General features: G+C 66.3%; 50 protein-coding genes and 2 tRNA genes (1 of these 52 cut by a window edge). 19 read left to right on the top strand and 33 right to left on the bottom strand.

The genetic code is table 11. The features are described 5' to 3' along the window. From AC06E7_RS14440 to uvrB, 3 genes are all read right to left on the bottom strand, one after another. On the bottom strand, nt 1-1,510 hold the 5' portion of the coding sequence (locus tag AC06E7_RS14440) for a DNA internalization-related competence protein ComEC/Rec2 (protein ID WP_478065143.1). Its footprint begins 908 nt before the window's first position; 1,510 of the gene's 2,418 nt are visible here — the first part of the coding sequence; it begins with the start codon at nt 1,508-1,510; its stop codon lies beyond the left edge, outside the window. Nucleotides 1,511-1,682: 172 nt separating this feature from the next. Beyond that, a tRNA-Val gene (locus tag AC06E7_RS14435) sits at nt 1,683-1,757 on the bottom strand. 106 nt (nt 1,758-1,863) lie between these two features. Further along, nucleotides 1,864-3,888, bottom strand: a complete 2,025-nt coding sequence (uvrB, locus tag AC06E7_RS14430; protein WP_068854624.1) for an excinuclease ABC subunit UvrB — start codon at nt 3,886-3,888, stop codon at nt 1,864-1,866. 92 nt (nt 3,889-3,980) lie between these two features. On the opposite strand from uvrB, the gene AC06E7_RS14425 reads away from it, so the two are divergent. Continuing rightward, nucleotides 3,981-4,577, top strand: coding sequence for a GspH/FimT family pseudopilin (locus tag AC06E7_RS14425; RefSeq protein ID WP_478065142.1), 597 nt, complete (start codon nt 3,981-3,983; stop codon nt 4,575-4,577). A gap of 72 nt (nt 4,578-4,649) precedes the next feature. On the opposite strand, the gene AC06E7_RS14420 is transcribed toward AC06E7_RS14425, so the two are convergent. The 11 genes from AC06E7_RS14420 to grxD all read right to left on the bottom strand — a co-directional run bounded on the left by AC06E7_RS14420 (nt 4,650) and on the right by grxD (nt 18,025). Continuing rightward, nucleotides 4,650-4,726, bottom strand: a tRNA-Asn gene (locus AC06E7_RS14420). 53 nt (nt 4,727-4,779) lie between these two features. After that, the gene (locus AC06E7_RS14415) at nt 4,780-5,205 is read right to left on the bottom strand and encodes a type IV pilin protein (RefSeq protein WP_068850731.1); all 426 of its coding nucleotides are present in this window, start codon (nt 5,203-5,205) and stop codon (nt 4,780-4,782) included. A gap of 14 nt (nt 5,206-5,219) precedes the next feature. Beyond that, complete coding sequence (locus AC06E7_RS14410) at nt 5,220-8,939, bottom strand: pilus assembly protein (RefSeq protein ID WP_478065141.1); 3,720 nt, start codon at nt 8,937-8,939, stop codon at nt 5,220-5,222. Between the two features lie 10 nt (nt 8,940-8,949). Then, entirely contained in the window at nt 8,950-9,465 is a 516-nt protein-coding gene (locus AC06E7_RS14405) for a pilus assembly PilX family protein (RefSeq protein ID WP_068850725.1), read from the bottom strand. A 2-nt stretch (nt 9,466-9,467) separates the two neighbouring features. Further along, on the bottom strand, nt 9,468-10,613 hold the full coding sequence (locus AC06E7_RS14400; protein WP_095364020.1) for a PilW family protein: 1,146 nt from the start codon (nt 10,611-10,613) through the stop codon (nt 9,468-9,470). Nucleotides 10,614-10,624: 11 nt separating this feature from the next. Next, complete coding sequence (pilV, locus tag AC06E7_RS14395; RefSeq protein WP_068850719.1) at nt 10,625-11,107, bottom strand: type IV pilus modification protein PilV; 483 nt, start codon at nt 11,105-11,107, stop codon at nt 10,625-10,627. Continuing rightward, nucleotides 11,098-11,610, bottom strand: a complete 513-nt coding sequence (locus AC06E7_RS14390; RefSeq protein WP_478065140.1) for a GspH/FimT family pseudopilin — start codon at nt 11,608-11,610, stop codon at nt 11,098-11,100. Before AC06E7_RS14390 ends, pilV begins: the two co-directional genes overlap by 10 nt. Nucleotides 11,611-11,773: 163 nt before the next feature. Next, a complete protein-coding gene (gene ppnN / locus AC06E7_RS14385; protein ID WP_095364063.1) occupies nt 11,774-13,162 on the bottom strand; it encodes a nucleotide 5'-monophosphate nucleosidase PpnN in 1,389 nt (462 codons plus the stop codon). Nucleotides 13,163-13,427: 265 nt separating this feature from the next. Further along, nucleotides 13,428-16,616 carry a TonB-dependent receptor gene (locus AC06E7_RS14380; RefSeq protein ID WP_478065139.1) on the bottom strand — a complete coding sequence of 1,063 codons (3,189 nt, stop codon included), beginning with the start codon at nt 16,614-16,616 and terminating at the stop codon, nt 13,428-13,430. 348 nt (nt 16,617-16,964) lie between these two features. After that, a complete protein-coding gene (locus AC06E7_RS14375; protein WP_478065138.1) occupies nt 16,965-17,708 on the bottom strand; it encodes an SDR family NAD(P)-dependent oxidoreductase in 744 nt (247 codons plus the stop codon). Next, nucleotides 17,705-18,025, bottom strand: a complete 321-nt coding sequence (grxD, locus tag AC06E7_RS14370) for a Grx4 family monothiol glutaredoxin (RefSeq protein WP_068854623.1) — start codon at nt 18,023-18,025, stop codon at nt 17,705-17,707. Before grxD ends, AC06E7_RS14375 begins: the two co-directional genes overlap by 4 nt. A 118-nt stretch (nt 18,026-18,143) precedes the next feature. On the opposite strand from grxD, the gene AC06E7_RS14365 reads away from it, so the two are divergent. Beyond that, on the top strand, nt 18,144-18,725 hold the full coding sequence (locus AC06E7_RS14365; protein WP_068850703.1) for a superoxide dismutase: 582 nt from the start codon (nt 18,144-18,146) through the stop codon (nt 18,723-18,725). A 116-nt stretch (nt 18,726-18,841) separates the two neighbouring features. Here AC06E7_RS14365 and AC06E7_RS14360 read toward each other — a convergent pair whose 3' ends face one another. Together AC06E7_RS14360 and purE are read right to left on the bottom strand one after the other, a co-directional pair. After that, on the bottom strand, nt 18,842-19,990 hold the full coding sequence (locus AC06E7_RS14360; protein WP_478065137.1) for a 5-(carboxyamino)imidazole ribonucleotide synthase: 1,149 nt from the start codon (nt 19,988-19,990) through the stop codon (nt 18,842-18,844). Then, nucleotides 19,987-20,490 (bottom strand): 5-(carboxyamino)imidazole ribonucleotide mutase, encoded by a 504-nt coding sequence (gene purE / locus AC06E7_RS14355; RefSeq protein WP_068850697.1) that lies wholly within the window; start codon nt 20,488-20,490, stop codon nt 19,987-19,989. The genes AC06E7_RS14360 and purE overlap by 4 nt, the downstream gene beginning before the upstream one ends. Nucleotides 20,491-20,549: 59 nt before the next feature. Here purE and AC06E7_RS14350 point away from each other — a divergent pair, with 59 nt between their 5' ends. The 4 genes from AC06E7_RS14350 to AC06E7_RS14335 all read left to right on the top strand — a co-directional run bounded on the left by AC06E7_RS14350 (nt 20,550) and on the right by AC06E7_RS14335 (nt 23,337). Continuing rightward, on the top strand, nt 20,550-20,816 hold the full coding sequence (locus AC06E7_RS14350) for a Trm112 family protein (protein ID WP_426805515.1): 267 nt from the start codon (nt 20,550-20,552) through the stop codon (nt 20,814-20,816). After that, on the top strand, nt 20,816-21,670 hold the full coding sequence (nadC, locus tag AC06E7_RS14345) for a carboxylating nicotinate-nucleotide diphosphorylase (protein WP_478065136.1): 855 nt from the start codon (nt 20,816-20,818) through the stop codon (nt 21,668-21,670). Before AC06E7_RS14350 ends, nadC begins: the two co-directional genes overlap by 1 nt. A 151-nt stretch (nt 21,671-21,821) precedes the next feature. Further along, nucleotides 21,822-22,919, top strand: a complete 1,098-nt coding sequence (locus AC06E7_RS14340) for a DUF2272 domain-containing protein (protein WP_095364014.1) — start codon at nt 21,822-21,824, stop codon at nt 22,917-22,919. 61 nt (nt 22,920-22,980) lie between these two features. After that, complete coding sequence (locus AC06E7_RS14335; RefSeq protein ID WP_068850685.1) at nt 22,981-23,337, top strand: DUF3301 domain-containing protein; 357 nt, start codon at nt 22,981-22,983, stop codon at nt 23,335-23,337. Between the two features lie 32 nt (nt 23,338-23,369). Here AC06E7_RS14335 and AC06E7_RS14330 read toward each other — a convergent pair whose 3' ends face one another. From AC06E7_RS14330 to AC06E7_RS14305, 6 genes are all read right to left on the bottom strand, one after another. Beyond that, on the bottom strand, nt 23,370-23,810 hold the full coding sequence (locus AC06E7_RS14330; protein WP_093534021.1) for a ClpXP protease specificity-enhancing factor: 441 nt from the start codon (nt 23,808-23,810) through the stop codon (nt 23,370-23,372). Nucleotides 23,811-23,910: 100 nt separating this feature from the next. Continuing rightward, a complete protein-coding gene (locus AC06E7_RS14325; RefSeq protein ID WP_145478065.1) occupies nt 23,911-24,546 on the bottom strand; it encodes a glutathione S-transferase N-terminal domain-containing protein in 636 nt (211 codons plus the stop codon). 134 nt (nt 24,547-24,680) lie between these two features. Continuing rightward, entirely contained in the window at nt 24,681-25,427 is a 747-nt protein-coding gene (locus AC06E7_RS14320) for a cytochrome c1 (RefSeq protein WP_478065135.1), read from the bottom strand. After that, nucleotides 25,420-26,679 carry a cytochrome b gene (locus AC06E7_RS14315; RefSeq protein WP_068850673.1) on the bottom strand — a complete coding sequence of 420 codons (1,260 nt, stop codon included), beginning with the start codon at nt 26,677-26,679 and terminating at the stop codon, nt 25,420-25,422. Before AC06E7_RS14315 ends, AC06E7_RS14320 begins: the two co-directional genes overlap by 8 nt. Before the next feature lie 2 nt (nt 26,680-26,681). Then, on the bottom strand, nt 26,682-27,302 hold the full coding sequence (gene petA, locus AC06E7_RS14310; protein ID WP_068850670.1) for a ubiquinol-cytochrome c reductase iron-sulfur subunit: 621 nt from the start codon (nt 27,300-27,302) through the stop codon (nt 26,682-26,684). Between the two features lie 221 nt (nt 27,303-27,523). Next, on the bottom strand, nt 27,524-28,471 hold the full coding sequence (locus AC06E7_RS14305) for a lytic transglycosylase domain-containing protein (protein WP_478065134.1): 948 nt from the start codon (nt 28,469-28,471) through the stop codon (nt 27,524-27,526). Nucleotides 28,472-28,707: 236 nt separating this feature from the next. Here AC06E7_RS14305 and miaB point away from each other — a divergent pair, with 236 nt between their 5' ends. Beyond that, on the top strand, nt 28,708-30,156 hold the full coding sequence (miaB, locus tag AC06E7_RS14300) for a tRNA (N6-isopentenyl adenosine(37)-C2)-methylthiotransferase MiaB (RefSeq protein ID WP_336443702.1): 1,449 nt from the start codon (nt 28,708-28,710) through the stop codon (nt 30,154-30,156). A 64-nt stretch (nt 30,157-30,220) separates the two neighbouring features. Here the strand turns inward: miaB and AC06E7_RS14295 are convergent, their stop codons facing one another. The 3 genes from AC06E7_RS14295 to AC06E7_RS14285 are packed head-to-tail and all read right to left on the bottom strand — an operon-like array spanning nt 30,221 to nt 33,260. Next, a complete protein-coding gene (locus AC06E7_RS14295) occupies nt 30,221-31,336 on the bottom strand; it encodes an ABC transporter permease (protein ID WP_249834031.1) in 1,116 nt (371 codons plus the stop codon). Beyond that, a complete protein-coding gene (locus AC06E7_RS14290) occupies nt 31,333-32,268 on the bottom strand; it encodes an ABC transporter ATP-binding protein (protein WP_320459207.1) in 936 nt (311 codons plus the stop codon). Before AC06E7_RS14290 ends, AC06E7_RS14295 begins: the two co-directional genes overlap by 4 nt. Nucleotides 32,269-32,285: 17 nt before the next feature. Then, complete coding sequence (locus AC06E7_RS14285) at nt 32,286-33,260, bottom strand: HlyD family secretion protein (RefSeq protein WP_478065133.1); 975 nt, start codon at nt 33,258-33,260, stop codon at nt 32,286-32,288. Nucleotides 33,261-33,666: 406 nt separating this feature from the next. On the opposite strand from AC06E7_RS14285, the gene AC06E7_RS14280 reads away from it, so the two are divergent. From AC06E7_RS14280 to AC06E7_RS14255, 6 genes are all read left to right on the top strand, one after another. After that, complete coding sequence (locus tag AC06E7_RS14280) at nt 33,667-34,650, top strand: PhoH family protein (RefSeq protein WP_068850654.1); 984 nt, start codon at nt 33,667-33,669, stop codon at nt 34,648-34,650. 75 nt (nt 34,651-34,725) lie between these two features. Beyond that, complete coding sequence (gene ybeY, locus AC06E7_RS14275; protein WP_478065132.1) at nt 34,726-35,211, top strand: rRNA maturation RNase YbeY; 486 nt, start codon at nt 34,726-34,728, stop codon at nt 35,209-35,211. Nucleotides 35,212-35,296: 85 nt separating this feature from the next. Continuing rightward, on the top strand, nt 35,297-35,875 hold the full coding sequence (locus tag AC06E7_RS14270) for a hypothetical protein (protein ID WP_478065285.1): 579 nt from the start codon (nt 35,297-35,299) through the stop codon (nt 35,873-35,875). A gap of 64 nt (nt 35,876-35,939) precedes the next feature. Further along, nucleotides 35,940-36,821: an HlyC/CorC family transporter gene (locus tag AC06E7_RS14265; protein ID WP_093533867.1), complete on the top strand. Its 882-nt coding sequence runs from the start codon at nt 35,940-35,942 to the stop codon at nt 36,819-36,821. A gap of 8 nt (nt 36,822-36,829) precedes the next feature. Further along, nucleotides 36,830-38,095, top strand: a complete 1,266-nt coding sequence (locus AC06E7_RS14260) for a lipoprotein N-acyltransferase Lnb domain-containing protein (RefSeq protein ID WP_478065131.1) — start codon at nt 36,830-36,832, stop codon at nt 38,093-38,095. 15 nt (nt 38,096-38,110) lie between these two features. After that, entirely contained in the window at nt 38,111-39,106 is a 996-nt protein-coding gene (locus AC06E7_RS14255; protein WP_068850648.1) for a magnesium and cobalt transport protein CorA, read from the top strand. Between the two features lie 69 nt (nt 39,107-39,175). Here AC06E7_RS14255 and AC06E7_RS14250 read toward each other — a convergent pair whose 3' ends face one another. Genes AC06E7_RS14250 through AC06E7_RS14235 form a run of 4 tightly spaced genes read right to left on the bottom strand, consistent with a single transcriptional unit; the run spans nt 39,176 to nt 43,484 of the window. Then, nucleotides 39,176-40,540, bottom strand: coding sequence for an NAD-dependent succinate-semialdehyde dehydrogenase (locus tag AC06E7_RS14250; RefSeq protein WP_320459170.1), 1,365 nt, complete (start codon nt 40,538-40,540; stop codon nt 39,176-39,178). A 60-nt stretch (nt 40,541-40,600) separates the two neighbouring features. Further along, entirely contained in the window at nt 40,601-41,446 is an 846-nt protein-coding gene (locus tag AC06E7_RS14245) for an ABC transporter permease subunit (protein WP_478065130.1), read from the bottom strand. Next, on the bottom strand, nt 41,443-42,354 hold the full coding sequence (locus tag AC06E7_RS14240; RefSeq protein ID WP_068850639.1) for an ABC transporter permease subunit: 912 nt from the start codon (nt 42,352-42,354) through the stop codon (nt 41,443-41,445). Before AC06E7_RS14240 ends, AC06E7_RS14245 begins: the two co-directional genes overlap by 4 nt. Next, nucleotides 42,351-43,484, bottom strand: a complete 1,134-nt coding sequence (locus tag AC06E7_RS14235) for an ABC transporter ATP-binding protein (RefSeq protein ID WP_093533947.1) — start codon at nt 43,482-43,484, stop codon at nt 42,351-42,353. The genes AC06E7_RS14240 and AC06E7_RS14235 overlap by 4 nt, the downstream gene beginning before the upstream one ends. 445 nt (nt 43,485-43,929) lie before the next feature. Here AC06E7_RS14235 and AC06E7_RS14230 point away from each other — a divergent pair, with 445 nt between their 5' ends. Next, entirely contained in the window at nt 43,930-45,255 is a 1,326-nt protein-coding gene (locus AC06E7_RS14230; protein WP_478065129.1) for a flavin-containing monooxygenase, read from the top strand. A gap of 57 nt (nt 45,256-45,312) precedes the next feature. Here AC06E7_RS14230 and AC06E7_RS14225 read toward each other — a convergent pair whose 3' ends face one another. Both AC06E7_RS14225 and AC06E7_RS14220 read right to left on the bottom strand, forming a co-directional pair. Further along, the gene (locus AC06E7_RS14225; RefSeq protein WP_095364005.1) at nt 45,313-46,416 is read right to left on the bottom strand and encodes a polyamine ABC transporter substrate-binding protein; all 1,104 of its coding nucleotides are present in this window, start codon (nt 46,414-46,416) and stop codon (nt 45,313-45,315) included. 133 nt (nt 46,417-46,549) lie between these two features. After that, nucleotides 46,550-48,001 (bottom strand): glutamine synthetase family protein, encoded by a 1,452-nt coding sequence (locus AC06E7_RS14220; protein ID WP_478065128.1) that lies wholly within the window; start codon nt 47,999-48,001, stop codon nt 46,550-46,552. A 145-nt stretch (nt 48,002-48,146) separates the two neighbouring features. On the opposite strand from AC06E7_RS14220, the gene AC06E7_RS14215 reads away from it, so the two are divergent. Then, entirely contained in the window at nt 48,147-49,448 is a 1,302-nt protein-coding gene (locus AC06E7_RS14215) for an NAD(P)/FAD-dependent oxidoreductase (protein WP_478065127.1), read from the top strand. A 150-nt stretch (nt 49,449-49,598) separates the two neighbouring features. Here the strand turns inward: AC06E7_RS14215 and AC06E7_RS14210 are convergent, their stop codons facing one another. Next, nucleotides 49,599-50,216, bottom strand: a complete 618-nt coding sequence (locus AC06E7_RS14210; RefSeq protein ID WP_478065126.1) for a DUF6338 family protein — start codon at nt 50,214-50,216, stop codon at nt 49,599-49,601. A 292-nt stretch (nt 50,217-50,508) separates the two neighbouring features. Here AC06E7_RS14210 and AC06E7_RS14205 point away from each other — a divergent pair, with 292 nt between their 5' ends. Together AC06E7_RS14205 and AC06E7_RS14200 are read left to right on the top strand one after the other, a co-directional pair. Continuing rightward, the gene (locus tag AC06E7_RS14205) at nt 50,509-51,849 is read left to right on the top strand and encodes a diguanylate cyclase (RefSeq protein WP_093533883.1); all 1,341 of its coding nucleotides are present in this window, start codon (nt 50,509-50,511) and stop codon (nt 51,847-51,849) included. 69 nt (nt 51,850-51,918) lie between these two features. Continuing rightward, nucleotides 51,919-52,380: a bacteriohemerythrin gene (locus AC06E7_RS14200; RefSeq protein ID WP_068850625.1), complete on the top strand. Its 462-nt coding sequence runs from the start codon at nt 51,919-51,921 to the stop codon at nt 52,378-52,380. Here the strand turns inward: AC06E7_RS14200 and AC06E7_RS14195 are convergent. Next, a complete protein-coding gene (locus tag AC06E7_RS14195) occupies nt 52,361-53,656 on the bottom strand; it encodes an MFS transporter (protein WP_478065125.1) in 1,296 nt (431 codons plus the stop codon). The genes AC06E7_RS14200 and AC06E7_RS14195 overlap by 20 nt on opposite strands. A 233-nt stretch (nt 53,657-53,889) precedes the next feature. Here AC06E7_RS14195 and aptA point away from each other — a divergent pair, with 233 nt between their 5' ends. Together aptA and AC06E7_RS14185 are read left to right on the top strand one after the other, a co-directional pair. After that, nucleotides 53,890-55,242 carry an omega-aminotransferase AptA gene (gene aptA / locus AC06E7_RS14190; protein WP_478065124.1) on the top strand — a complete coding sequence of 451 codons (1,353 nt, stop codon included), beginning with the start codon at nt 53,890-53,892 and terminating at the stop codon, nt 55,240-55,242. 52 nt (nt 55,243-55,294) lie between these two features. Continuing rightward, nucleotides 55,295-56,173: a plasmid replication/partition related protein gene (locus AC06E7_RS14185; protein ID WP_478065123.1), complete on the top strand. Its 879-nt coding sequence runs from the start codon at nt 55,295-55,297 to the stop codon at nt 56,171-56,173. The last annotated feature ends 12 nt before the right edge of the window (nt 56,174-56,185 follow it).

Raw genomic sequence — 56,185 nt, 5'->3', positions numbered from 1 at the left:
GCAACAGCCAGAACACCCCGAGAACGGCGACCGGAACCGCCGCGACGCCCGCCTGCGGCGCCCACCACAACGCCCACGGCTGGCGCGCAAGCGCCCCGAACAGCCACCAGCTCGCGTCGAAGCAGGCGGCCGCCCAGGGCCACGGCCAGCGCCCCGCCCCGTCGATCAGGGCTTCAAGCCCGGTGCCAAGCAACGCCAACGGCACCACCACCAGGCTCCACCAGGGAATGGCCAGCAAGTTGACCAACGGCCCCGCCCGCGAGGCCTGCCCGAACAGCGCCACGGTGAACGGCAACAGCGCCAGGGTGGCCACGCCCTGTGCGGCCAGGAAGGTGCGCAGCCAGTGCACCCCGTGCCCCGGCAGGCACCAGACCAGCCACAGCACCCCGGCGAAGCTGAGCCAGAAGCCCGGCGCCAGCACCGACAATGGATCCACCAGCAGCACCGCCAGCGCCGCCAGCGCCAACGCCTGGCCAACGGTGGCCGGTCGCCGCACGCAGCGGGCGGCGGCGACCACCGCGATCATCAGCACCGTACGCACCGTGGGCAGCGCGAAGCCGGCCACGGCCGCATACAGCGCGGCACCGGTGACGGCCGCCAGCGCGGCCGCCAATGGCCTTGGCCAATAGCGTCCCAGCGCGGCAACCGCTCGCCAGGCCAGCCCCGCCAGCCACGCCGCGAACCCGGCCACCAGCCCGACGTGAAACCCGGAAATGGCGACCAGGTGGGTCAGGCCGAGCGCGCGCAGATCATTCCAGTCGCCCTGCCCCAACCCGCGGGTATCGCCCAGCGCCAGCGCCTGGATGAAACGGGCGCCAGCGCCCGGCACGTGTCCGGCGATGGCATTGGCCATGCGCTCGCGCCACGCCGGCAATCCGGTCGGGTCGCCCAGGGCCATCGCCGGCGCGCGCACGTGCCCGGTACCGCTCAGCCGCTGCAGCAGCGCATGCCGCTCGGCGTCGAAGCCACCCGGGTTGCGCAATCCACGCGGTGGGCGCAGCCGCGCGTGGAGCTGCCAGCGCGCGCCGGCGCGAAGCGAGCAGCGCAGCGCCGGTTCGGCTGCAGGCGCGCGCGCATTCGCTTTTGCCGCGGTGACGTCGTACCAGGCCAGCGCAAGCTCGCGGCCGCGCAGGTGCGCGGGCATCGTCGCATCGTCATCCACGCGGAACCGGAAGCGGGTGCTGCGTGATCCATGTTGCGGCAGCTCCACCACCCGGCCGCGCAACACGTGGTCCGCAGCCGCGGGCAACTGCAGGGCCAGGCCGGCATGGGCGTGCAGGGTGACCCAGCCGATCCCGGCCAGCACTGCGCCGCACCACCGTGCACGCGGCACCGCACACCAGATCCCCGCACCGCACAGCAGCGCGCACCACGCAGGCATCCGGGGCAACAGCACCGGCGCGAACACGACACCGCACACACCGGCCAGCAGTGCGACCGCACATGCCTTGCCGAACAGGGGCGAAGGCGCTGGAAACGAACGGGAGAAGACGTCCGACAGGAACGACATGCAGGCCACCACGCGCTGGAGCCTGCATCCTTGGCCCGCAGCAACCAGGTCGCCATCAGGTGGGTGCGGAACGCGGTGTGGGAAAGCGCCGCTGTCACGGAACCCACAACGCAAAAAAGCCGACCTGATGGCCGGCTTTTCTGTTGTTCCACCGCAGTCACTGGGACTGGAGTGGTGGGCGGTACAGGGTTCGAACCTGTGACCCCTACCATGTCAAGGTAGTGCTCTACCGCTGAGCTAACCGCCCGTTTGTCTCGCTGCGCCGCTGCAATTGCGTCGGTGCAGGCCGCGTATATTACGGACGTCGGGTGTGAAGAGCAACACTTTTGTGAAGGTATTTCACAACGCGTTGTTCAGCCCAGGCTGGCCTCCTTCAGCTGGCGGATCTGGTCGCGCACGCGCGCCGCATCTTCGAACTCCAGGTCGCGGGCGTGCTGGTACATCTGCTGCTCCAGCGCCTGCAGTCGCTTGGCGATCTGGGCCGGTTCCAGGGTGCGGTAATCCACCGCCTCCTCGGCCACCCGGCCACCGCGCCCCTTGCCTTTGCCCCGCGCTTCTTTTTCGGCCGCTTCGGAGCGCGCACCTTCCAGCACATCCACGATCGGGCGCAGCACCGACTTGGGCACGATGCCGTGCGCTTCGTTGTACTCCACCTGCTTGGCACGGCGGCGGTCGGTTTCGTCGATCGCCGCCTGCATCGAACGGGTGATCTTGTCCGCGTACAGGATCGCCTTGCCGCGCAGGTTGCGTGCGGCACGGCCGATGGTCTGGATCAGCGAACCGGTCGAGCGCAGGAAGCCCTCCTTGTCCGCGTCGAGGATCGCCACCAGCGATACCTCCGGCATGTCCAGGCCTTCGCGCAGCAGGTTGATGCCGACCAGCACGTCGAACTTGCCAAGGCGCAGGTCGCGGATGATCTCCACGCGTTCCACCGTATCGATGTCCGAATGCAGGTAGCGCACCCGGATGCCGTGTTCGGTGAGGTACTCGGTGAGGTTCTCGGCCATGCGCTTGGTCAGCGTGGTGACCAGCACGCGGTCGCCGAGCTTGATGCGCTCGTTGACCTCGCTCATCAGGTCGTCAACCTGGGTGCCCACCGGGCGGATCTCCACCACCGGGTCGATCAGGCCGGTCGGGCGCACCACCAGTTCGGTGATTTCATCGGCGGCTTCGCGCAGCTCGTACGGGCCCGGCGTAGCGGATACGTAGATGCTGCGCGGGCAGCGCGCTTCCCACTCTTCGAAGCGCAGCGGGCGGTTGTCCAGCGCCGAGGGCAGCCGGAAGCCGAATTCGACCAGGGTTTCCTTGCGCGAGCGGTCGCCCTTGTACATCGCGCCGATCTGCGGAATGGTCACGTGCGATTCGTCGATGACCAGCAGCGCATCGGGCGGCAGGTAGTCGAACAGGGTCGGCGGCGGCTCGCCGGCGGCCTTGCCGGTGAGGTGCCGCGAATAGTTTTCGATGCCGTTGCAGAAGCCGACCTCGGCCATCATTTCCAGGTCGAACTGGGTGCGCTGCGCCAGCCGCTGCGCTTCCACCAGCTTGTTCTGTTCGTACAGCTGTTCCAGCCGCACCTTGAGCTCGGCCTTGATCGTATCCACCGCCGACAGCACCCGCTCGCGCGTGGTGGCGTAATGGGTCTTGGGGTATACGGTGTAGCGCTGCAGGCGGCGCAGGCTTTCACCGGTGAGCGGATCGAACATGCTGATCTGTTCGACTTCGCCATCGAACAGTTCGATGCGCACCGCTTCGCTGTCCGATTCCGCGGGGAATATGTCGATGACCTCGCCGCGCACGCGGAACGTGCCGCGGTGCAGCTCGTACTCGTTGCGGGTGTACTGCAGCTGGGTGAGATGGTTGATCAGGTCGCGCTGGTCGATGCGTTCGCCGGTGGACAGGATCAGGCGCAGCGACAGGTAGTCCTCGGGCGCACCCAGGCCGTAGATTGCCGACACGGTGGCCACCACGATCGCATCCGGGCGCGACAGCAGGGTCTTGGTCGCCGCCAGCCGCATCTGCTCGATGTGCTCGTTGATCGAACTGTCCTTCTCGATGAAGGTGTCCGATGACGGCACGTAGGCTTCGGGCTGGTAGTAGTCGTAGTAGCTGACGAAGTACTCCACCGCGTTGTGCGGGAAGAACGCCTTGAACTCGCCGTACAGCTGCGCGGCCAGGGTCTTGTTCGGCGCCATCACCAGGGTGGGCTTCTGCACCTGCTGGATGACGTTGGCAATGGTGTAGGTCTTGCCCGAGCCGGTCACGCCCAGCAGGGTCTGCTTGGCGATGCCGGCTTCGAAATTGGCCGTCAGCTTCTCGATCGCGGCCGGCTGGTCGCCCGCCGGGGAGTACGGAGATACAAGTTCGAAGCGATCGCTCATGGTGCCGCCATAGACCGGGCCTTACATTATAGCGGGGGGTTGGGTGACGGCCGGCTGAGGGGGCAGCCTACCGTGAAGCTTGCCTTTGACCGATGGTCGGCCTGCTCCGGACAGGGCACGGTGATGCCTTGTCTCCGGTATCCCCCATGCACCGCCCTCGCCCCTTCCCCCGGCCCCGGGGGTTCACCCTGCTGGAACTGACGGTGACCCTGCTCATCCTGGCGGTGCTCTGCGCGCTGGCCCTGCCCTCGCTGAGCGCCAGCGTCAGCCGGATGCGCGCCGACATGCTGCGCATGCAGCTCGTCTCGGTGTTCAACAGCGCGCGCAGCATGGCGATCACCCGCGCCGCGCCGGTGGCCGTCTGCCCTAGCGAGGACGGCATGCAATGCGGGAACGACTGGAGCCGGGGATGGCTGATCCACCTGGACCGTGGATCGGTATCGGGGACGGCCCCGCCCTCGCCGACGGATGTCCTGCAGTACCGCCCCGGGTACCGGGATGGCTCGGTGGTGGCGCGGTCCAGCCAGAATCGCCCGCGCCTGCGCCTCCAGCCCGACGGGCGCAGTGGCGGCAGCCCGCTCACGGTGGCCATCTGTGCCGGAGGGCAGCTGCACGGCGAGGTGGTCGTGAACAACGTGGGCCGCACCCGTGCCGCACGCAGGCCGGGCACCGTGGACTGCCCGCACTGAGCGGCCGGGTCTACCTCTACACCAGCCACCGAAACGACAAAAGCCGCGATTGCTCGCGGCTTCTGCAGAAACTGGCGCCCGAAGTTGGACTCGAACCAACGACCCCCTGATTAACAGTCAAGTGCTCTAACCGGCTGAGCTATTCGGGCGGGGACGCGAATTCTAGACGTTCACTCGTGGCGTTGCAACCGCCGGCGGCCATTTACCAGCAATCCAGCGCACTGGTGTTGGCCGGGGTCTTCACCCCCGCCTGGTTCACCGAGATGGTGCCGCACGGGTCTTTTGCCTGGTCACCCTGCGGAACTGCCGTAATCGTAAACGCGTTGGCATTGGCCGACGCAAAGGTCACCTGGTACATCGGCTTGCTGCCATCGCGTGGCGAGGCGATGGTAGTGCCGCTGTTCTCCACGAACTTGAAGTTCGTATAGCTGTTGTTGAGCGTGTGCTGGCGCTCGGCGCGCTGTGCGTACTCCACCAGCTCCGCCTTGGCCGCGGCGCGCTTGGACTTGCGCACCTGGGCCGTGTAGGAGGGATAGGCGATGGAGGCGAGCACGGCGATCACCGCGACGACGATCATCAGCTCGATGAGGGTGAAGCCCATCACCTCGCGTGGCCCACGCCCGTTCATGGAAGAAAGCTTGCTCACTTGATCTGTCTCCACGATTGACGACCACACGGATAAGGAATGTACAGCGTGTCGGTTCCGAACTGGATACCGCCCATACAGACGCTGGACGGAACGTTCGGCGGCGGGATTGCGCCTCCGCCTCCCCCAAGTGCAGGCGGCGACTGGCGCGGCAATGCAAACGCATTTGCGTTGGTGATGGGCGACCCAGTCTTGGACGTGCTCTTGAAGCCCGCGGTTCCAACGGCGAAGGCGGTGCCGGTCGGCGAACCCAAGGTCGCGCGGCCCAGCGCCCCTGCACCGGTCAGCGGCTGCAGCCCGAACAGCCAGTTCTCGCCGGGAACCGCGCAGCTGGTGCTGGCGTTGGTCGGGTCACGCGGAACGTACGTTGGCATGTAGACAATACCGTTGGACAGCGACGGATTGGCTACGAAGCGCTCGCGGTATGCCAGATCGATGAACCAGCCGCGCGAGCCGGTCGGCGGCGTGCCTGCGGTCAGCGTTCGTTGCGAGCCCGAGAAGTTGGCTGTGTAGCCAGACAGGTTTGCTCGGGAAAATCCGGTCCCGATCGGACCATTGACCGTATCGTTCACGGCATACAGCGTCTGCAGCGAGCTGTCCCTCGGATCGTCCTCGAACGAGAAGCTCCCCGTCCCGAAATACAGCATGACACCGCCGCTGTTACCGGCGCCGGCAGTAATTCCGCCGGTGATCGGCTGGCGTATCCGCACCCCGGATTCCGTGGAAGGCAGCGTGGTGAACAACGGCACGCTCAGATTGCCGGTGCTGCGCAGATCAAATTTCCACACGGCACCCTTCTGGTCCGTACCATACACCGTATCCGAGTAGCCGTCCCGGGTGCGCTTCTGCTGGTTGGTGTCGCCCCAGCGGTCAACCACCACGATACTGGCCAGCCCGTTGCTGCCAGAGGGCACGCCCGTCCCAGCTTCCACCGCCTCGATCATCCGCGCCTTGCCGTCCTCGATATTGACGACGAAGAGCACGGCCTTTCCGCTGGCACTGTTGAACCCGTTGCCGAAAATCGCCTTCCAGGTGGCCTGTCCACCCTCCAACACCGGAACGATCACCGGCTTGCCCAGCACGAACCCGATATTGTCGCGGACGTCCTTGGGCAGCGTTGTATCCAGGTCGCTGATTTCCCAGCGCTTGCTGTTGGCATCGAACGCAGTACCGTGGGTGACATCGAGACCGAACACGCTGCGCCCGCCTGCGCCCGACGCCCCCACCAGCGTGGTATGCCAAGCGGAGTTGTAATACGTATCTCCCACGGCGATTTGACCGTCAACATAGTACTTGTGCTTGAACTTCTGCCCCACCTTCGAGGTGGCATCGTAGGGCACGAGCAGGTTGGCCATATGCCCGAGCGAAGTGCTCGGAATATAGGCAAACGCTTCGGTTCCGCCTCCGGCGACGACGCTGCCGTCCCCCTTCATGCCACCATTGAAAGCGTGCAGCATGCCGTCATTGGCACCTGCGTACACCATGTACTGGGCCTTCGCGCTCTTGTCGTCCAGGAAGTTCTGGTACGAGGTTTCGAGGGTGCCGCCGAAGCGGCGATAACCAAAGTCGTCGATGGGCGAGGTAATCACGGGGGTGGAGTTGATGATGTCGCCAAGCCGCGTCGTACGGTCGCGCAGGCGACCCCCATTGCGCTTTTCGCCTGAGGTATCGCCGCGCAGGTAGGCCACCGCGCCGGCGTCGGTTACGCTGGTGCGGGCCACGACGTCGTCGCAGACCAACATACCGGGATTCTGGGCGGTCTTGCTGCACAGATCCGCGAGCGTGACGGTTGCGGTAGAGAAATCATGCGTCTGGCCGCTGCGCGTAAAGAAGATCCGCCGCGACGCAGCCGACGGCAGCCTTGCGCTTGCCTCCCAGAAATCGGACTGCACCAACGCACGCGTGGTGGGGTCGACCGACAGCCGCACGGCGGTCAGCGTGCTGGACCAGTCCGTCCCTTCATTCTTGATGTCATAAGACGATCCGGCAGTAATCGAGCCAACCCCGATGCGCGCACCGCTCGCACCCGTGCCGCTGGCCGGCGCGCCGCCGGAACCCACTGCCTGCAGCACGCGGGCCATGGCCGCGGTGATGTCCACCGGGGTGCGGGCGTTGATGTACTCGCCACGGGTATTCACGGCAGCGTGCCAGATATCGTCAACCGTGCTGCGCTCGTCGTCCTCGCGAGGCGGCCAGTTACCGTAGATCGATGCGTCCTTGTAAGGATCCTGCTTGAGGTTGGAATTGAACAGATTACCGCGCGCGCCCAGCGTCACACCATAGAAATTCAGGTGAAGATTGGTCTGGCAATCCAGGCTCTTGTCACCATTTCCGCACGCCTCTGGTACCGGCACCATCCCGGACGGCAGGTCCGGCCGCAATGGCGGCTGGGCGCCATTGTTGTTGTAGAAGCGGGTCACGATGTCCGCCATGGTGTTGGAGTACGAGTCACTGAACGGCGTGCCCATGTTCTGGTCGTTGTTGCCAACGGTGGGACCACCGCCGTTGCTGAAACCGTCGGTGAACAGCATCACCGCGTTCTTCTGGCAGGAGTTGGTGATGGGTGCGCCGTCGTCGGTGCGGGTAAACTGCAGGGCCGCCGCGTTTACCGCCTGGCGATTCGGCGTGCCACCGCTTGCCGTCAGCGAGAGCATGTCCGCGTACAGGGCCGCCTTCTCGTCAGCGTTTCCCATGGAACGCATGGCCAAGCGCTTGTTGGTGGCGGTTCCACTGTCGTAACTGCCGTTCTGGTTGATGCGGAAATAGCCCACCTTCAGCTCTTCCACGCCTTTCATCGAGCGTGTCATGCCCGCGATCATCGCGCGGTTGCGGTTGCCGTAGTAGGTAAACCAGTTCGCGAAATTCCGCGACGCCGCAGTATCGCCGGCCAGCGTGTATTTCCACATCGTGCAATTGGTGCCGCAAGCATTGAATACCTTTTCGCGGGTGGCCCCTGCGTACGCATCAACGACGCCGGGCAGCTGCGGGCGGGGCTCGCCATCTGCCGTAAAGGGTACGAAGAACGTGGCGGGCACGTACTCGATGGCGATATTCGCCTCACCCCTGTTCGATGGCCAGGTGTAATCCGTGTTGTACTGGTAATTGGTGTTGTTGTATCGGAACCGCGTGTTTGCAGGAATCACCATGCCCGTCTGCATGCGGAAACTGTCGTTGGCGGCCGTGCTGTAATAGTTGGCAACCAGATTCACGGTAGCGGTGCCGCCATTGGGCTGGGGATTGATTAGCGCCGCCGTGGGGGAACTCGGGAGGTAGTCCTCCAGGCCCGACTTCGCCCAGGGCTCGTACGTTACCGTCGGGTCGTAGTAGCTGGGGTTATAGGCAGCAGACCGGGCAAAACCGAGCGAATTGATCGGCGGAATGCCATAGTAGTTATTGATGCGCGGACCCGGCACGACGAAAAAGTAATCGCAGTTGCCGGACGTGTACAACTGCCCGTTGGCGTCGAAGAAGCTCTGGCGGGTGGTATTCCAGCACCCCTCGCCATCGCGGCCCGGGAACTGGGTCTGGAAGTTCATGGAGCCGGAGTCGTCCACTGCCATGATGAACGACGCCGGTGCCGACGTCTTGCTGGCCAGTGGCTCCTGCGCCAGGACCCCTTTGCCCTGTGCCGCGATCAGCGAGTAGCCGACGATTGCCAGGCCGATTGCTGCTACCGTCGAACCGGCAGCCGTCCACTTGAATCTGCGCGAAGCCATGACCGCGTCCTCAGAGCTTGAAAATGGTATCGATCACCGTCCACGACGACGGGTTCGCCGTGTTGTCAGTGGAGTACGCGGTGATCTGGAACGATGCGGAATCGTCATCGTTGGGCTGTCCTTCGTCCAGCGGATTGCCGCCGGGTCCGCCGCATTTGTCGATGCGCCGGACATTGACAGCGGGCAACGCGGGGACCGGCTTCTGGCGGGCCCACGCGACCGGGTCAAACCCGTCCTCACAATTTATCGAAATCGACGTCGCGCTGATCAGGCTTCCGTCCGGCAGCGCCGTGCGGTCCGTGATGGCTTCTGCCGCGCGCTCAGTGTTGCGCAACACCCCCTCCGTCGCCTGGAACGAGCGACTGGAAGCACGATAGTTCGATGCCATTTTTTCCTGCATGCCGGCCACCTGCATGCCGGCCACGCCGATCAGGGCAAGCAGCAGCAGCATGATCAGCGCGACGTACAGCACCGCGCCACGTTGACTGCGTGGGATGGGACGAGGAAAGTGCGATGGACGATTCATGATCAGTTCCCGAACAGGCGGTTGCGCAGGGCAATGCTGACTTCATAGGCAGTGCGATATCGGCCATCGGTCGCGGCGGACTGGTCATAGGTCATGCCGAGCACGCCCAGACGGGCCGCCGCATCGGTCGGCCGGGAGTTGGCGTTGCTATCGATACGATTGGCGCTCCGCGCAACCAGGCCGACCTGGACCATGCCAACGCGACGCCATTGCCCGGCGCCGGTGGCGTTGGCATCCGTGGTGACCCCCGAGGCCACGTTCTGCACAGCCATATTGCCGACCGGTGGTGTTGCCGCAGCGATAACTGGCGTCGCATCCAACCCATACATCAGCTGCAGGTTTTCGATACCTTCCACCAGCTCTTCGTTGATCGCATACACACCCGCCGAGTTCGCGCGTGCGCGACGCAGACCAGGGCCGTTCGCACCCTCGCCTATGTAGTACACCATTGATTCCGCGCGATATACCACCGTCGGTTCCGGCTGCGGGGCATAACGGGTGAAGTCCACCGTGCCGCCGGTGATCTTCCCTGCGGTGATGCTGCCCGCAAAGACGTCGGCCGTCTCGCAGTTGGCGATGCCAAACAGTGTTGGTATCGCCACGCCGCTCTCGGTAAGGCGATTCAACGCGCCAGCGTCTACCGTCAACTCCTGACCGTTGATTCCGAGGACCGGCACGCCTTCCGGCGCCAGGAAGCGCAGCACCAGGACGTCGCTGCCGGCTACTGGCGCGGGGTTGAGACCGGTAATGGAGACTGGCATGCCGGCCGGAATCGCGCCTGCCCCTACCGACAGCGTGTTGGTAGGGCCGGTGTTGCCGGCTTCATAACCCTGGATTGCCACGCTGAAATCCAGCGGACTGCCACTTCCCGTACCGGCAGCAAGGTTGTTCTTCAGCGCCGATGTCCCTTTGATGAAGTGCGCCTGGTCGTTGACGCAGCCCGTGTGGCCCGCCATGCGGATGTCGCGCTCAAGATAATCCAACGCGAACCGGCCGTTCTCCTGGGCGCGGGCCACGCCCTCGGACAGCCGTGACGCCGCATGGGAAGCAATGAATATCTGGGTAATCCCCAACATCAGGATCAAGCCGATCACCAGGGAGATCATCAGCTCGACCAGGGACAGACCAGTCTGGCGGGTACGGAACATGTTCGGCCCTTTCATAGCTGGGTCTGGATGGCGAAGGTGGTGGCGGCGTCCGGTGCGGTTCTGCTCCAACGTTCGTCCGCCCAGCTGATCGAGATGTTGGCGACACCGTTGTTCACGGTGACCGTGGCCGATGCGTTGTCGCCCAGCGCCTTGACCACCTGGCACTGCCAGCGCGTGATGTTCTGTTCGAGGGTCACAGCGCCGATGTCGCGTGCGCAGACGCCGGCCGCAGTCTTGCTGCCGGAGGCGAAGCTGGCATTGGCGTACCAGGCCGACTGGAACCGATTGCTCCGCATCTGCTCGGAGAGGTCATACGCGAGGTTGGTGGCCTGGGTGCGGTAATTCGCACTCTGCACGTAGCGTACGCTCATGGTCTGCAGCAGTGCGAACCCAAGCAGGCCGAAGGCGAGAACCACTACCGCCACCAGTACTTCCAACAGGCTGAAGCCGCGCTGGTGGCCGCGCGGTCGGTAGGGTTTTCGGATCACTGGCATGCTCCCTTGACGGCGGTGACCTGGCCAGAGGCATTGATGGTCAGCGTGCTCTGCAGCGGCTGGTTACCGCAGTTGGTTGGACGCAGCTTCACCGTCTGATCGGCCCCGGCACGACGACGGCCGCGCGCGTCAAATGCAATCGGCGCCGGCGGACCAGTCACGGTCAAGGCAGTATTGAACGCCGTATACCGCAAGACCGTTTCGCTGCTGCTGAAAACGCCGTCACCATCGCTGTCGCTGAACACCATCATCCCGGCCCCCCACTGACCATTGCAGGTCGTGCCATTGCTGCTGCCGCACACCACCCCACCCTGGTTGTTGCGGATCGCGTCGTTGCGCGCGAGGTTGACCATCCCGATCAGCTCGTTGTGGGCGGTCGCTACCCGGCTGGAGCGGATCAGGCTCTGGAAACTAGGAAACGCGATAGCGGCCACCACTCCGATCACCACCAGAGTGATCATCAGTTCGACCAGCGTGAAGCCCTTGGACAGGCGTGCAGACATGGGACGCTCCCCAGCGTGATGACAGGAACAATGGACGCCCTGCCGCCCAGCGGCAAGCGACAGCAGGACGAACGGTCGCCCGGAGGCGACGGGCGTCAAACCGTTGACACCCGTACGGTTGGGCGGGGGTGGCGCGGGCTCCCGACCCGGCCATCCCGCTTTCTCAGGCCAGCACCCTGTAGCAGGGCTGGTACTCGCCCGAAATCTTCATCCGGCGCTGTTCGACGAAGGCGCGCAGGAGTTCATCCAGGGCCTGCATCATGTCGGCGTCGCCATGGATCTCGAACGGACCGAACTGCTCGATACGGCGCATGCCGTCTTCCTTCACGTTGCCGGCGACGATGCCGGAGAAGGCGCGACGCAGGTCGGCCGCCAGTGCATGCGGCGGGCGCCCGTGGTGCAGGTCCAGCGCGGCCATCGCTTCATGGGTCGGCACGAACGGTTGCTGGTACTCCCACGGGATCTCGATGGACCAGTTGAAGAAGAACGAATCCTTCTGCACCAGGCGGTGCTCGCGCACGCGCTTGATGCCGGCCGACATCTGCCGGGCCACCGCGACCGGGTCGCCGATGATGATCTGGTAACGCTCGGCCGCAGCGTCGCCCAAGGTCAGGCGGATGAAGCGGTCGATCTGCTCGAAGTACGGCGCGGCCACGGTCGGGCCGGTCAGGATCAGCGGGAACGGCAGGTCCTTGTTTTCTTCGCGCAGCAGGATGCCGAGCAGGTACAGGATCTCCTCGGCGGTACCCACGCCGCCGGCGAACACGATGATGCCGTGGCCGATGCGCACGAACGCTTCGAGACGCTTCTCGATGTCCGGCATGATCACCAGATGGTTCACGATCGGGTTCGGCGATTCGGCGGCGATGATGCCCGGCTCGGTCAGGCCGATGTAGCGCGTGGTGTGCTTGCGCTGCTTGGCATGGGCAATGGTGGCGCCCTTCATCGGGCCCTTCATCGCGCCCGGGCCGCAGCCGGTGCAGATGTCCAGGCCGCGCAGGCCCAGCTCGTAGCCGACCTGCTTGGTGTACAGGTACTCATCGCGGCCGATCGAATGGCCGCCCCAGCACACCACCAGGTTCGGGTCGCCCGGGTTGAGGATGCGCGCGTTGCGCAGCAGCCCGAACACCGCGTTGGTGATGCCTTCGGACGATTCCAGCTCGGCCGCGTAGGCCGGGCCCATTTCGATGGCCATGTAGGCCAGGTCGCGCACGACCGCGAACAGCAGCTCGGCCACGCCGCGGATGATCTCGCCGTCCACGAACGCCATCGCCGGTGCGTTGACCAGGTCGATGCGCACGCCACGGTCCTGCTGGGCGACCTGGATGTCGAAATCGGGGTACAGGTCGCGCGCGGCGCGCGGATCGTCGGAGGCACTGCCACTGGTCAGCACGGCCAGCGCGCAGCGGCGCAGCAGCTCGTGCATGCCGCCGCCGGATGCATCGCGCAGGCGCGCCACTTCAGCGCGCGACAGCACATCCAGCCCACCGCGCGGGTAGATCCGCGCGTCCTGCACCGGCAGCGTGCGCGCCGGCTTTTCGGTGATCGTCATTTCCATTCTTTTCGCTTCCTCAAGGTTGCCGACTGTACCGCTGCCCCCTTAAAAAGCAAAACGGCCGGGAAACCCGACCGTTGGATGCGTTTCGACCCCGGCGACGCCTCGGGGGCTGCCGTACGTGCGCGATTTTCGCGCAACCGGACGAGCATACCCTCATCCGCCAACGCAGACAAGCGCCCTCGCCTTCCTCGATACCGCACACAGCAGAACGGCCGGGTTTCCCCGGCCGTTCTGTTTACCTTGCCACTAGCTCAGTTCATCAGAACTGGTAGCGGAAGCCCAGCTGCACCGACCACTGCGAGACACCGACGTCGAAGCCGTCCGCGTCGTTGTTGGCCACCGCCGGCTGGTCCGCGCCGCGGAAGTTGTACACGTACTTGCCGTCCTTGATGCCCTGCAGGGTGGCCACACGAGCATCGGCGAAGAAGCCGTAGTCGTAGATGTTGCCCCAGTCCTTGTTGATCATGTTGCCGATGTTCTGGACGTCCAGCCAGATCTCCGACTTGTGACCCTTAATGAAGCCCGGCAGTTCCTGGCTGATGCGCAGGTCGAAGGTGTTGATCCAGCCGGTACGGAACTGGTTGGCCGGGGCGTAGCTGCCCGCGTACTTGGCCAGCTGCGGGTTGTTCTTCAGCCACTCGTAGAACGATGCTTCCATCGCCGCGTCCGGGGTGAAGTTGCTGCCCACCAGGTTGCCGAACAGCACGTCGCCCGGGCCGGTCGGCACGTAGAACAGGTCGTTCGCGGTGCGGCTGTCGCCGTTGGCGTCGTTCACGTACACGTAGCTGTACGGACGGCCGCTGCGGCCTTCGTAGACCAGGCCGATGCGGGTTTCGTAGTCACCGAAGAACTTGTGCTTCCAGTTCAGCGCACCCGACAGGCGGTCGCGGATCTGGTAGCGCGAGGTGTTCTCGATTTCGTCGTTGGCGTTGAAGGCGTACTGGTAGCCCCAGCCCGAGCTGGCGGTGGAGCTGGTCAGCGTGCCGACTTCGGTGGCATCGGTGTAGGTGTAGCCGATATTCCACGACCAGTCACTGGCGGCATCCCACGGCTTGCTCAGCGAGACGGTGAACTGCGAGGTGCGGCCCTTGTCGGTATTGGCAATCTCGTACACCGAGTCGTAAGCCTGGTTGCGTCCGGCGCGGGCATCGTTGGCGACCCAGAGCGAACCGGTCTTGCCCGGTGCGTAGTACATGTCACGACCGTCCGGACCCTGGTACTGCACCGGACCCAGGTTCAGGTTCTTGTAGTACAGGGCGTCCTTGACCTTGGTGACCAGCAGCTCGGCCGAGGCCACGATGCCGTACCACGGGGTCTCGTGGTCGAAGGCCAGGTTGGCCTTGTACACCGACGGCATGTTGAAGTCACTGCCAACGAAGTTCACGTTCTGACGGTTCGAACCCGGCGTGGTCGGAACCGGCTGGCTGTCCTTGTTCGGGTTGAACGGCAGCGCCGGGTTGTAGGACGTGTAGGTGTACACGCTGTTGTTGAAGCCGGTGGCCGAGTAGCTGTTGCTCAGCCACACCTGCGGGGCATCACCCTGGAACAGGCCCACGCCGCCGCGCAGCTGGGTCTGGCGATCGGTGTCGAAGGTGTAGTTGAAGCCGACGCGCGGCTGGATCAGGAACTTGTTGCTCAGCACTTCGCTGTTGTCCAGGCCGAAGAACTGCGACGCTGCGGCGTTGTAAGCCGGGGCCGGGCTGGTGTCGGCGCGGTCGGCACGCACGCCCATGGTCAGGGTCAGGTTGTTGTTGACGTACCAGGTGTCCTGCACGAACAGGGCCAGGTTGCTGAACTTGTAGTCCGCCGGAATCGAGCCCGGGGTGCGTTCCGGGTTGTAGTTGTAGCTGCTCCAGCGGCCGGCAGCGAAGTTGTCCAGGCCGTAGAAGGTGTACGCACCCCACGAGTTGGCGCCGAAGTAGTTGTAGATGTCGTTGGTGTCGTACGACGCACCGAACTTGACGTCGTGGTCACCCAGGGTCCAGGTGGCCGCGGCGTAGTAGTTCCACGCCTTGGTCTCCAGGATGTTGTCCTGCGAGTTGACTTCGGTACCCAGGTACAGCGAGTCGCCGCTCGGGGCAGCCGGAGTGCCGCCGAAGAAGATGCGGATGCTCGGCGCGTCGGTCGAGACATTACGGATCGCCGAGTACTCGCGGTACGAAGCCTTCAGCTCGGTCGAGAAGTTCGGGGACCAGTCGCTGAACAGCTGGGCGACGTAGCTCTCGTTGGTCTTGTCGTGCTGGTACCAGTACGAGCTCAGCGAGGCCGAGCTGGTGGTCATGCCGTTGATGCGCAGCTTGCTCTGGTCGATCTTGCTGTAACGGATGTTGGCGCGGTGGTTGTCGCTGATGTTCCAGTCCAGCTTCAGCGCGTACTCTTCCATCTCCGTATCGCCATTGCTTTCCAGGCCACCGGCGGCAATGCCGTAGCCTTCAGCAATCTGCTGCGCACGGGTCACGTCGGCCAGGGTGAACTGCGGGTTGGCCTTGCCCAGCGCGGTGCCGCTCAGGTCGGCGCCCGGGGCGGCCTGCTTGAACTTTTCGTAGTTGGCGAAGAAGAACAGCTTGTCCTTCACGATCGGGCCGCCCACGGTCATGCCGTAGGTTTCTTCCTTGGTGAAGCCGTTGAACTTCTGGCCTTCCGGGTTGTCGCCGAACCAGTCGCCGTCACGGTAGGTGCCGTAGACCGAGCCGTGGAAATCGTTGGTACCGGACTTGGTCACCGCGTTGACGGTGGCACCGGCGGCGGCAGCGATGCTGACGTCGTAGTTGGACAGGTTGATGTCCAGTGCTTCGATGGCTTCCATCGCGACCGGCTGGCGACGGGTCGGCATGTTGTTGCCTTCCAGGCCGAAGGTGTCGCTGGCGGACACGCCGTCGATGTTGATCGAGTTGAAGCGCGGGTTCTGGCCACCGGCCGAGATCGAGCCCGAGGCGCGGTCGATGAAGGTCACGCGCGGGTCAAGACGCATCAGGTCCTGGATGTTGCCGCCGATCGACGGGGCGGTCTCGATCTGCTGCTGGCTGATGTTGGTGCCCGAACCCATCTTGGTCGAGCTGAACACTTCCGAGCCACCGGCCACGGCCACGACCTGCACGGCGTCCAGGTTGGTCGCCGCAACGTCGCCGGTCAGGGCAGCGTTGACGGTACCGGTCTGGTTCACGCCCAGGTACACGCCTTCTTCGGTCTTGGTGCCTTCACCGGGCTTGTTGATGGTGATGGTGTACGGACCACCCACGCGCAGGCCGCGCGCGTTGTATCGACCCGCAGCATCGGTCGTGGCGCGGCTGACCGTGCCCGACTCGGTGTGCGTGATGGTGACTTCGGCGCCAGCAACAGGCTGGCCAGCGGCAGACGTTACCTGGCCGCCGACACCGGCAGAGGTGCTCTGGGCGAAGGCGGGGGCGGCAGCAAGTACTGCCATGAGGCCAAGGGTGAGCTTGGACATCCGGAGACAGCGTGGGTCGATCATTGGGAGTAGCCTCGATGCGAGTTGGCGATGGCGGAAAAAAAAGCGCGCCCAAGCAGCCATTCAGCGGCTGTCTGGACTTTTATCTGGGTTCCCTTGCCGCAGGCTGGTTTCAGCCGCAACGGTTAACACTAGATTAACACGATAAGCCCGCTATATGACCGTTTGGCGACAAAACACACGCCATCACAACGCGATCGTGACGGGTTCTTCACATTTGGCTGAACAGGGTGCTCCGCCGGGCGTTCTTTCGTGTTCAGGTTCGAGGGAGCGAATTCTTGCGTAACCGCTTCCAGGGAAGGGTACGTCGCGGCTGTTTCCAGCCCGTTACGCCAGGTCCAGCACCGTGCCGCGGTGGGCGATGCCCTGGGCCGAGAGCAGTTCGACGGCCGCCGCAGCGCAGGCCACCGGGTCGCGGGCCATACCGTCTTCGTCGATCGAGTAGGCACGGGCGCGCAGCGCGGTGCGCATCGGGCCGGGCTGCAGGCCGCTGACCCGCACCGGGCTGTTGGCCAGCTCGTCGTGCAGCGCGGTGATCAGGCCGCGCAATCCGTGCTGGGCGGCGCCATAGCCGCCCCAGTAGGCCCGCCCTACCCGGGCCGGATCGTCCACGGTGAACACCAGCGCGGCATCGTCGCGCTGGCGCAGCAGCGGCAGGCAGGCCTGGGCCAGCCAGGCCGGGGCGGTCAGGTTGACATGCACCGCCCGCGCGAACGCGGCCGGGTCGGCGTGTTCGAACGGGGTGAGGCCGGCAAAGTCGGCGGCACAGTACAGCACGCCATCAAGCCGGCCGAGCTCGGACTGCAACCGCTCGGCCAGGGTGGCGTAGTCGTCCGGGGTGGCCCCTTCCAGGTCCAGCGGGTACAGCAGCGGCTCGGGGCCGACCGCTTCCACCGCTGTATAGACCCGGTCCAGCCGGCGCGGCTTGCGCCCCAGCAGGACCACGGTGGCACCTGCGGCCGCGCAGGCAATGGCGGCGGCACTGCCCAGACCCCCACCCGCACCGGCCACCAGGATGACGCGATCGGCAAGCGATGCGGTCCCGACCGCAACGGACGGGACCGCACTCACGGCTGAGATGCCTCTTCGACGATCCGCTTGAGTTCGCCGGATTCGAACAGCTCCTGGATGATGTCGCAGCCGCCGATCAGCTCCCCGTTGATGAACAGCTGCGGGAACGTCGGCAGGTTGGAGAAGCGCGCCAGGTTGGCCCGGACCTCGGGCAGTTCCAGCACGTTGACGGTGCGCAGCGACACGGCACCGGCGGCCATCAGGGCCTGCACGGCGCGGCTGGAGAAGCCGCACATGGGGTACTGCGGGGTGCCCTTCATGAACAACACGAGGGGGTACTTGTCCACTTCGGCCTGGATCTCTTGCATTACCGCCACCACGACTCTCCCTGCGCCACGGGACACCCGACCTCGCCGGTCGGATAGACTTCCCAGACGGTCATTGTAATCCTACTGGCCCTGCCTCCGGCGCCCCGTCTCCAGCCTGCAGCGACCCATGCCCCTCGAACTGCCCCGCCTGCCCTACGACCGCACCGCCCTGCAGCCGCATCTGTCGGCTACCACCCTGGACCTCCACCATGGCCAGCATCACCGGGGTTACGTGGATGCGGTAAATGCACGCATCGAGGGCACCGAGCTGGCCGAGCTGCCGCTGGAAGAGATCGTGCGGCAGAGCCAGGGCAGCCTGTTCGACGCGGCCGCCCAGGCCTGGAACCACGCGTTCTATTGGCAGTGCCTGCACCCGCGCGGCGGTGGCGAACCGCAGGGGCGGCTGGGCGAACTGATCAGCCGCCATTTCGGCGACGCGAAGCGGTTGCGCGAAGAATTCGACCGGGTCGCGCTGGGCGTGTTCGGCGCCGGCTGGGTGTGGCTGGTGCAGCACCCCAATGGCGCGCTGGCGATCCAGGCCACCCGTAACGCCGGCACCCCGCTGACCGGCCAGAGCACCCCGCTGCTGGCCTGCGATGTGTGGGAACACGCGTATTACACCGATTACCAGAACGAACGCGGCCGATACCTGGACGCATTCTGGAAAATCGTCAACTGGGATTTCGTGGCCACGCAGTTGCGCGATTGACGCGCGTACCGACCAACGGTCGGTACCTACCGTGGCATTCGTACCGACCAACGGTCGGTACCTACCGGATCTGCTTCGCCCGGTAGGTCACGACCGTTGGTCGTGACCGTGCCGCATCAATCGCGGAGGGCGGCTACGACAGGGGCCACCTGGTCCGGGCGACCCAACTGCTGCCCCACTGCCTCAAGGGCAGCCGCCAACGCTCCGGCCTCATCCTCGCGCAACGTGGCATGCCCGACCTTGCGGCCGTCGCGCGGCTCCTTCCCGTAGTCGTGCCAGTGCCCGCCAGGCTGTGCCAGCACGGCATCCGCATCGGGCATTTCACCCAGCCAGTTGAGCATGCAGGCATGGCCAAGCATGCGGGTGTCACCCAGCGGCAACCCCACCACGGCACGCAGGTGGTTCTCGAACTGCGAGGTTTCGCTGCCTTCGATGGTCCAGTGCCCGGAGTTGTGCACGCGCGGCGCCATCTCGTTGGCCAGCAGCTCCTCGCCGCGACAGAACAGCTCCAGCGCGAACACCCCCACATAATCCAGCCGTTCGGCCAGCGTCTGCGCATAGCCGATGGCGGCGTCGTGCTGCGCAGGTGTCAGTTGCGCCGGGGCCAGGCTGGCCGACAGCACGCCATCCACATGCCAGTTGCCGGTGACCGGCCAGGCACGGAACTCGCCATCCTGGCCGCGCACGGCGACCACGCTGACTTCGCGCTCGAAGGCGACGAAGCCCTCCAGGATCAGGCCGGTGCGGGCCACCTGCCCGCCCAACGCATCCCACGCCGCGTCGATGTCGCCCGCACTGCGCAGGCGGAACTGGCCCTTGCCGTCGTAACCGAAGCGGCGGGTCTTGAGGATGCACGGCAGGCCGAACTCGGCCACCCGGCTGGCCAGTTCGTCGCGGCTGCCGATGTCGGCGAACGCCGGAAGCGGAATGCCGAGCTCGCGGAAAAGGGTCTTTTCGCTCAGGCGGTCCTGCGCCACGGCCAGCGCGTCGGGGTTGGGGTACACCGGCACCCGGTCGGCCAGGATCTGCGCGCTGCGGGCGGGCACGTTCTCGAAGTCGAAGGTCACCACGTCCACCCGTTCGGCGAACGCGGCCAGGGCGGCCTCGTCCTCGAACGCGGCCACCTGCAGCGGCGCCAGCTGCCCGCCACAGGCGTCCGCGGCCGGGTCGAACAGTTCAAAGCGCAGCCCCATCGGCGCGCCGGCCAGGACCATCATGCGGGCCAGCTGGCCGCCGCCCAGGATGCCAACGGTCACCGTGGTCATTGACGCGGATCGTCGTGGGCCATGACGTCTTCGGTCTGGCGGGAACGGAAGCCCTCCAGCGCCTGGCCGATGGCCGGCTGCTCCGGCGCCAGCATGGCGGCGGCAAACAACGCGGCGTTGGAGGCGCCGGCATTGCCGATGGCGAAGGTGGCCACCGGGATGCCGGCCGGCATCTGCACGATCGACAGCAGCGAATCCATGCCGTTCAGGGCCTTGGACTGCACCGGCACGCCCAGCACCGGCACCGCGGTCTTGGCCGCGATCATGCCCGGCAGGTGCGCGGCGCCGCCGGCACCGGCAATGATGGCGCGCAGCCCGCGCGGGCCAGCCTGTTCGGCGTAGGTGAACAGCACGTCGGGCGTACGGTGCGCCGACACGACTTTCACTTCGTAGGGAACACCGAGCGCGTCCAGCTTCTGCGCCGCGTGCTGCATGGTCTCCCAGTCGGAGCGGGAACCCATGACGATGCCGACGAGCGGCGCGGATTGGTTGGGGGTCATTGGCCGTCACCTGCCTTAAAGACGTATTCTAGCCGCCTTCCACGCAAGACGAAGAACCCATGGATCGCAAAGTCATCGACCTCCTGTGCGCGCCCCGCACCGCCCAGCGCCTGTCCCTGCTGGATTCCAAGGGCCTGGACGCGCTCAACCGGGCCATTGGCGCCGGCACGGTGACCAACCTCGAGGGCACCCCGCTGGTCCAACCCGTGCGCGAAGCGCTGCTGACCCACGACCGCAAGCAGATTTTCCGCGTCAACGATGGCATTCCCGTGCTGCTGCCGGAAGAAGCCATCGATACCGCCCAGATTGCCGATTTTCCCAAGTAATGAGCCTGAGCGTGCTGACGCCTCCTGATCCCGGCCAGGTGCAGGCCGATGTCGCCCGCGCCCTGGCCGAGGACATCGGCCCGGGTGATGTGACTGCCGCCCTGCTCCCGGACCGCCCCGACAGCGCCTACCTGCTGTGCAAGCAGGATGCGGTGATCGCAGGCCGGCCGTGGTTCGATGCCACCCACCAGGCCTTGGACCCGCAGGTCCGGATCGAGTGGCGGGTGGCCGAAGGCGATGCGGTGACCGCCGGCACCGTGCTGGCGATCCTGCACGGGCGCAACCGCAGCCTGGTGAGCGCCGAACGCACCTCGCTGAATTTCCTGCAGACGCTGTCGGGCACCGCCACCACTACCGCACGCTACGTCGCGGCGGTGACCGGGACCGGCACGCGCATCCTGGACACCCGCAAAACCCTGCCAGGCCTGCGCGCGGCGCAGAAGTACGCGGTGCGCTGCGGTGGCGGCGACAACCATCGCCAAGGCCTGTACGACACGGTGATGCTCAAGGAAAACCACATCCGCGCCGCCGGTTCGCTGACCGCTGCGGTCAACGCCGCACGGGCGCAGTGGCCACAGCTGCCGCTGGTGGTGGAAGTGGAAGACCTTTCGCAGCTGCGCGAAGCGCTGGCGGTGGGGTGCGACCGGATCCTGATCGATGACTTCGACTCGGCCAGCCGCCGTGAAGCGGTGCGGATCGCCGCCGGACGCATCCCGCTGGAGGTTTCCGGCAGCGTGGACCTGGCCGGGCTGCGCGCAATTGCCGAGGACGGCGTCGATTGCATCTCGATTGGCGGGCTGACCAAGCATGTGCAGGCGATTGATCTGTCGTTGAAGCTCGGCGATCCGCCCTGATCGGGTACCGACCAACGGTCGGTACCTACCGGGGCATTCGTACCGACCAACGGTGGGTACCTGCCGGCGACACCGGTGGCGCAGCGCTGCCTTCACGGGCTTCCCCTGCCGGCTCTGCGACGCTTCCCGTGCCCCCACCCGGAGAGCGCGGATGCGCCCGCTGCCCCTGCTTGCCTGCCTGACTCCCCTGTTCCTGCTGCTTCCCGGCGCTGCCGCCGCTGCCGAGGTCTGCGACATCCCGCCGCGCTACGGTCTGAGCCCGCTGGCGGCGAGCATCGTGCGGACCGCCTGCAACGAGCACCGACTGTGGTACCGCCCCTTCATCGATGGTGAAGGCCGTGCGCGCAACCTTGGCGTCAGCGAGGCCGAACGGGAATACCTGGCCGACGACGGAATGCCCGCGTGGCAGCGCGTGGTCGGCTACTGGCGCGACAGCGGCACGCTGGGACCGATGGGCAGCCAGCCTGGCGCCACCAGCTGCATGGAGCCGTTCGGTTCGCGCTACACCGACAGCGACTGTCGTGCGTTCCTGATCGACAACCCGTGGTCGGCCGCCTTCATCTCCTGGGTGATGAGCCGCGCCGGAGTGCCCGGCTTCACCCGTTCGCCGCGCCACATCGACTACATCCGCGCCGCTTACCAGAACACCGGTCCGTACCGGATGGCGGATCCAGCGCAGGAAAAGCCCGCGCCCGGCGACCTGTTGTGCTACCTGCGTGGCCGCAACGAATCATTGAGTTACGCCGGGCTGGTGCAACAGCTCAGCGGCGGTACGGTGGCGAACTGGAAATCCCACTGCGAGGTGGTGATCGCAGCGAACATGGGCGGCGACCACACGCTGTACCTGATCGGCGGCAATGTGATGAACACGGTGGCAATGCGCAAGCTGTCGCTGGATCGCAGCGGCCGCATCCAGCTGCCCCCGGCCCCCTCCAGCGATCCCTACGACATGGGCTGTACCCCCGGACGCGAAGACGAGTGCAACTTCAACCGGCAGGACTGGGCGGCGCTGCTCAAACTGGTGGCGACCTCGCCGATGGGGTCGACGCCCAGCTATCCGCCATCGCCATCGCCCGCGCCGGCCACCGGCCCGCTGCCGGCACCCGCCCAGCCCGGGGTGCCGGCGACGACGCCGCCGCCAAAGCCCACCTTCCCGCGCGTCGTGCCGCCGCGGCCCACACCACCGCCACCGCAATCGCCTGCCCCGCAACCGCAGCAGCCGCAGAAGCAGGACGGGTCGCCGGCTTGATCCGGCGCCGGTTCGTCGCCATCTTGGTCGTTCCTGACCCCGATTCCGCACCGAGCCGCCGATGCCCAGTCTTATCCTGTTGATGATTGCCGGCGCGTTCGCCTACGCCTTCTGGAACTCCTCGCGCGCCGCGGCCGAACGCGCCATCGAACTGGGCCGCAACGCCTGCCGCGCCGCCGACGTGCAGTGGCTGGACCAGGCCGTGCATGCCAGTGGCATCCGCGTCTGCCGCAAGGACAACGGCTGGCTGGGCTGGGAGCGCACCTACCGCTTCGAGTACTCCCACGATGGCATCGACCGCCATACCGGGCGGATGGTGCTTCGCGGCGATGAACTGGTGGCCTTCGTCGGGCCCTCGGCCGCGCGCATCAGCGAGATCCGGCGCAGCGTGGACACCACCGGCGCCGAGGACGTGTAGAAACGAAATCGCCGCCCGAGGGCGGCGATCTCTTATTTGACCACCCGAAGGTGCGGGCGACCGCTCGGCTTGGGCGGGGTGTCATCCGGGGTCGGCGTGTCATCCGGCGGCAGGGTATCGTCCGGGCTCGGCTCGTGGCCGGGAATATCATCCGGCAGTGCCATGCCCTGCCCGGTTTCGCGGGCGTAGACGGCCAGCACGGCCGAGATCGGCACCTGCACCGGGTAGCTGGTGCCCGAGAAGCGGGCCGAGAAGCTCACGCTCTCGTTGTCGATGTGCAGCCGCACCACCGCGCGCTCGGCGATGTTGAGAACCACGCGACCGTCCTTCACCGCACTCTGCGGCACCTGTACGCCAGGCATGCCAGCGTCGACCAGGATATGCGGGGTCAGGTCGTTGTCGTTGATCCATTCCACCAGCGCCCGCAACAGGTAGGGGCGATGGCTGGTCATGCGGAAAGTGTCTTCAGTCATTGTGGGGTGCCGCGGAAATGTGACAAGTGTACGCGCCCACCCGTGCAGCGGTCAGCATGCACGTCCCCCGGCGTAAAGCGCCGATGCAGCGAACCGCCGGTCAGGCCGGCAGGTCGCGCAGCTTCTTTTCCTGGTCGGTCAGGCTGCGGATGAAGCCCGGGTGGCGGAAAATGCGGTTGCCGTAATCCTCGATGGACTTGCCATCCTTGGGCAACGGCACGTCCAGCGACTGCAGGCGCCAGATGATCGGCGCCATGGCGCAATCGGCCAGGCTCATTTCCGGGTTGAGGAAGAACTTGCTGGCCTTGAACAGCGGCACCGCACTGGTCAGCAGTTCCTTCAACCGCTTGCGCCCCGCCTCGGCCTGGGTCTTGTTGCCGAGCTGGATCGCCTGCACCTGCGGTACCCAGTCGTGTTCAATGCGCAGCATCGCCAGCCGGATCCGCGCACGCGAGAGCGGGTCCACCGGCATCAGCGGCGGGTGCGGGTAGCGTTCGTCCAGGTATTCGCTGACCACCGAAGCCGCGTACAGCACCAGCTCGCGCTCTACCAGCGTGGGCACCGAGTGGTACGGATTGAGGTCGATCAGATCCTCGGGCGGGTTCTGCGGGTCGACGGGCACGAAATCGTAGGTAACGCCTTTGGCGGCCAGCACCAGGCGCACGCGATGGCACAGCACGTCGTCGTTCGAGGAAAACAGCGTCAGGGTGTTCCGCATGCGTACGCTCGCCGCCATCAAAGGCTCTCCAGCGATCGGTATCCGCCGGTCGCATCGGCGCTGCCGGCCCATTGCCGACAGTCGTCACAGTACCCGAGTGTGCAACTGCCCATCACAAAAGCCAATAGGCCGATCGACTTACGCCGTATCGATCAATGCACGTCCTTCCAGTACTCCTTCTTCAGCAGGTAGGCCAGGAAGGTCAGCAGTGCCAGGAACAGGATCACCCACACGCCCAGCTTCTGCCGCTTCAGCGCCGCGGGTTCACCCGCGTACTCCAGGAAGTTGGTGATGTCCCGCACTGCCTGGTCGTACTGCCCCGGGTCAACATTGCCAGGCTGTGCCAGCGTGAGCCCGGTCACCGGCGCGTCCGCACCCGGCGCTTCCGGCTTGCCGTGCACGGCGTGCTGCATGCCCTGCATTTCCCACAGCGGGTTGGGCATGGAGGCGTTGGGGAACAGCGCGTTGTTCCAGCCCAGCGGGCGGCTGGGATCCAGGTAGAACGACTTCAGGTAGGTATAGACCCAGTCGCTGCCACGCACCCGTGAGATCAGGCTGAGGTCCGGCGGCATCTTGCCGAACCACTTCTCGGCTTCCGCCTTGGGCATCGTCACCGGCACCGGCTCGCCGATCGGCACGCCGGTGAAGTTGAGGTTGTTCATCACCTCTTCTTCGGTCAGGCCCAGGTCCTGCGCCATCCGCGAATAGCGCAGGTACTTCAGCGCATGGCAGCCGGAGCAGTAGTTCATGTAGAGCTGCGCGCCGCGCTGCAGCGACGCACGGTCGCCCAGGTCGTTGCCGGCCTGCAGGGTCTTGCCGCCTTCGGCGGCGCCGGCCACGGTGCTGGCCAGCAACAGGGCGGCCGCGCAGGCCAGCCGGACAATCCAGTGGTCAGTCATGCGTGGTCACCCGGTCCGGTACCGGCAAGGTCCTGTCCAGCTTGGTCCATAGCGGCATGGTGATGAAGAAGGCGAAGTACAGGAAGGTCAGCACGCGGCCGACATAGGTTTCATGCGCATCGGTACCGGGCCCGGAACCGATCACACCCAGCCAGATGAAGCACACCGCGAACACGCCGAGCAGCGCGCGCGACAACCAGCCGCGGTAGCGGTAGGACTTCACTCGCGCCTTGTCCAGCCACGGCACCAGGAACAGGATGGCGATGGCCGAGAACATCACGATCACGCCGCCGAGCTTGTTGGGCACCACGCGCAACATCGCGTAGTACGGCGTGTAGTACCACACCGGTTTGATGTGCTCGGGCGTGACCAGGCGGTTGGCCTCGGTGAAGTTGTCGTGCTCCAGGAACAGGCCGCCAAAGCCGGGCGCGAAGAAGATGATGAAGGCCGCGATGATCAGCAGGAAGCCGGCGCCGACCCCGTCCTTGAGCGTGTAGTACGGGTGGAACGGAATGCCGTCGGTGGGCGCGGTGGCCGACCAGCGGTTGCCCTTGGGCCCCTTCTTGATCTCCACGCCGTCGGGGTTGTTCGACCCCACTTCGTGCAGCGCGCCCAGGTGCAGCACCACCAGCAACAGCAGCACCAGCGGCAGCGCGATCACGTGCAGGGCGAAGAACCGGTTGAGGGTGGCATCACTGGGCAGGTAATCGCCCATGATCCATTCGGTCAGCCCGTTGCCGATCACCGGAATGGCGCCGAACAGCGAGATGATCACCTTGGCGCCCCAGAACGACATCTGGCCCCACGGCAGCACGTAGCCCATGAAGGCTTCGGCCATCAGCACCAGGTAGATCAGCATGCCCAGGATCCACACCAGCTCGCGCGGCTTCTGGTAACTGCCGTACATGAGGCCGCGGAACATGTGCAGGTAGACCACGATGAAGAACAGCGAGGCTCCGGTGGAGTGCATGTAGCGGATCAGCCAGCCCCACTCCACGTCCCGCATGATGTATTCAACGGAGTTGAAGGCTTCCAGCGCACTGGTCTTGTAGTGCATCGTGAGGAAGATGCCGGTCACGATCTGGTTGACCAGGATCAGCAGCGCCAGCGAACCGAAGTAGTACCAGATATTGAAGTTCTTCGGCGCGTAGTACTCGCTCACATGCTTGCGGTACACCGGCATCAGCCCGGGCGCGCGCGCGTTGACCCAGTCGGCGACGCCGGTGGCGGTACGGGAAAGGATGTTGGCCATGATCAGGCTGCCCCCTGAGGATCGACGCCGATGATGATGGTGCTGTCGTCTTGGTAATGGTGCGGCGGCACCAGCAGGTTGATCGGCGCCGGGACGCCATCGAAGACGCGACCGGACATGTCGAACCGGGATTTGTGGCAGGGGCAGAAGTAGCCGCCCTTCCATTCCGGATCGAACGGCTCGGGGCGGATCTCGGCCACCATTTCCGGCGAACAGCCCAGGTGGGTGCACAGCCCGACCAGCACCGAGACCTCGGCCTTGATCGCGCGGAATTCGGGGTTCTGCTTGAGCACGTAGTCCGGCTGCTGGTCCTTGTTCTCCGACGCAGGATCCTTCAGCCGCCCATCCAGCCCGTGCAGGGCGTCAAGGATGGCCTTGGACCGTTTGACGATCCAGATCGGCTGTCCACGCCACTCCATGACCAGTCGCTGGCCTTCCTGCAGGGCGCTGATGTCGGCAAGCACAGGGGCACCGGCCAGTTTGGCGCGGGCGCTGGGATTCCAGGACTTGATGAACGGAACTGCGGCGAAACCGACGCCGACTGCTCCCACCACTGCGGTGGTTGCGGAAAGAAATCGTCGACGTCCAGTGTTGACTGGATCGTTTACCCCATCGTTGGCCATCCGGCACTCCGATATTGATTTAGGTAGCTTGAGGCTGCCAGTAGACCGGTGGGGGCCAGTCCACAATGAATCCTGATCGACTATAGCGGAACCTGACTCGGCGACACAATGGTGGTCGCACCACGAGGGCCGGCCAACGGCCGGCGCTGCCAGGGAAGCGCCCACATCTGCAGTGCCGGGCGTTGGCCGGCCTTCGCGATGCGGTCGAAAGCGGACGGGGATTACTGCGTGGAGGCGGTGGCGCCGCGGTAGCGGTCGGCGAGCAGGGCGACGCGCTTCACGTAGTACTGCGTCTCGCTGTAAGGCGGCACGCCACCATGACGATCCACCGCGCCCTCGCCTGCGTTGTACCCGGCAGCGGCAAGGGTCAGGTTGCCATTGAACCGCTTGAGCAGCCACGACAGGTACTGCACGCCGCCGCGGATGTTCTGCGCCGCATCATAGGAATCGGTCACGCCGAAACGGCGCGCGGTCGGCGGCATCAGCTGCATCAAACCCTGTGCGCCGGCGCGGCTGAGCGCGGTCGGGTTGTAAGCCGATTCGGCGTGGATGATGGCGCGGACGACCGCCTCCTCCACCCCGAACTCGCGCGCGGCTGACGCGATCTCTGCCTGGAAGGCGGTGGTGTTGAGGCGGACCGAACCGAAGTTCACGCCCGGACTGGCACCGCAGGCATAACAGCGCTCGATGAAGCTGTAATGGATGGTGCGGACCTGGCCCAGGCTGGCCATCTGCGCGGGCCGGCGGCTGGTGTAATGCCGCACGCCATCCTTCATGTACGAGTAGACCTGCCCGTTGACCACGCGCTGCGCCTTGCCGGTGCGGGCCGCCGGCGCCGGCGCGGCAGTAAGCACGGTGGCGGCCTGGGCGGGGGCCGGGCTCGGGGCCAGCGCGGTGCCGGACGCGGCACCGTCCTGGACCGGCGCAGCGGTTGCCACGACCGCAGGGGCGGGCACAGGGGCTGGAGACGGTGGCGGAACGTAACGGCGCGGGGCGCTGCGGTCGGGACGGTAGTTGCTGACCACGCTGCAGCTGGTGCCGGCAATGCGTTTGCTGACATAGCTGGGAATGCCGTCCGCGCCAACACACTTGTACAGGGTGCCCGCACTGGCCGGCACAGCGGTCAGCGCAGCCAAGGCCAGCGCAGCGATCCCCAAGATCCCCTTCATGGGGCGGAGTGTCCCCGTTTCGCCTCCCTTTGCCAAGTAGTGCCACGCCATGCGTGGCAACCGCGCGCAGCGCGGCCCAAGTCCCCGAAGCCCTCAAAGCCGCCAGGACCCATGTTCGTTCCGAAGTTCAGCCCCCGCCAACGCGTCGTTCCCGCCCTGGCGCCCGGGGTACAATGGACGGCTACCCGGCAGCCCTCCCCGGCTGCCTGCCCGCCCACCCGACTGGAATAAGCGCCATGACCGGGACGCCAGCTTCGACCCTGCCGACCTCGGCCGGCACCGCGGTGCCTGCCATCGATTCGCCCCGCCCCGACCTGCTGCCCCTGCCCGGTTCCCGGCCGCAGGTGACCGGCCCCGTGCGCGGCAAGCTGTACATCAAGACCCACGGTTGCCAGATGAACGAGTACGACTCGACCAAAATGGCCGACGTACTTGCCGCCGAAGAAGGCCTGGAGCTGACCGACGACCCGGCCGAAGCCGACGTGCTGCTGATGAACACCTGCTCGATCCGCGAGAAAGCGCAGGAGAAGGTGTTCAGCCAGCTGGGCTACTGGAAGGCGCTGAAGAACAACGGCCGAGGCGTCATCATCGGCGTGGGCGGTTGCGTGGCCTCCCAGGAAGGCGAAGCGATCATCAAACGCGCCCCGCATGTGGACCTGGTGTTCGGCCCGCAGACCCTGCACCGCCTGCCCGAGCTGATCCGCCAGCGGCGCGAATCGGGCAAATCGCAGGTGGACATCAGCTTCCCCGAGATCGAGAAGTTCGACCGCCTGCCCGAGCCGCGGGCCGAAGGCGGTTCGGCGTTCGTGTCGATCATGGAAGGCTGCTCCAAGTACTGTTCGTTCTGCGTGGTGCCCTACACCCGTGGCACCGAGGTCAGCCGCCCGTTCGAGGACGTGGTGGTGGAAGTGGCGCAGCTGGCCGCGCAGGGCGTGCGCGAGATCAACCTGCTGGGCCAGAACGTCAATGCCTACCGCGGTCCCTATGGGGACGGCGAGTTTGCCGACCTCGGCCTGCTGATCCGTACCATCGCCGAGATCGACGGGGTGGACCGCATCCGCTTCACCACCTCGCACCCGCTGGAGTTCAGCGATTCGCTGGTGGATGCTTACCGCGACGTGCCGCAGCTGGCCAATTTCCTGCACCTGCCGGTGCAGGCTGGCAGCGACCGGGTGCTGTCGGCGATGAAGCGCGGCTACACCGCGCTCGAATTCAAGGCCAAGATCCGCAAGCTGCGCGCAGTACGCCCGGACATTTCGATCAGCTCGGACTTCATCGTCGGCTTCCCTGGCGAGACGGACGCGGACTTCGAGAAGACCATGAAGCTGATCGAGGACGTAGGCTTCGACCACAGCTTCTCCTTCATCTATTCGCGCCGACCGGGCACGCCCGCAGCCGACCTCGAGGACACCATCAGCGATGCGGAGAAGCACGCGCGGCTGTCGCGCCTGCAGGCCCGGATCAACGAGCAGGCAGCCGCCATCTCCCATGCGATGGTCGGCACGGTGCAGACGGTGCTGGTGGAAGGTCCGTCGCGCCGCGATCCGAATGAGCTCACCGGCAAGACCGAGAACATGCGGTCGGTGAATTTCCCGGGGCAGGCGCGATTGGTCGGCCAGCTGGTCGATGTGGAGATCACCGAGGCGTACAGCAATTCGCTGCGCGGACGGCTGGTCATCGCGTGAGCCCACGTACCGACCAACGGTCGGTACCTACCGGGTAGATGCCGACCGTTGGTCGGCATGCGCGCTAATCCAGGCGCTTGCGGAACCGCAGGATGGCCAGGGTCATCATCACCACGATGAAGCCCAGCAGTGCCAGCACCTCCGGCCACAGTTCCCACCAGCGGGCGCCGCGCAGCATGATGCCGCGCACCAGGCGCAGGAAATGGGTGAGCGGCAGGATCTCGGCCAGCCACTGCACGATGCGCGGCATGCCGGCGAACGGGAACATGAAACCCGACAGCAGGATCGATGGCAGGAACACGAACATTGTCATCTGCATGGCCTGGAACTGCGACTGCGCGCGGGTCGAGATCAACAGGCCCAACGCCAGGTTGGCGGTGATCAGCAGCACCGCCGCCAGGTAGACATCCAGCACGCTGCCGCGCACCGGCACCTCGAACAGCCACATCCCCAGCAGCAGCACCAGCGTGGTCTGGACCAGGCCGATCACCGCATACGGCAGCACCTTGCCGACCATCAGCTCGCTGCGGCTCAGTGGCGTGGCGATCAGCAATTCCATGTTGCCGCGCTCGCGTTCGCGCACGATCGCCACGGCGGTGAACATCACCATGGTCATGGTCAGGATGATCCCGATCAGGCCGGGCACGATGTTGATCGCCGAGCGCCGCTGCGGGTTGTAGAACGCCACCACGCTGATCTGCCCGGCCGCACCCGATGCGCCCGCGCGCAGTGGCCGGTCGTTGCGCACCGGCCGGGTGTCCAGCGGCACCTGGGCCAGCTGGACCGCCGCGCTCTGCACGACGGTATCGCTGCCATCCACAAGCACCTGCACCGCCTCACGGCCGTCGAACCGGCGTCGCTCGAAATCAGGCGGCACCACGATGCCGATGCTGACCTGCCCGCGCCGCAGCGCGGTCATCAACTGGTCGGGAGTGTCCACGTGCAGGGTCGGGGCGATCACCCCGGTGGCCACCATGTCGGCCAGCAGCGCGCGCGAGGCCGCGCTGCCGGCCTGGTCGGCGATGCCGGTCTCCAGGTGGCGGAGGTTGAGGTTGATCGCATAGCCGAACAGCACCAACTGCATCACCGGGATGCCGACGATCATGGCCAGGGTGATGCGGTCGCGGCGCATCTGCCGCAACTCCTTGAGCACGATCGCCCACAGCCGCCGCAGGTTCATGGCGTGGCCCCGGCCGCGGCAGGCGTCTCGCGGCCGCGCGTGGCCGAGACGAACACGTCTTCCAGGTTGGCGGCGCTGCGCACCACCTCCGCCCCCTGCCCGGCAGCGCGCAGCGCCTGCTGCAGGCGCGCTTCGGCATCGTCGCCGCTGTCCAGCAGCACGCGCAGCGTATTGCCGATCTGCGCCACGCTGAGCACCCCGGGCAGGCCTGCCAGCGCCCGCTGGGCTTGTCGTGGCTGCGCCGCATGCACTTCCAGGGTGCGCCCCTGCAGTGCGGCGGTGAGTTCGGCCGGGCTGCCATCGGCCACCAGCACCCCCTGGTCGAGGATGGCCAGACGGTGGCAGCGCTCGGCCTCGTCCATGTAATGCGTGGACACCAGCAAGGTGGTGCCGGCGTCCGCCAGGTCGAAGAGCTTTTCCCAGAAATCGCGCCGCGACTCGGGGTCCACCGCACTGGTCGGCTCGTCCAGGAACAACAGCTCCGGCGCGTGGATCACGGCACCGGCCAGTGCCAGCCGCTGCTTCTGGCCGCCGCTCATGGTGCCGGCCAACTGCTTCTGGCGGTCCTGGAAATGGTAGTGCTCCAGCAACTCATCGATGCGCTGCCGCGCCCGGGCGCGCGGGATGTCCTGCACCGCCGCCAGGAACTCCAGGTTCTCGCGCACGGTGAGGTCTTCAAACAGCGAAAAGCGCTGGGTCATGTAGCCGATGCGCCGGCGCAGCGCCTCGGCCTGCTCCGGTATGCGCAGGCCCAGCACTTCGATCTCGCCCGCGCTCGGGGTGAGCAGGCCGCACAGCATGCGGATGGTGGTTGATTTGCCCGAGCCATTCGGCCCCAGGAACCCATAGACGTTGGCGCGCGGCACGCTGAGGTCGACATGATCCACCGCCACCAGCGATCCAAACTGCTTGGTCAGCCCGCGCGCGCGGATCGCCGGTTCGGCGGCGTTCAAAACACCACCCGCACCGGCACGCCGGCGGGCAGGTCCGCCAGCGGCGCGCTCCCGTCGGCGCGGTCCAGTTCGATTTCCGCCAGCCAGCTCAACCGCGACACGTCGTCGCCGCTGAGCGCGTAGTACGGCGTGAAGCCGGGATCGCTGCGGATGCTGCGCACATGGCCGGCAAACGCGCCGTCGCGACCCTGCAGGTGAATCTGGGCCGCCTGCCCCACCCGCGCCTTCAGGCGCAGTGGCTCAGGCAGGTACACCCGGGCGTAAGGGCGGTCGCCAACCAGCAGCACCACCAGCGGGGCCCCCACCGGCGCCTGGTCGCCCAGCCGGTAGGGCAGCGCATCGACGCGCCCGGCGCGCGGGGCAACGAGGTCGAGCTTGCGCAGCGTCACTGCCTGCGCCGCGGCCTGGGCCTGTGCCGACTGCAGGGCGGCTTCGCCCTGGGCCACCTGCTCCACGCGGGTACCGTGTTCCAGCGCCAGCAGCGCCTGTTCGGCCGCCTGCACCGCGCCTTGCGCGCTGCCGGCGGCCGCCCGCGCGCGGTCCACGTCGGCAGCGGCCACCAGTTGCTGCCGACCCAGCGGCTGCAGACGGCGGTAATAGGCCGACGCGTCGACGGCCTGCGCGCGTGCCGACGCCAGGTTGGCCCGCGCCTGGTCGATGTCTTCACGGCGAGGGCCCTCACGCAGTTCCTGCAGGGCCTGCCCGGCCTGGCTGGCCTGCGCTTCCAGTGCCTGCAGCTGGGCGGCGGTGCGGATCGGCTCCAGCTGCAGCAGCGCCGCCCCGGCGGCCACCTGCTGGCCTTCGTGAACCCGGATGGCCACGATGGTTTCCGCCGCGGGCGCCGGCACGGTAATGCGGTCCCACTCCAAGGTACCGAGCGCGGCCGGCGGCTCCTGCCGGCACGCCGACAGCAGCAGTCCCGCGCCGGCGAGGAACACCCCACGCATGGACAGGTAGCTGGCTGCGGACATCGACGCGGCTCCGGCAGGGCACGGCGGGGGAAGAAGAGGTCACCTTGCGCATGCACCCGTGAAGGATCGGTCACGCGTGCCAGCGGGTCCGCGCACTGGTCATGAAATGATCACCCTTCCGCAGCCATTGCGCCGCAGGGGGTACGGCCGCTTATCCACACCTTTCCCGCGCAACCGCCCACAAGCGGTGTGGAAAACCCCGAGCTAGATGTCGCTTTTTTGACCACGCACGCGACAGCATTGCGGCAGTAGGGCCGTCAGAGACTATCCACAGGTTGCTGCACTGCTGCTGCACAGCCGCTGTGGAGAACCGCGCTGCTGTGGCGAGGCCTGCACGCCCGCGCTACCCTGTCCTTCCTATCCCCAACTTGCGGCACGGCCATGACGACCGTCGCCGCCGGACGCAATGACCGCACTGGCACACCGCGACTTCACCCTGGCCCCGGAAGACAACGAACGCCTTGCCAACCTGGCCGGCCCCTTCGACGAGCACCTGCGCCAGATCGAACTCAAGCTCGGCGTGGAAATCGCCAACCGCGGCCACGTCTTCCGGGTCACCGGCCCGAAGGCCGTGGCCGAGGAAGCACAGGCGCTGATCGAAGCGCTGTACCTGGAGGCGGCCGAGACGCCCTTCGACAGCCACGCCATCCACCTGCGCCTGAACCAGGCCAACGTGGAACACCTGGTGGAGCGCAGCTACGAAGCGCAGGAAGTCACCATCAAGGTCAAGCGCGGCACCGTGCGCGGGCGTGGTGCCAACCAGGCGCGCTACCTGCACCAGATCACCACTCACGACATCAACTTCGGCATTGGGCCGGCCGGTACCGGCAAGACCTTCCTGGCCGTGGCCAGCGCGGTGGATGCGTTGAACGAATCGCGGGTGCAGCGCCTGATCCTGGTGCGCCCGGCGGTGGAAGCCGGCGAGAAGCTGGGCTTCCTGCCCGGCGACCTGAGCCAGAAGGTCGATCCGTACCTGCGCCCGCTGTACGACGCGCTGTATGAAATGCTGGGCGTGGAAAAGGTGATCAAGCTGCTGGAGAAGAACGTCATCGAGATTGCGCCGCTGGCGTACATGCGTGGACGCACGCTCAATGATGCGTACGTGATCCTGGACGAAGCGCAGAACACCACCGTCGAGCAGATGAAGATGTTCCTGACCCGGCTGGGCTTCGGCTCCACCGCCGTGGTCACCGGCGACCTGACCCAGACCGACCTGCCCAAGCACGTGAAGTCCGGCCTGCGCGATGCCATCGAGGTGCTGCGCGACGTGGACGGGGTGAGCTTCACCTTCTTCGAGGCCCGCGACGTGGTGCGCCACCCGCTGGTGGCGCGCATCGTCAGCGCCTACGACCGCCGCGACCTGCAGCAGGTCAAGCCGGGCGCCGAATGAGCGCGGCCATCGCGGCGCGGCGCCACACGCGCGATACTGTGGTTTCCCGATAGAACCCGAAGTACCGGAACCGCCATGACCAAAGGCCCCATTCGACTCGATGTCGCCGTCAGCTACGCCCTGCCCCGTGCCGGGTTGCCGTCGGCGGTGAGTTTCCGCAGATGGGTGGCTGCGGCACTGAACGGCCGCATCCGCGAGGCCGACCTGGCCATCCGCGTGGTCGACGCCAAGGAGGGCCAGTCGCTGAACCGGCACTACCGCGGCAAGGACTACGCCACCAACGTACTCAGCTTCCCCGCCGAGCTGCCCGAGGGCCTGCCCAAGGGGGTCAAGTTCCCGCTGCTGGGCGACCTGGTGATCTGCGCGCCGGTGGTGGCCGCCGAAGCGAAGGAACAGGCCAAGGCGCTCAACGCCCACTACGCGCACCTGACCGTGCACGGGGTGCTGCACCTGCTGGGCTGGGACCACGAGGACGACAAGGAAGCCGAAGCCATGGAACAGCTGGAGCGCGAGATCCTGGCCGACCTCGGCATCGCCGACCCCTACGCCGGCGAGCGCTGAGCCGCCGCCCCTGACGGACGTTTCCTGCATGACCTTCGCACGCCCCGCCTGCCTGTGCCTGCTGGCCCTGTTTTCCACCCCTGCCATGGCCGCCGCCCCGACAACGGCCGCCCCAGCCGCCCCTGCCGCCGCGCCGCTGGACCTTGCCGCGCTGATCGAGTGCCGCCAGCGCGTGGCCGACTACGACGCGGTCGCCCCGGTCGTGGCCGACCCGCTCAAGGCAGTGGCCAACGGCATGCAGCCGCTGCCGCAGAACAACCAGTTCATGAGTGAGTACCGCCTGGCCACGCCGTTGACGGTGTTCGGCCAGCGCACCGAATACGTGGCGGTGTCCGGGGCCAGCATCATGGCGATCCTGGATGTGCCCGATCCCCGCCCGATGGCCAAGACCCTGGCCCTGGAAGACGGCGTGGACAACCCGGACAAGTTCATGGCCGGCCGTGAGGTGGTCAGCCGGGACGTGACCGATCCGCGCACCGGCGAACCGATGATCGAGTCGATCATCCTGAGCCTGTCCACGGTCAAGACCCACCCCGGCAAGACCCTGGCCGGCTGCACCTACAGCCTGGACCTGCCCGCCGAGGACGAAGTCCCGGCCGACACCCCGGCAGCGCCGGCCGGCGCCATGACCCCGTCCGTGAACACCCCGCCGGGCGGGCGCTGACAGCGGCCCGCATCCTGCTAGACTGGCGCCAACGCCCGGCTCGCCGGGTGCCTTTTTTGCAGAGATGTCTGAAGACGACAGTAGTGGCTCCGTTCCGGAGCAAAATGAGAAGAAGCGCAGCTGGCTTGAACGCCTGACGTCTGCCTTCTCCGGCGAACCCCACACCCGCGACGAGCTGGTGGCGGTACTGCACTCCGCGCACGAAGACGGCCTGATTGCCGCCGACACGCTGCGCATGATGGAGGGCGCGGTCTCGGTGGCGGAACTGACCGTGGGCGACGTGATGATCTCGCGTTCGCAGATGGTCTCGCTGCCGGTGGAAGCCCCCTTCCTTGAACTGATGAAGCAGGTGGTCGAATCCGGCCATTCGCGCTTCCCGGTGCACGGTGACAACAAGGACGACATCCTCGGCGTGCTGCTGGCCAAGGACCTGCTGCGCGGCGTGGTCGCCGACAACGGGCCGGCCAACGTGCGCGAGCTGCTGCGCCCGGCGGTGCTGATTCCCGAAGCCAAGAAGCTCAACGTGCTGCTCAAGGAATTCCGGCTCTCGCGCAACCACATGGCGATCGTGGTGGACGAGTACGGCGGTGTCGCCGGGCTGGTCACCATCGAGGACGTGCTGGAGCAGATCGTCGGCGAGATCGATGACGAGCATGATGAAGCCGAAGACCACACCGCGCAGATCGCGATCCAGGCCGACGGCCAGTACGTGGTCGACGCGCTGACCCCGATCGGGGATTTCAACGAGCGTTTCGGCGCCGCGTTCCCGGACGACGACTACGACACCATCGGTGGCCTGGTCACCGAGGCGATCGGGCACCTGCCCGAAACCGGCGACGAGCTGACCCTGGACCGCTTCGTGTTCCGGGTGGCGCGCGCCGATGCCCGCCGCGTGCAGGCGTTCCATGTGACCGTGCTGCCGCCCGACGCCATCATCGAGGATTGACCCACGCCATGCGGCCCCTGCTGACGCGGTGGCCGTTGTGCCGCCTGTTGTTCCTCCTGTTCCTGGCCAGTGTGTCCGGCCTGCCGCTGGTCGCACTGGCACAGGCAGCGCCTGGACCTTCGGCGGCCAGCGCCGCCGCGCCGCCCGCCGAAGCGCCGCCACCGCGCATCGGCATCGTGACCATGCAGCCGGGCAGCATCTTCTTCGAGCGCTTCGGGCATGACGCGATCGTGGTCGAGGACCCGGTTACCGGCGATGCCACCTCGTACAACTTCGGCTATTTCGACCCCAGCGAACCGGACTTCGTCGGCCGCTTCCTGCGCGGCGAGATGATGTATTACCTGGTGGCGCTGCCGCTGGACCAGGACCTCTCCTACTACCGCGACAGCGGCCGCGGCGCCAACCTGCAGTGGCTGGACCTCAGCCCGGAGCAGGCGCGTGCGCTTGCTGCGTCGCTGGCCGAGCGCGCCAAGCCGGAAAACGCGCGCTACCGCTACGACTACTACACCGCCAACTGCGCCACCATGGTGCGCGATGCGATCGATGGTGCGCTCGGCGGCGGGCTGCACTCGCAGCTGTCCGGCCGTTCGCGCGGCAACACCTACCGCAGCGAATCGGTGCGGCTGGCCTCGCCGGCCCCGTGGATGTGGCTGGGCTTCGACATCGGGCTCGGCCCGTTCGCCGACCAGCCGCTGTCGCGGTGGCAGGAAGCCTTCGTGCCGATGCGCCTGGCCGACGCGCTGCGCGAGGTGCGCAACAGCGACGGCCGCCCGCTGGTGCAGGAAGAGCTGGAGCTGCTGCCACACCGCATCGCCCCGGAACCGGCTGAATCCGCGCGCCGCTGGTGGCCGTGGCTGCTGTGCGGGCTGGTGCTGGCTGCCGGCGTGCTGGCCCTGCGCCGCCGCCGGCGCCTGCTGGCCGCGCTGGCCCTGCCGCTGTGGCTGTTCTGCGGGATTGCCGGCGTCCTGCTGGCCTACCTGTGGGGCTTCAGCGCGCACCACGCCGCCTGGGCCAACCGCAACCTGCTGCAGCTCTCGCCGCTGTGCCTGCTGCTGCTTCCCGGCGCGGTGACGCTGCTGCGCGCACGCGTGCCCGGCGCCTGGTTCCGCTGCACCTTGTGGGCGGTTGCCCTGCTCTCCCTGCTCGGCCTGGTACTGCACTGGCTGACCCTGCAGGCGCAGGTGAACCTGCAGTGGATCGTGCTGCTCTTGCCGCTGCACGTGGCGCTGGCCTGGACGCTCGGCCGTCGTGACCCAGCTGTCACGCATCGCTGACGCAGGATATCGCTCATGGAACACGCCGCCGCCTCCAACCCGACCTGTGTCATCAACTGCGTTCACTACGACGACCAGGGCAAGCGACACGACATCGCGCTGGATGCGATCAGCGATGTGATCGCCAGCAAGAACGGTTTTGTGTGGGTGGGCCTTTACGACCCGGCCGACGCGGTGCTGCTCAAGCTGCAGGAGGAATTCTGCCTGCACGACCTGGCCATAGACGATGCACGCAACGCCCACCAGCGGCCCAAGGTAGAGGCCTACGGCAATTCCCTGTTCGTGGTGGTGACCACCGCGCAACGCGTGCAGGACCGCATCGAGTATGGCGAAACACACGCTTTCCTCGGCCCGCGCTTCCTGGTGACCGTGCGCCACGGCGCATCGCTGTCCTACGCCCCGGTCCGCGCCCGGGTGGAACGCGAACCGCAGTTGCTGACCATGGGCGCCTCCTACTGCCTGTATGCCGTGCTGGACTTCGTGGTCGACAACTACCTGCCGATCACCACCGACTTCCGCGACACGCTGGATTCGCTGGAGAAGGACATCTTCGCCGACAGTTACAAACGCACCACGGTGGTACGCCTTTACGAGCTCAAGCGCGAACTCAACAAGATGCGGATGGCGGTCGCACCGCTGCAGGACGTGCTGGCGCAGCTGCGCCGCTATCCCGGCGAGCTGATCCCCGACGAAGTGAAGCTGTACATCCGCGACGTGCACGACCACGCCGTGCGCATCAGTGATGTGATCGACACCCTGCGCGAGATGCTGGGTACGGCACTGAGCGTGAACCTGTCGCTGGTAACCCTGGCCCAGGGCGAGACGGTCAAGCGCCTCGGTGCGTGGGCGGCGCTGCTGGCCGCCCCGACCCTGATCACCAGCTGGTACGGCATGAACTTCACCCACATGCCCGAGCTGGACAAGCCGTGGGCCTACCCCGCGATGATCGTCGGGGTGGGTGCGGTGTGCGTCGGGTTGTATCGGCTGTTCAAGCGCGCCCGTTGGCTGTAACGCGTATCGACCAACGGTCGATACCTACCGCGTGGACCGGCAGGTGGCGGCCGTTGGTGGTCAACCGCATCAGGCCACGTAAACGGTTTTGATGTTCATGAACTCGTGGATGCCGTGGTCGGCCAGTTCGCGACCAAAGCCCGAGCGCTTGCTGCCGCCGAACGGCAACCGGACATCGCTTTTGACGATGGCGTTGACGAATGCCGCGCCGCATTCCAGCCGCTTGGCGATGGCCTCGCCGCGTACCGGATCTCCACTCCACACGCTTCCGCCCAGCCCGAAGGTGGTGTCGTTGGCCACCCGCAGCGCATCGGCGTCGTCGCGCACGCGCAGGATCGCCGCCACCGGCCCGAACAGTTCCTCGTCGTAGGCCGGCATGCCCGGTTCCACATTGTCGAGGATGGTCGCCGGGTAACCCGCATGGGTGCCGGCCACCGGCTCGCCGCCCAGCAGTACCCTGGCCCCCTTCTCCACGCTCGCCTGGACCTGCTTGTGCAGCTCCTCGCGCAGGTCGGCACGTGCCATCGGCGCCAGCGTGGTCTTCTCGTCCTGTGGATCGCCGTACACACGCGCTGCGGCCGCTGCGACGAACTTCTCCACGAACGCGTCGGCAATCGCATCGACCACGATGAAGCGCTTGGCGGCGATGCAGGTCTGCCCGCTGTTGTCGAAGCGCGACTTCACCGCAGCGGCAACCGTCTTGTCCAGGTCCGCATCGTCCAGCACCACGAACGCATCGCTGCCGCCCAGCTCCATCACGCACTTCTTGAGCTGGTCGCCGGCGTTGGACGCGATCGAGCGCCCCGCCCGCTCGCTGCCGGTCAGGGTGACCGCCTTGACCCGCTTGTCGCGCAGCACCTCGGCGGCCTGGTCGTTGTCGATGTGCAGCACATCGAACACGCCCTCGGGCAAGCCGCCGTCGCGGCACACCGCCAGGATCAGGTCGGCGCACTGCGGCACGTTGCTGGCATGCTTGAGCAGGGCCACGTTGCCGGCCATGAACGCCGGCGCCAGGAAGCGGAACACCTGCCAGATCGGGAAGTTCCACGGCATCACCGCGAACACGCAGCCGATCGGTTCATAGCGCACGTAGCTGCGCTGGGCTTCGGTGTCGATCAGCTGCGGCTTGAGGTAATCGGCGGCGTGGTCGGCGTAGTACTCGCAGGCCTGCGCGCACTTCTCCACCTCGGCCAGCGCCTCGCCCTTGAGCTTGCCCATCTCGGTGGTCATCGCCTGCTGGATGTCGTCCCTGCGCGCGCGCAGCTGGCCGGCGATGGCACGCAGGATGGCGCCGCGCTCCTGCAGCGAACGGGCCGACCACGTCGGGAAGGCCGCCGCGGCGGCGGCCAGCCGCTGCTCGATCCCGGCGGCGTCCAGCAGCTCGTGGCGGTAAGTCACACGGCCCGTGGCGGGGTTGACGATTTCGACGGTCATCGCGGTGCTCCGAAAGACAGGCACCCATTCTGCGCCCGGCCCCGTGAGCCGGGTGTTGTGTCAGCCCTTTTCCTGCAGCGCCATCTGCATGTCGCGCTGCCGGCGCTTCTCGCTGCGCGAGGTAATGAACCACCCCGCCACCGCCGCGATCGACACCGCCAGCACCATCAACGTGGCCAAGGCGTTGATCTCCGGCTTGATGCCCATCCGCACCGAAGCGAACACCTTCATCGGGAGCGTGGTCGAATTCGGCCCCGCGACGAAGCTGGCGATCACCACGTCATCCAGCGACAGGGTGAAGGCCAGCAGCCAGCCGGCCACCAGCGCCGGGGCGATGATCGGCAGGGTGATCTGGAAGAACACCTTCAGCCGGCTCGCGCCCAGGTCCATGGCCGCCTCTTCCAGCGAGCGGTCCAGCTCCTGCAGCCGCGAGGACACAATCACGGTCACGAAGGACAGCGTGAACGTGACATGCGCGATCCAGATGCTGCCCACGCCTCGGCTGGGGAAGCCGGGAATGCCACCCATCGCCACCAGCAGCGTCATCAGCGAGAAGCCCAGGATCACTTCGGGCATCACCAGCGGCGCGGTGATCAGGGCGCCGAACACGGTCTTGCCCGGGAAGCGCTTGAAGCGGGTCATCACCATCGCGGCCATGGTGCCCAGCACGGTCGCCGCGCTGGCGGTCCAGAACGCCACCTTCAGGCTGATCCACAGTGCATCCAGGATCTGCCGATTGTTGAACAGCTCGCCGTACCAGCGCGTGGAGAAGCCCGACCACACCGTGGCCAGCTTGGATGCGTTGAACGAATAGATCATCAGCAGCAGGATCGGCAGGTACAGGAAGGCAAAGCCCAGCCCCAGGACCGTCCAGCCGAGCCAGCGGCTGCGGCGCACCATGCTCATGTCAGCTTCCCTTCCAGCTCACGCTGCTGCACCCGGTTGAACAGCAGGATCGGCACCAGCAGCAGGGCCAACATCACGATTGCCACCGCCGAGGCGGTCGGCCAGTCCCGGTTGTTGAAGAACTCGCCCCACAGCACCCGGCCGATCATCAGCGTATCCGGCCCGCCCAGCATTTCCGGGATCACGAATTCGCCCACGGCGGGAATCATCACCAGCATGCAGCCGGCGATGATGCCGGTGCGCGACAGCGGCAGGGTGATGCGCAGGAACGCCTGCCACGGCTTGGCACCGAGGTCGTAGGCGGCCTCCAGCAGGCGGTTGTCCAGCTTCACCAGGTTGGCGTACAGCGGCAGCACCATGAACGGCAGGTAGCAGTACACGATGCCGATGTAGGCGGCGGTCGGGGTGTACAGGATCTGCAGCGGTGCATCGATGACCCCGATCTTCAGCAGCAGCTGGTTGAGCAGGCCGTTGCGGTCGAGGATGCCGATCCACGCATACACCCGGATCAGGAACGAGGTCCACGACGGCAGCACCACCAGCATCATCGCCACGTTGCGCGCGGCCGGGCTCATCCGCGAGATCACATATGCCATCGGGTAACCGATCAGCAGCGTGAACAGCGTGGCGATCACCGCGATCCTGATCGAGCTCAGGTAGGCGAGCACGTACTGGCTGTCCTTGACCATGGCCGCGTAGTTGCCCAGGTTGAGCTTGAGCGAGAACGCACCGTCCACGTATTCCAGCAGCCACGTATACGGCGGCGAGCCGACCTGGGTGCGCGCGAACGAGATCATCAGGATGATCACGAACGGCACCGCGAAGAACAGCAGCAGCCACAGGTACGGCGCGGCGATCACGCCGCTGCGCGTGCCGGGGAGCCAGCGCTTCCAGCCGGTGGCGTTCATGCGGTGAGCACCACGCCGTCGTTGTCGCGCCAGTGCACCCAGACGCTGTCGCCCCAGGTCAGGCCATCGCTGGCCCAACGCTGCGAGTTGGCGAAATTGGACAGCACCTTGGCCCCGCTGGGCAGGCGCACGTGGTACACCGAATGACTGCCGAAGTAGGCGATCTCCTCGATCACGCCCTGCGCCTTGTTGGTGTCGCCGGCCGGTTCGTCCTTGCCGATCATCACCTTCTCCGGGCGCAGCGCGAACGCCACCGGCTGCCCTTCGTAGCCGGTGATGCCGTGCGCCACGTAGATGGGCGCCGGGAACAGCGGCGTGCGCACGGTGACGTACTCGGGCAGGTCCTCGTCGATCACCCCGTCGAACAGGTTGACCGAGCCGATGAAGCCGGCCACGAAGCGGTTGGCCGGCTGTTCGTAGATCTCGTCCGGCTTGCCGACCTGCTGGATCCAGCCGGCATCCATGACCGCAATGCGGGTGGCCATGGTCATCGCTTCTTCCTGGTCGTGGGTGACCATCACGCAGGTCACCCCCGAGGTTTCGATGATGTTGACCAGCTCGATCTGCATCTGCGAGCGCAGCTTCTTGTCCAGCGCGCCCATCGGCTCGTCCAGCAGCAGCAGCTTGGGCCCCTTGGCCAGCGACCGCGCCAGCGCCACGCGCTGCTGCTGGCCGCCGGACAGCTGGTGCGGCTTGCGCTTGGCCAGCTTCTCCAGCTGCACCAGCTCCAGCATCTCGCCGACCCGGCGGCGGATGGCATCGCGGGCCAGGCCATCCTGCTTGAGGCCGAAGGCAATGTTCTGCTCCACGCTCATGTGCGGGAACAGGGCATAGGACTGGAACATCATGTTGATCGGGCGCTGGTACGGGGGCAGCGCGTTGATGCGCTGGCCGTCCAGGTCGATGGTGCCGGCGGTCGGGGTCTCGAACCCGCCCAGGCAGCGCAGCAGGGTCGATTTGCCGCTGCCTGAGCCGCCCAGCAGGGCAAAGATCTCGCCTTTGCGCACGTCCAGGCTGACGTCGTCGAGTGCGACGAAGCCGTCGAATTCCTTGCGCAGCGCGCGGATGGACAGATAGCCCGGCTCCAGCGCCGGGGCGACCTCGCCTTCCGGCTTGGCTTCGAATGACATGGGCAGCGGCTCCAGGAGCGGCGTCAGGACGGGGGACGGCCCATTTTAGCGACCGTTGGCGACAGCGGGGATACCGGATCGTGGCGGTTGGGCCCAGCCGGGCCATTGGTCTCAGGAAGAACCCTAATAAGCGTGCCGCCGAGGCGACGTGAACGCCCTGCCTTTGTCGCGTCCACCCGGTACAGACGCGACGGTGTCGAAGTGCCCCTTGACATGCCTGGCCCATTCCCGCGAAAGCGGCAGCTGAAAACGCCTGAACGCTTGTCGTTCCCGGTCTTCCGAAACGGGAGTTCGGCCGGTTCCTTGATGGCGTGCACACCTTCCAACACGCGTGAACTACAGGCAAGTGACGCGTCACATTCCCCGTGACATCGCGTTGACCTCCCGACGGTGGGAGCGCGATACCTCCACGAACGCCGAACGCGCACATCACAAGGAGTTACCCATGCAAGCCATCCCCGACGCACGGCCCTATGACGCAGTTGTCATTGGAGCAGGACACTCCGGCCTGTCGCTCAGCGCCTTGCTGGTGGAGGCAGGCGTGCGTCATCTGGTTCTGGAAGCGGAAACCATCGGCTCCAGCTGGACGCGGCGGTGGGATTCCTTCCGCCTCAACACGCCCAATTTCCTGACCGCCCTGCCCGGCTACCAGTACGACGGCGCGGATCCCACGGGTTTTGCCACCGCGCCCGAAGTGATCGACATGCTGACCAACTATGCGCGTCGGCGGCGGCTGCCTGTCGTCGAGGGATGCACCGTGCATCGGGTATTTGCGGCAGGCGACGGCTACCGCGTCATCGCCAGCGACGGCACGCTCGAAGCACGCTGCGTGGTCGTGGCCAGCGGGGAGTACCGCCGCCCGCGCTGGCCGCGGGCGTTCTTCTCCCCTTCCTCTGAACTGGAGGTTGTCCACTCCGGCGACTACCGGCGGCCCCAGCAGCTCGGCCCGGGCGCCGTGCTTGTGATCGGCGGTGGCCAGTCCGGCGCACAGATCGCCCAGGACCTTCGTACTGCAGGGCGCGAGGTGTACTGGTCCATGGCCGATCGCTTCTCGCACATCCGCCGGGTACGCGGCAGGGATTCCATGCACTGGTGGGACATGCAGGGGCTGCTGCACCGGCACGTAAGCGAGCGGCCGGACGTGGTGGCGGGGGTGCCGGGCGCGATGCAGAAGGCAAGAACGGCGGAGTTCCCCTTGGTATCTGGAACCGGCACGCTGGGCATGGGCAGCTCCATCAGCCTGCTGTCGATGCAGCGCGACGGCATTGTGCTGCTCGGCAGGCTGGAGCACCTGGAAGGCCACATCGCCCACTTCCGCGATGCGCGCCCGCAGATCCGCGAGGCCGTGGCGGGCACCCGCGCCGAGTACAAGCACCTCAACGACATGGCCGATGCGCACTATGCATCCACCACAGAGACACCGACCGACGACGCCCGCTATCTGCCCGAAGAGGTCTACCTGGACTGGGAGCCGGACGCCTCACCACGCTGCATCCGGCTGGACGCCGCAGGTATCGGCACGATCCTGGCCGCGACAGGTTTCGACGCACAGTGGCCATGGCTCGAAGTGCCGGGCGTGCTCGACCCGAATGGCTACCCACTGGGTGATTACGGCGTCTCCCCGCAGCCGGGACTGTTCTTCATCGGCATGTACAACCTGCAGCGACCGAGCTCGAACTTCCTGTGCAATGGTGGGCGGGATGCAGCCGAGTTGATGCCTTGCATCCTGCGCCACCTTGCTGCTGTGTCCTCGCACAACGCCGTTGCATGAAAAAGGCCGCCGATCTTCACCGGCGGCCCCTCTTTCCATCGTTCGAAACGCGTCGCTTCAGCGACCCGTCTTCACCTCTGTCCACAACCGGGTGTACAGCTTGTCCACATCCGGCGGATTGATCGAGTAGGTGAACATCTTCGCGGCCACGTCGGCCGGCGGGTAGATGGTCGGGTCGTTGCGGATCGCTTCGTCCACCAGCGGCGTGGCCGCGCTCACCGGGTTGGCGTAGTGGATGAAGTTGGTGTTGGCCGCGGCGACCTTCGGGTCCAGCAGGTAGTTGATGAAGGCGTAGGCCGCTTCCGGGTGCTTGGCATCCTTCGGAATGGCCAGCATGTCGAACCACTGCGGCGCGCCTTCCTTCGGGATCGAATAGGCTACGGTCACGCCGTTGGCCGCTTCGGCGGCGCGGTCGCGGGCCTGGATGATGTCACCCGACCAGCCCACCACCAGGCAGGTGCCGCCGTTGGCCAGCGAGCCCACGTACTGCGAGGAATGGAAGTTCTGCACATACGGGCGAATGGTCTTGAGCAGGTCGGCCGCCTTCTGGATCACCGCCGGGTCATGACTGTGCGGGTCTTCGCCCAGGTAATGCAGCGCGATCGGAATCATGTCGGCCGGGGTATCGAGGATCGTGATCCCGCAGTCCTTCATCTTTGCGATGTTTTCCGGCTTGAAGATCAGGTCCCAGCTGTTGGCGATTTCGGTGCTGCCGCCGAAACGCTCCTTGAGCATCTCCACGTTGTAGCCGATGCCGGTGGTGCCGATCATGTACGGCACACCGTACTTGTTGTCCGGATCCTGCTGCGCGATGCGCTTCATCATCTCCGGGTCGAGATTGGCCAGGTTCGGGATCTTGCTCTTGTCCAGCGGTAGGAACACGCCGGCCTGGATCTGCCGGCCGAAGAAGTTCAGCGTCGGCACCACCACGTCATAGCCGCTGCCACCGGCGAGCAGCTTGGTCTCGACCATCTCGTCGCTGTCGAACACGTCGTAGGTCACCTTGGTGCCGGTGGCTTTTTCGAAGTTCGGGATGGTGTCTTCGGCGATGTAATCGCTGTAGTTGTAGACGTTCAGCACCTTGCTGTCTTCCTGCTTGGCGCCGCCACAGGCGCTGAGCATCGAAACGGCAATGCCGAGGGTGAGGATTCGCAGCTTCATCGGACTCTCCACAGGTCAGGTGCAAGGCGGGGGAACCGGCCGGACCGGCATGACGGTGCCAGCCTAACGGGCAGCCGGGTATTTTCCCAGCACATGGCGCTCACGGCCATGCCTGATCGGGCGGCTGGGCCGCTTACACATTCAGCAGCAGGAACTCCCGCTCCCAGGAGCTGATCACCCGGAAGAAGGTCTCGTACTCCTTGCGCTTGACCGACACATACGCCCGGCAGAACCGCTCGCCGAGCATCTCGCGCAGCTCGGGGCAGCGCTCCAGGCCGTCCAGCGCCTCGCCCAGCGAGCGCGGCAGGTCGTAGCCCAGCTCCTTGGCGCTGCCACTGATCGGCGCGGTCGGCGAGCCCTGCTCGCGGATGCCCAGCAGGCCGGCGGCCAGGGTGGCGGCGATCGCCAGGTAGGGATTGGCGTCGGAACCGGCAAAACGGCTTTCCACGCGCATGTTTTCCGGGGTGTCCATCGGCACCCGCAGCCCGCAGGTGCGGTTGTCGAAGCCCCAGTGCACGTTGCTGGGGGAGACCTCGCCGAATACCAGCCGCCGGTAGGAATTCACATTCGGGGCAAAGAAGGCCATCGCTGCCGGCACGTACTTCTGCAGGCCGGCCAGGTAGTGGCCGAACAGCGGGCTGAACTCCTCCCCGCCGTTGTCCCCACTGAACACGTTGTGGCCGTCGCTGACCCGCACCAAGCTCTGGTGGATGTGCATGGCACTGCCCGGCTCGGTTTCCATCGGCTTGGCCAGGAAGGTGGCGTACACCCCATGGCGCATGGCTGATTCGCGCATGGTGCGCTTGAACAGGAACACCTGGTCGGCCAGGTCCATCGCGTTGGCGTGGGTGAAGTTGACCTCCAGCTGCGCTGCGCCGGATTCGTGGATGAGCGTGTCCACGTCCAGCTTCATCGCGTCGCAGTAGTCGTACATCAGGTCGAGGATCGGATCGAATTCGTTGACAGCATCGATCGAGTACGACTGCCGCGCCGTTTCCGGGCGGCCCGAGCGGCCGGCGGGCGGCAGCAGCGGAAAGTCCGGGTCGGTGTTCTTCTGCACCAGGAAGAATTCCAGCTCCGGCGCCACCACCGGGCGCAGGCCCAGTTCGGCATAGGCATCGAGCACCCGGCGCAGCACGTTGCGTGGCGCCAGCTCATGCGGCTCGCCGTGCTTGGTGTAGCAGTCGTGGATGACCTGCGCGGTGGGGTCGGTGGCCCACGGCACCATGCGCACGGTGTCCGGGTCCGGGCGCAGGATCATGTCCGAGTCCGACGGCGAGGTCAGTTCGTAGTAATCGTCCGGAAACTCGCCGGTGACGGTGGTGGCGAAGATGCCCTCGGGCAGCCGGGTGCCGTAGTCATGCGAGAACTTGTCGGCCGGGATGATCTTGCCGCGCGCGTTGCCGGTGATGTCCGGCACCAGGCATTCCACTTCGGTGATGTGGCGATCCTTGAGCCAGCGCAGCAGCACACTCTCTTCGGCGGCCGGTTTGGCGGCGGCCTTGCGCGGGGGGGCCTTCCGCGACGGAGCGGCGGCCTTGCGCGAGGGAGACGGGGCTTTGCGCGAACGCGTTCGGGTGGTCATGACCGGTCTGCTGTGCTGGAGTAACGACGACAAGCTTCGCCGAAGGGCTGGAATGTACTGTGATAGTGCCACTGTACCCCCGCCGGAAGCCGCCGTCACAGCGGGCGCACCTGCCCTCGACACGGGTTGCTGGCATGCTGGGCGCATGAGCGAGCCCCCGATGAGCCTGGCCGGACAGGCGCACGCACCGAGCTGGTATGCCGACAGCGTGCCCGACGCGCCACTGCGCGCGCCGCTGCGGGGCGACCATGCTACCGACGTGTGCGTACTGGGCGCGGGCTATACCGGCCTGTCGGCCGCGCTCTCGTTGGCCGAACGCGGCTACCGGGTGACCGTGCTCGAGGCGCACCGGGTCGGCTGGGGTGCCTCGGGCCGTAATGGCGGCCAGGCGATTGTCGGCTACGGCTGCGAGGTGGATACGCTGGAGCGGCTGGTCGGCAATGCCGATGCGCGACGCCTGTTCGACTTCTCCCGCGAGGGCATGGCCCTGCTCCGCAATCGCCTGAGCCACTACGCGATCCAGTGCGACTGGCGCGATGGCCACGCCAGCGTGCCAATCAACGCGCGCCAGGAGCGTGCGCTGCGCGCAGGCATGGACACGCTGGTGGAGCGCTACGACTACCCGCTGCAGTGGTGGGACCGGCAGCAGCTGCGCAGCCAGCTTGACAGCCCGCGCTATCGCAGCGCGATGTTCGATGCGGCCAGCGGCCACCTGCATCCGCTCGCCTATGCGCTGGGGCTCGCCCGCGTGGCCGAGGGCTTGGGCGTGGTGATCCATGAGGCCAGCCCTGTCCTGGAACTGGTGCGCGGGGACCGCCCGCAGCTGCGTACCGCCCACGGCACCGTCACCGCCAACCAGGTGGTCATCGCCGGCAACGCGTGGCTGCAGGGCATCGCACCGGAGCTGGAGAGCCGGATCATGCCGGTGGGTACCTATATCGGCGCCAGCGCCCCGCTGGGCGAGGAACGGGCCCGGGCGCTGATCCGCAATGACATGGCCGTGGCCGACGTCAGCTGGGCGCTGGATTACTTCAAGCTGAGTACTGACCACCGGTTGCTGTTCGGCGGCCGCGCCAGCTATTCCGCATTGCCGCCACCGAACCTGCGCGGGGTGATGACCAGACGCATGCACCAGGTGTTCCCGCAGCTGGCCGACGTGGGCATGGAGCAGGTCTGGGGCGGCTACGTGGACATCACCCGCAACCGCGCCCCGCATTGGGGCCGGCTCACACCCAACGTGTACTTCGCGCAGGGTTTCTCCGGCCATGGCGTCGCCGCGACGGGATTGGCCGGCGCAGTGATTGCCGCAGCCATTGCCGGACAGAACGAACGATTGGATGTGTTCGAGCGCATTCCGCATGCACGCTTCCCCGGTGGAAAGCTGCTGCGCACGCCGCTGCTGGTGGCCGCCATGTCCTGGTACAAACTGCGGGATGTGTTGGGCTGAACGTTGCGCGTTGATGCGCAGCGCTCAACTCAGGGCCGCTTGGGGGCCGGCGGCGGGTTCGGCGGAACTTTTCGTTGGGTGCTGCGAGCCGCCGGATCTGCATCCTCGGTCCGCTGTCGCCGGGAGGCCGGCAGAGGCGGATTGGATCCTTTACGTAGAAATGCCATGTTCGACTCCTTTACCAAGCATCACTTCGACCCACCTGACATCGGTCGCGTGAATGATTATGCCATCCAGATCACGCAGCTCTACTGTGTTTCCATCGTCATCGATCCATGCGGGATCCTGAATATAGAACTGGCCATTGGATGGATTCAGAGGCCATTCTTTTGGCCAACCAATGAGCCGCCTGCCGTCGATAAGGTGCAGCACAATGTCTGTGGGATTCGATCCCAGTACGCAGTACCACTCGCTTGAATGTGAGGTGCGCGAGGTCAACCCCTTTCCTCTCAGCCAGGAATGAAACGTGTCTCTGTTGACGGCGGCGGCCATCAGCGCGCCCAAGACTGTCGCCATCAACACCGAGCAGCTGAGATGACTTGCCGATGTCCAGTCTCCGACGGTGAACATCCGGCCAACCCCTTCCAGCAGGACCTGAACCATCCCGGTTGCTGCATGGACCACAAAGGTGAAGACCAATGCTTCCACGGTCCTTTCGAACTGACTGGGTTTGGGATGAGACGTGAATCCATAGAAGATCGATGCGGAAAGGAAGCCCGGCAGCAGGAACTTGAGTAGCGGGGTCACTTCCTTGTAGAGGTTGTCCATGCGTTGCGGACCAGAGTTTCGAGCACAGAGGAATCGTAAGCGGCGGAAGCATCCCCGTACGTGCATCAGCTCTCATTCCAGTCGGGTAGCGATTGTTTCTTCCTACGGATTGGCCCGGCGGAGTCGGGAGGGCTGCCACGCAGGGTATGGCGCTACGGTCCGGGACCTCCGGATCCGGGCGTTGCAGCCCCGGTTCCGGACATTGCGGTCACAGATCGGGAGATTGGGCCTAAAGTCCGGCGTGAAGACGCCGATACACCTTCCGACCCTCTCGGATTCGAGCGTACGCAACATGCCGGCACTGTTTCAGGGCGCCTTCCCCAGCGACCCCGGTGATGACCTCCCCCAGCGGATCCTGCTGGTGGAGAACTCGCGCACGTTCACCAGCATGCTCAAGGAAGCCATCGAGCAGCGGCTGGAGCTGCCGGTGTCGGTGGCGACCTCGCTGGCCGAGGCCGGGCGCCTGCTGGATGAGGAACAGGGCTGGTTCCTGGTGCTGACCGGGCTGGTGCTGGCCGATGGCGACCGCGACAAGGTGGTGGAGTACTTCCTGTCGCGCGGGTTGCGTACGGTGGTGGTCAGCGGGGTGTACGACGAGGACCTTCGCAAGCGCGTACTGCAGCAGCAGATCATTGACTACGTGCTCAAGAACACTCCCGGCAGCATCGACTACCTGGTGTGGCTGGTGCAGCGCCTGGACCGCAACCGGCGCATCGCCGCGCTCGTGGTGGATGATTCGATGTCCGCGCGCATGTACGCCGCCTCGCTGCTGCGCATGTATGGCCACGACGTCTACGAGGCTGCCGACGGTGCCGAGGGCCTGAAGGCCATCGAGGCCCACCCGGCGATCCGGCTGGCGGTGGTCGACCAGGAAATGCCCGGCATGGAGGGCGTGGAATTCACCCGCCGGCTGCGTACCCTGCGCTCGCGCGACAAGGTGGCGGTGATCGGCATTTCCGGCAACACCGATCCCTCGCTGATTCCGCGCTTCCTGAAGAACGGCGCCAATGACTTCCTGCGCAAACCCTTCTCGCGCGAGGAGTTCTTCTGCCGCGTCTCGCAGAACGTGGACCAGCTGGAGCTGATCGGCACGCTGCAGGACCTGGCCACCCGCGATTTCCTCACCGGCCTGCCCAACCGCCGCTGCTTCCTGGAACAGAGCACGCGCCAACTGCCGAAGCTGCAGGTGCAGGGTGAGCAGGTGGCGGTGGCGATGATCGATATCGATCACTTCAAGCACATCAACGACACCCATGGTCATGAAGCCGGCGACGACGCCTTGCGGGCGGTGGCCGCGGCCGTCGCCGACCACGCACGCGACCAGGACCTGATCGCGCGCTTCGGTGGCGAAGAGTTCTGCCTGCTGGTACCGGGGCTGGAGGAAGACGAAGCCATCGGCTACTTCGAGATCCTGCGCCAGCGTATCGCCGCGCTTGAAGTGGATCTTGGTCACACCACGCTGCGGATGACGGTCAGCATCGGATTGTGCTGCATCCGCCCGCAGCACGATTCGCTGCACCGGCTGATTTCCGAAGCCGACCGCCAGCTGTATCTGGCCAAGGCCGGCGGCCGCAACCGCGTGTGCAGCACGCACGAAGCCACCGCCGCCCGGGAACCCGCGCTGGCGCCTTGATCCAGATCAACGCAGGTGCGCCCCGCCCTGCCTAGAGTCGTTCCCAGCGAACATCACAGGGAACGCAGCATGGCACTTCTGGTCTGGCAGGACGATCTGAACATCGGCATCGACGTCATCGACCACCAGCACATGCGGATCGTGGAGATGCTCAACCACCTGCACGTGGCGCAGACCAGCCTGCACAAGGTGGCCGTGGCCGAGGTGATCGACGAACTGGTGGACTACACCATGTCGCACTTCGCGTTCGAAGAAGAGCTGATGGAAGAAGCCGGCTACCCGTTCTGCGCCGCGCACAAGCGCGTGCACGAGATCTTCGGCAAGCGCGTGTCCGAGTACCGGCTGCGTTTCCAGGCCGGCGAGGACATCACCGACGAACTGCGCACGATGCTGTCGCGCTGGCTGTTCAACCACATCCGGGGCGATGACAAGGCCTACGCCGAATCGGTCAAGCAGCACCTGAACCAGTTCGCCCGCGACCACCAGCAGGGCAGCTGGCTGGGGCGCACGCTCAAGCGGATTTTCCGCTGAGCCGGGTTGGCCGGCCCATGGCCAGCAGCGCCAGGATGGTGATCACCGCAGTCAGGCACAGGTAGTAGCCCACCGCGACCAGACCGAAGCGGCCGGCCAGCCAGGTCGCCACGTACGGTGCCGGCGCCGCGCCGAGGATGCCGGCCAGGTTGAACGACAGCGAGGCGCCGGTATAGCGCACCTGGACCGGGTAGATTTCGGCCAGGAACGTGCCGCAGGGCCCGTAGGTCAGGCCCATCAGGAACAGGCCAAGCGCCAGGAACCCCACTGCCAGCCACGGACTGCCGGCCTGGAACAACGGCGCGAACAACACGCCGAAGCCGAGGATCAGGCCGCTGGCCACGATCATCGTGCGCCGGGTGCCCCAGCGGTCGCCGTACATCGCCGACAGCGGAATACCGGCGGCGAAGAACAGGATGCCCACCATCTGCAGCAGCAGGAACTGCTCGCGGCTGTAGTGCAGCACGGTAGTGCCATAGCCGAGGGTGAACACCGTCATCAGGTAGAACAGCACGAAGGTCGCGAACGCCCCCAGCGTGCCCAGCACCAGGGTGCGCGGGTGGTGGCGCAGCACCGTCCACATCGGCAGGCGCACGCGCTCGTTGCGGTCCAGTGCGGCCTGGAACTGCGGGGTCTCATGGATGTTCAGGCGCACCCACAGGCCTACCGCCACCAGCAGTGAGCTGGCCAGGAACGGCACGCGCCAGCCCCACTGCAGGAAGTCCGCATCGCTCATCGCGCGGCCCAGCAGCAGGAAGATGCCGGCCGAAAGCAGAAACCCGAGTGGCGCGCCCAGCTGCGGGAACATGCCGTACCAGGCCCGCTTGCCCGGTGGTGCGTTTTCCGTGGCCAGCAGTACCGCCCCACCCCACTCGCCGCCCAGGCCCAGGCCCTGGCCGAACCGGCACAGTGCCAGCAGCGCCGGCGCCAGGATGCCGATGCTGGCGTGCGTGGGCAGCAGGCCGATCGCCACGGTCGACACGCCCATGGTCAGCAGCGCAGCCACCAGCGTGGCCTTGCGCCCGATCCGGTCGCCGTAATGGCCGAATACCGCCGAGCCGACCGGGCGGGCGATGAACGCCACCGCGAAGGTCGCCAGCGACTGCAGCAGCGCGGCACCCTCACTGCTGTCGGGGAAGAACAGGTGCGGGAACACCAGCACCGCCGCCGTGGCGTAAATGTAGAAGTCGAAGAACTCGATGGTGGTGCCGATCAGGCTGGCCAGCAGGATGCGGCGGGGCGAATTGGCGGCGTTGGCAGCGGCAGGAGTCGACATCGTTCACGTGCGGGAAGATCAGCTGCCCGATTCTGCCACGTGACCGCCGCCCACCGTCGCGATGGTTGCACGCGAAACAACGAAACCAGCGGTAGCCCCGGCCGTTGGCCGGATCACGCTGTGCCGAACGAAACCAGCGGTAGCTCCGGCCGTTGGCCGGGCCAGGCGGTCCACAACGAAGCAACGACCCAGGCAGTAGAGTCGAGACCGTCCACATCCGCGGATCGAGCACAATGGGCCCCACCGGAACACCGCCATCCCCGCTGTCCCAACACGCACCCACGACCCTCGACGCCTGGTGGATGCCGTTCACCGCCAACCGCCAGTTCAAGGCCGCACCGCGCCTGCTGGTGCGTGCCGAAGGCATGTACTACCACGACGTGGACGACCGCCCGATCCTTGATGGCGCCGCCGGGCTGTGGTGCTGCAACGCCGGGCACGCACGGCCGCGGATCGTGCAGGCCATCCAGCAGCAGGCGGCTACGCTGGATTTCGCCCCGCCTTTCCAGATGGGCACGCCGCTGCCGTTCGTGCTGGCGCAGAGACTGGCCGCGCTCGCCCCCGGACCGCTGAACCATGCCTTCTTCACCAACTCCGGTTCCGAGGCGGTGGATACGGCGATGAAGATCGTGCTTGGCTACCACCGACTGCGCGGCGAAGGCCAGCGCACCCGTTTCATCGGGCGCGAGAAGGCCTACCACGGAGTCGGTTTCGGTGGGCTGTCGATCGGGGGCCTGCCCAACAACCGCAAAGGCTTCGGCCCGCTGCTGGCGGGCAGCGATTTCCTTCGCCACACCCTGGACCTGTCACGCAACGCCTTCACCCCCGGGTTGCCCCGCCACGGCGCCGAACTGGCAGAGGACCTGGAACGGCTGATCGCGCTGCATGATGCCTCCACCATCGCGGCGGTATTCGTCGAGCCCATTGCCGGTTCAGCCGGGGTGATCCTGCCGGCGCCGGGCTACCTGCAGCGCCTGCGCGAAATCTGCGACCAGCACGGCATCCTGCTGGTGTTCGACGAGGTCATCACCGGTTTCGGCCGGGTCGGCAACGCCTTTGCCGCGCAGCGCTTCGGGGTCACCCCGGACCTGCTGACGATGGCCAAGGGGCTGACCAACGGCGCGGTGCCGATGGGCGCGGTGATGGTATCCGATGCCATCCACGCCGCGTACATGAAGGGCCCGCCGGGGGCCATCGAGCTGTTCCACGGCTATACCTATTCCGGCCACCCGCTGGCCTGCGCTGCTGCGCTGGCGGCGCTGGACACGTACGCCGCCGAAGGCCTGTTTGATCGTGCCATCGAGCTGGGCGAATACTGGCAGACCCGCCTGCACAGCCTGCGCGGGCTGCCGAACGTGGTGGACATCCGCAATTTCGGGCTGATCGGTGCGGTGGAGCTGGCGCCGCGCAAGGGCGCGCCTGGCAGCCGGGGCTTTGAGGTATTCGAGCGCTGCTTCCGCGACGGGGCGCTGCTGGTGCGCTGTACCGGCGACGTGATCGCGCTGTCGCCGCCGCTGATCATCGACCGGGCGCAGATCGACCGGATCGTGGACGTGCTGGGCGAGATGATCCGCGCCACGGCGTGATGCCGGCGACCGGTACAATGGGCGGTCAACAGCTGCTCGCCAACCGGATTGCATGGACATCGTCGTCAAAGAAGAACTCAAGGCCTACATCGATCCGCTCACCGCCGACGAACACGAGGCGCTGGAGCGCAGCATCCTGGCCGAAGGCTGCCGCGACGCGCTGGTGCTGTGGAACGATGTATTGGTGGATGGGCACAACCGCTACGGCATCTGCCAGAAGCACGGCCTGCCGTTCCAGACGGTGCAGAACACCCGCTTCCAGTCAATGGACGACGTGCACCTGTGGATGATCGAACAGCACCTGGGCCGGCGCAGCGTGTCCGATTTCCAGCGCGGCGTGCTGGCCCTGCGCAAGCGGGACATCCTGGCCGAGCGCCACCGCGCCGACCAGGCCCAGCTGCAGCGCGAAAGCGACGGCGAGATCGCCGATGCCACGCCCGAGGGCGATGAGGACAGCCCGCCATGGGCGCCGGCGCCGAAGGTAAGCCGCGCCGACATGGCGCGCGAAGCCCGGCTGAGCAGCAGCCAGGTGACGATGATCGAACGCATCCACAAGCAGGCCGCGCCGGAACTGGTGGAAGCGGTCAAGAGCGGGGTGATCTCGATCAGCGCTGCGGCGGCCGTAGCGGCGCTGCCGGAAGAGGAACAGCGCGCGGCCGCGGCCGCCGGCAAGGACGAGCTGAAACAGGCCGCCAAGCGCGTGCGCGAGGCCAAGCGCAAGCCGCGCAAGCCGGTGCAGGAGGTGCTGCACAGCGCCGATGGCGAGCCGGAGGTCGATCCCAGCCGTGAGGCCGAGATCGCCGAGGCACTGGCCTCGCTGGGCGAAGGCCCGGCCGAGCTGCGCCAGCGTGTGATCGCGCTCACCCTCGAAAACGATGCGCTGCGTGCCCAGTTGGCGGCGCTTCGCCGACAGGTCGGCGACGTGGCGTAACCGTTCTGCCGG

It is taken from the genome of Stenotrophomonas sp. Steno-Z4, assembly GCF_056393145.1.
The sequence above is the reverse complement of the archived record's forward strand: the minus strand, read 5'-3'. Positions and strand labels throughout refer to the sequence as shown.

What these genes read in the sequence shown, in the direction of transcription:
- AC06E7_RS14200 (WP_068850625.1), top strand. Translation starts at nt 51,919, where the DNA reads ATGGCACTTCTGGTCTGGCAGGACGATCTGAACATCGGCATCGACGTC.
- AC06E7_RS14240 (WP_068850639.1), bottom strand. Translation starts at nt 42,354, where the DNA reads ATGAACGCCACCGGCTGGAAGCGCTGGCTCCCCGGCACGCGCAGCGGC.
- AC06E7_RS14280 (WP_068850654.1), top strand. Translation starts at nt 33,667, where the DNA reads ATGACCGCACTGGCACACCGCGACTTCACCCTGGCCCCGGAAGACAAC.
- petA (WP_068850670.1), bottom strand. Translation starts at nt 27,302, where the DNA reads ATGGCCAACGATGGGGTAAACGATCCAGTCAACACTGGACGTCGACGA.
- purE (WP_068850697.1), bottom strand. Translation starts at nt 20,490, where the DNA reads ATGACCCCCAACCAATCCGCGCCGCTCGTCGGCATCGTCATGGGTTCC.
- AC06E7_RS14425 (WP_478065142.1), top strand. Translation starts at nt 3,981, where the DNA reads ATGGTCGGCCTGCTCCGGACAGGGCACGGTGATGCCTTGTCTCCGGTA.
- AC06E7_RS14320 (WP_478065135.1), bottom strand. Translation starts at nt 25,427, where the DNA reads ATGACTGACCACTGGATTGTCCGGCTGGCCTGCGCGGCCGCCCTGTTG.
- AC06E7_RS14330 (WP_093534021.1), bottom strand. Translation starts at nt 23,810, where the DNA reads ATGACTGAAGACACTTTCCGCATGACCAGCCATCGCCCCTACCTGTTG.
- uvrB (WP_068854624.1), bottom strand. Translation starts at nt 3,888, where the DNA reads ATGAGCGATCGCTTCGAACTTGTATCTCCGTACTCCCCGGCGGGCGAC.
- AC06E7_RS14305 (WP_478065134.1), bottom strand. Translation starts at nt 28,471, where the DNA reads ATGAAGGGGATCTTGGGGATCGCTGCGCTGGCCTTGGCTGCGCTGACC.
- AC06E7_RS14285 (WP_478065133.1), bottom strand. Translation starts at nt 33,260, where the DNA reads ATGTCCGCAGCCAGCTACCTGTCCATGCGTGGGGTGTTCCTCGCCGGC.
- AC06E7_RS14335 (WP_068850685.1), top strand. Translation starts at nt 22,981, where the DNA reads ATGCCCAGTCTTATCCTGTTGATGATTGCCGGCGCGTTCGCCTACGCC.
- AC06E7_RS14260 (WP_478065131.1), top strand. Translation starts at nt 36,830, where the DNA reads ATGCGGCCCCTGCTGACGCGGTGGCCGTTGTGCCGCCTGTTGTTCCTC.
- nadC (WP_478065136.1), top strand. Translation starts at nt 20,816, where the DNA reads ATGAGCCTGAGCGTGCTGACGCCTCCTGATCCCGGCCAGGTGCAGGCC.
- AC06E7_RS14210 (WP_478065126.1), bottom strand. Translation starts at nt 50,216, where the DNA reads ATGGACAACCTCTACAAGGAAGTGACCCCGCTACTCAAGTTCCTGCTG.
- AC06E7_RS14390 (WP_478065140.1), bottom strand. Translation starts at nt 11,610, where the DNA reads ATGTCTGCACGCCTGTCCAAGGGCTTCACGCTGGTCGAACTGATGATC.
- AC06E7_RS14360 (WP_478065137.1), bottom strand. Translation starts at nt 19,990, where the DNA reads ATGACCACGGTGACCGTTGGCATCCTGGGCGGCGGCCAGCTGGCCCGC.
- miaB (WP_336443702.1), top strand. Translation starts at nt 28,708, where the DNA reads ATGACCGGGACGCCAGCTTCGACCCTGCCGACCTCGGCCGGCACCGCG.
- AC06E7_RS14405 (WP_068850725.1), bottom strand. Translation starts at nt 9,465, where the DNA reads ATGAATCGTCCATCGCACTTTCCTCGTCCCATCCCACGCAGTCAACGT.
- AC06E7_RS14365 (WP_068850703.1), top strand. Translation starts at nt 18,144, where the DNA reads ATGCCCCTCGAACTGCCCCGCCTGCCCTACGACCGCACCGCCCTGCAG.
- AC06E7_RS14250 (WP_320459170.1), bottom strand. Translation starts at nt 40,540, where the DNA reads ATGACCGTCGAAATCGTCAACCCCGCCACGGGCCGTGTGACTTACCGC.
- AC06E7_RS14350 (WP_426805515.1), top strand. Translation starts at nt 20,550, where the DNA reads ATGGATCGCAAAGTCATCGACCTCCTGTGCGCGCCCCGCACCGCCCAG.
- pilV (WP_068850719.1), bottom strand. Translation starts at nt 11,107, where the DNA reads ATGCCAGTGATCCGAAAACCCTACCGACCGCGCGGCCACCAGCGCGGC.
- AC06E7_RS14245 (WP_478065130.1), bottom strand. Translation starts at nt 41,446, where the DNA reads ATGAGCATGGTGCGCCGCAGCCGCTGGCTCGGCTGGACGGTCCTGGGG.
- AC06E7_RS14220 (WP_478065128.1), bottom strand. Translation starts at nt 48,001, where the DNA reads ATGACCACCCGAACGCGTTCGCGCAAAGCCCCGTCTCCCTCGCGCAAG.
- AC06E7_RS14400 (WP_095364020.1), bottom strand. Translation starts at nt 10,613, where the DNA reads ATGTTCCGTACCCGCCAGACTGGTCTGTCCCTGGTCGAGCTGATGATC.
- AC06E7_RS14205 (WP_093533883.1), top strand. Translation starts at nt 50,509, where the DNA reads ATGCCGGCACTGTTTCAGGGCGCCTTCCCCAGCGACCCCGGTGATGAC.
- AC06E7_RS14340 (WP_095364014.1), top strand. Translation starts at nt 21,822, where the DNA reads ATGCGCCCGCTGCCCCTGCTTGCCTGCCTGACTCCCCTGTTCCTGCTG.
- AC06E7_RS14415 (WP_068850731.1), bottom strand. Translation starts at nt 5,205, where the DNA reads ATGAACGGGCGTGGGCCACGCGAGGTGATGGGCTTCACCCTCATCGAG.
- ybeY (WP_478065132.1), top strand. Translation starts at nt 34,726, where the DNA reads ATGACCAAAGGCCCCATTCGACTCGATGTCGCCGTCAGCTACGCCCTG.
- AC06E7_RS14295 (WP_249834031.1), bottom strand. Translation starts at nt 31,336, where the DNA reads ATGAACCTGCGGCGGCTGTGGGCGATCGTGCTCAAGGAGTTGCGGCAG.
- AC06E7_RS14270 (WP_478065285.1), top strand. Translation starts at nt 35,297, where the DNA reads ATGGCCGCCGCCCCGACAACGGCCGCCCCAGCCGCCCCTGCCGCCGCG.
- AC06E7_RS14215 (WP_478065127.1), top strand. Translation starts at nt 48,147, where the DNA reads ATGAGCGAGCCCCCGATGAGCCTGGCCGGACAGGCGCACGCACCGAGC.
- AC06E7_RS14195 (WP_478065125.1), bottom strand. Translation starts at nt 53,656, where the DNA reads ATGTCGACTCCTGCCGCTGCCAACGCCGCCAATTCGCCCCGCCGCATC.
- AC06E7_RS14185 (WP_478065123.1), top strand. Translation starts at nt 55,295, where the DNA reads ATGGACATCGTCGTCAAAGAAGAACTCAAGGCCTACATCGATCCGCTC.
- AC06E7_RS14380 (WP_478065139.1), bottom strand. Translation starts at nt 16,616, where the DNA reads ATGTCCAAGCTCACCCTTGGCCTCATGGCAGTACTTGCTGCCGCCCCC.
- aptA (WP_478065124.1), top strand. Translation starts at nt 53,890, where the DNA reads ATGGGCCCCACCGGAACACCGCCATCCCCGCTGTCCCAACACGCACCC.
- AC06E7_RS14255 (WP_068850648.1), top strand. Translation starts at nt 38,111, where the DNA reads ATGGAACACGCCGCCGCCTCCAACCCGACCTGTGTCATCAACTGCGTT.
- AC06E7_RS14225 (WP_095364005.1), bottom strand. Translation starts at nt 46,416, where the DNA reads ATGAAGCTGCGAATCCTCACCCTCGGCATTGCCGTTTCGATGCTCAGC.
- AC06E7_RS14265 (WP_093533867.1), top strand. Translation starts at nt 35,940, where the DNA reads ATGTCTGAAGACGACAGTAGTGGCTCCGTTCCGGAGCAAAATGAGAAG.
- AC06E7_RS14235 (WP_093533947.1), bottom strand. Translation starts at nt 43,484, where the DNA reads ATGTCATTCGAAGCCAAGCCGGAAGGCGAGGTCGCCCCGGCGCTGGAG.
- AC06E7_RS14410 (WP_478065141.1), bottom strand. Translation starts at nt 8,939, where the DNA reads ATGGCTTCGCGCAGATTCAAGTGGACGGCTGCCGGTTCGACGGTAGCA.
- AC06E7_RS14230 (WP_478065129.1), top strand. Translation starts at nt 43,930, where the DNA reads ATGCAAGCCATCCCCGACGCACGGCCCTATGACGCAGTTGTCATTGGA.
- AC06E7_RS14315 (WP_068850673.1), bottom strand. Translation starts at nt 26,679, where the DNA reads ATGGCCAACATCCTTTCCCGTACCGCCACCGGCGTCGCCGACTGGGTC.
- ppnN (WP_095364063.1), bottom strand. Translation starts at nt 13,162, where the DNA reads ATGACGATCACCGAAAAGCCGGCGCGCACGCTGCCGGTGCAGGACGCG.
- AC06E7_RS14325 (WP_145478065.1), bottom strand. Translation starts at nt 24,546, where the DNA reads ATGGCGGCGAGCGTACGCATGCGGAACACCCTGACGCTGTTTTCCTCG.